The 57,671-nt window shown below is 35.2% G+C and carries 36 protein-coding genes (2 of these 36 cut by a window edge); 18 read left to right on the forward strand and 18 right to left on the reverse strand.

Annotated elements, in window-relative coordinates; genetic code table 11:
* Both L1276_RS16840 and L1276_RS16845 read left to right on the forward strand, forming a co-directional pair.
* Positions 1–108, forward strand: the 3' end of a protein-coding gene (locus L1276_RS16840) for a xanthine dehydrogenase family protein subunit M (RefSeq protein WP_253789784.1). The gene continues 873 nt to the left of window position 1, outside the view; only the last 108 of its 981 coding nucleotides appear in the window; the start codon falls outside the window, past its left edge; its stop codon occupies positions 106–108.
* An 8-nt stretch (positions 109–116) separates the two neighbouring features.
* Positions 117–2,321 carry a xanthine dehydrogenase family protein molybdopterin-binding subunit gene (locus L1276_RS16845; RefSeq protein WP_253789786.1) on the forward strand — a complete coding sequence of 735 codons (2,205 nt, stop codon included), beginning with the start codon at positions 117–119 and terminating at the stop codon, positions 2,319–2,321.
* Positions 2,322–2,799: 478 nt separating this feature from the next.
* On the opposite strand, the gene L1276_RS16850 is transcribed toward L1276_RS16845, so the two are convergent.
* The 12 genes from L1276_RS16850 to L1276_RS16905 all read right to left on the reverse strand — a co-directional run bounded on the left by L1276_RS16850 (position 2,800) and on the right by L1276_RS16905 (position 24,116).
* Complete coding sequence (locus L1276_RS16850) at positions 2,800–3,363, reverse strand: DUF2911 domain-containing protein (protein ID WP_253789788.1); 564 nt, start codon at positions 3,361–3,363, stop codon at positions 2,800–2,802.
* A gap of 111 nt (positions 3,364–3,474) precedes the next feature.
* The gene (locus L1276_RS16855) at positions 3,475–5,271 is read right to left on the reverse strand and encodes a glycoside hydrolase family 2 protein (RefSeq protein WP_253789790.1); all 1,797 of its coding nucleotides are present in this window, start codon (positions 5,269–5,271) and stop codon (positions 3,475–3,477) included.
* A 9-nt stretch (positions 5,272–5,280) separates the two neighbouring features.
* Complete coding sequence (locus L1276_RS16860) at positions 5,281–6,408, reverse strand: T9SS type A sorting domain-containing protein (protein ID WP_253789792.1); 1,128 nt, start codon at positions 6,406–6,408, stop codon at positions 5,281–5,283.
* Between the two features lie 140 nt (positions 6,409–6,548).
* Positions 6,549–8,969: a glycoside hydrolase family 2 TIM barrel-domain containing protein gene (locus L1276_RS16865; protein WP_253789794.1), complete on the reverse strand. Its 2,421-nt coding sequence runs from the start codon at positions 8,967–8,969 to the stop codon at positions 6,549–6,551.
* A gap of 89 nt (positions 8,970–9,058) precedes the next feature.
* Positions 9,059–10,237 carry a glycoside hydrolase family 88 protein gene (locus L1276_RS16870; protein WP_253789796.1) on the reverse strand — a complete coding sequence of 393 codons (1,179 nt, stop codon included), beginning with the start codon at positions 10,235–10,237 and terminating at the stop codon, positions 9,059–9,061.
* A 275-nt stretch (positions 10,238–10,512) separates the two neighbouring features.
* Positions 10,513–12,033, reverse strand: coding sequence for a RagB/SusD family nutrient uptake outer membrane protein (locus tag L1276_RS16875; protein ID WP_253789798.1), 1,521 nt, complete (start codon positions 12,031–12,033; stop codon positions 10,513–10,515).
* Positions 12,034–12,131: 98 nt separating this feature from the next.
* Positions 12,132–15,134: a TonB-dependent receptor gene (locus L1276_RS16880; RefSeq protein ID WP_253789800.1), complete on the reverse strand. Its 3,003-nt coding sequence runs from the start codon at positions 15,132–15,134 to the stop codon at positions 12,132–12,134.
* Positions 15,135–15,348: 214 nt separating this feature from the next.
* Positions 15,349–19,440 (reverse strand): two-component regulator propeller domain-containing protein, encoded by a 4,092-nt coding sequence (locus L1276_RS16885; protein WP_253789802.1) that lies wholly within the window; start codon positions 19,438–19,440, stop codon positions 15,349–15,351.
* Positions 19,441–19,661: 221 nt separating this feature from the next.
* Positions 19,662–21,290, reverse strand: a complete 1,629-nt coding sequence (locus tag L1276_RS16890; RefSeq protein ID WP_253789804.1) for a hypothetical protein — start codon at positions 21,288–21,290, stop codon at positions 19,662–19,664.
* Between the two features lie 213 nt (positions 21,291–21,503).
* Positions 21,504–22,688, reverse strand: a complete 1,185-nt coding sequence (uxuA, locus tag L1276_RS16895; RefSeq protein WP_253789806.1) for a mannonate dehydratase — start codon at positions 22,686–22,688, stop codon at positions 21,504–21,506.
* A 126-nt stretch (positions 22,689–22,814) separates the two neighbouring features.
* On the reverse strand, positions 22,815–23,627 hold the full coding sequence (locus L1276_RS16900; RefSeq protein WP_253789808.1) for an SDR family oxidoreductase: 813 nt from the start codon (positions 23,625–23,627) through the stop codon (positions 22,815–22,817).
* A 39-nt stretch (positions 23,628–23,666) separates the two neighbouring features.
* Positions 23,667–24,116, reverse strand: coding sequence for a YhcH/YjgK/YiaL family protein (locus L1276_RS16905; protein WP_253789809.1), 450 nt, complete (start codon positions 24,114–24,116; stop codon positions 23,667–23,669).
* Positions 24,117–24,333: 217 nt separating this feature from the next.
* On the opposite strand from L1276_RS16905, the gene L1276_RS16910 reads away from it, so the two are divergent.
* A complete protein-coding gene (locus L1276_RS16910; protein ID WP_371924200.1) occupies positions 24,334–25,347 on the forward strand; it encodes a substrate-binding domain-containing protein in 1,014 nt (337 codons plus the stop codon).
* Between the two features lie 97 nt (positions 25,348–25,444).
* On the opposite strand, the gene L1276_RS16915 is transcribed toward L1276_RS16910, so the two are convergent.
* A complete protein-coding gene (locus L1276_RS16915; protein ID WP_253789811.1) occupies positions 25,445–26,614 on the reverse strand; it encodes a DUF4861 family protein in 1,170 nt (389 codons plus the stop codon).
* A gap of 167 nt (positions 26,615–26,781) precedes the next feature.
* On the opposite strand from L1276_RS16915, the gene L1276_RS16920 reads away from it, so the two are divergent.
* The 8 genes from L1276_RS16920 to L1276_RS16955 all read left to right on the forward strand — a co-directional run bounded on the left by L1276_RS16920 (position 26,782) and on the right by L1276_RS16955 (position 45,614).
* A complete protein-coding gene (locus L1276_RS16920; RefSeq protein WP_253789813.1) occupies positions 26,782–27,246 on the forward strand; it encodes an NUDIX domain-containing protein in 465 nt (154 codons plus the stop codon).
* 91 nt (positions 27,247–27,337) lie between these two features.
* On the forward strand, positions 27,338–27,976 hold the full coding sequence (locus L1276_RS16925; protein WP_253789815.1) for an HAD family phosphatase: 639 nt from the start codon (positions 27,338–27,340) through the stop codon (positions 27,974–27,976).
* A 386-nt stretch (positions 27,977–28,362) separates the two neighbouring features.
* On the forward strand, positions 28,363–31,287 hold the full coding sequence (locus L1276_RS16930) for a triple tyrosine motif-containing protein (RefSeq protein ID WP_253789817.1): 2,925 nt from the start codon (positions 28,363–28,365) through the stop codon (positions 31,285–31,287).
* A gap of 430 nt (positions 31,288–31,717) precedes the next feature.
* Positions 31,718–35,674, forward strand: coding sequence for a family 16 glycosylhydrolase (locus L1276_RS16935; RefSeq protein WP_253789819.1), 3,957 nt, complete (start codon positions 31,718–31,720; stop codon positions 35,672–35,674).
* Between the two features lie 176 nt (positions 35,675–35,850).
* Entirely contained in the window at positions 35,851–38,508 is a 2,658-nt protein-coding gene (locus tag L1276_RS16940; RefSeq protein ID WP_253789820.1) for a beta-1,3-glucanase family protein, read from the forward strand.
* Positions 38,509–38,647: 139 nt separating this feature from the next.
* A complete protein-coding gene (locus tag L1276_RS16945; RefSeq protein ID WP_253789822.1) occupies positions 38,648–40,273 on the forward strand; it encodes a glycosyl hydrolase family 18 protein in 1,626 nt (541 codons plus the stop codon).
* A gap of 262 nt (positions 40,274–40,535) precedes the next feature.
* Entirely contained in the window at positions 40,536–43,406 is a 2,871-nt protein-coding gene (locus tag L1276_RS16950) for an RICIN domain-containing protein (RefSeq protein ID WP_253789824.1), read from the forward strand.
* A 282-nt stretch (positions 43,407–43,688) separates the two neighbouring features.
* Positions 43,689–45,614 (forward strand): metallophosphoesterase, encoded by a 1,926-nt coding sequence (locus L1276_RS16955; RefSeq protein ID WP_253790213.1) that lies wholly within the window; start codon positions 43,689–43,691, stop codon positions 45,612–45,614.
* A gap of 223 nt (positions 45,615–45,837) precedes the next feature.
* On the opposite strand, the gene L1276_RS16960 is transcribed toward L1276_RS16955, so the two are convergent.
* Positions 45,838–46,896 (reverse strand): phosphatidylinositol-specific phospholipase C1-like protein, encoded by a 1,059-nt coding sequence (locus L1276_RS16960; protein ID WP_253789826.1) that lies wholly within the window; start codon positions 46,894–46,896, stop codon positions 45,838–45,840.
* 267 nt (positions 46,897–47,163) lie between these two features.
* Here L1276_RS16960 and L1276_RS16965 point away from each other — a divergent pair, with 267 nt between their 5' ends.
* From L1276_RS16965 to L1276_RS16985, 5 genes are all read left to right on the forward strand, one after another.
* Positions 47,164–47,688, forward strand: coding sequence for an RNA polymerase sigma-70 factor (locus L1276_RS16965; protein ID WP_253789828.1), 525 nt, complete (start codon positions 47,164–47,166; stop codon positions 47,686–47,688).
* 83 nt (positions 47,689–47,771) lie between these two features.
* On the forward strand, positions 47,772–48,695 hold the full coding sequence (locus L1276_RS16970; RefSeq protein WP_253789830.1) for a FecR family protein: 924 nt from the start codon (positions 47,772–47,774) through the stop codon (positions 48,693–48,695).
* A gap of 72 nt (positions 48,696–48,767) precedes the next feature.
* Positions 48,768–52,049, forward strand: a complete 3,282-nt coding sequence (locus L1276_RS16975) for a TonB-dependent receptor (protein WP_253789832.1) — start codon at positions 48,768–48,770, stop codon at positions 52,047–52,049.
* Positions 52,050–52,052: 3 nt separating this feature from the next.
* Positions 52,053–53,819, forward strand: coding sequence for a RagB/SusD family nutrient uptake outer membrane protein (locus L1276_RS16980; RefSeq protein WP_253789833.1), 1,767 nt, complete (start codon positions 52,053–52,055; stop codon positions 53,817–53,819).
* Positions 53,820–54,215: 396 nt separating this feature from the next.
* Complete coding sequence (locus L1276_RS16985) at positions 54,216–54,593, forward strand: STAS/SEC14 domain-containing protein (RefSeq protein ID WP_253789835.1); 378 nt, start codon at positions 54,216–54,218, stop codon at positions 54,591–54,593.
* Between the two features lie 99 nt (positions 54,594–54,692).
* Here the strand turns inward: L1276_RS16985 and L1276_RS16990 are convergent, their stop codons facing one another.
* The 3 genes from L1276_RS16990 to L1276_RS17000 are packed head-to-tail and all read right to left on the reverse strand — an operon-like array spanning position 54,693 to position 55,870.
* Entirely contained in the window at positions 54,693–54,917 is a 225-nt protein-coding gene (locus L1276_RS16990) for a PrgI family protein (protein WP_253789837.1), read from the reverse strand.
* A 27-nt stretch (positions 54,918–54,944) separates the two neighbouring features.
* A complete protein-coding gene (locus tag L1276_RS16995; RefSeq protein ID WP_253789839.1) occupies positions 54,945–55,346 on the reverse strand; it encodes a hypothetical protein in 402 nt (133 codons plus the stop codon).
* A 35-nt stretch (positions 55,347–55,381) separates the two neighbouring features.
* Positions 55,382–55,870, reverse strand: a complete 489-nt coding sequence (locus L1276_RS17000) for a hypothetical protein (protein WP_253789841.1) — start codon at positions 55,868–55,870, stop codon at positions 55,382–55,384.
* Between the two features lie 359 nt (positions 55,871–56,229).
* On the opposite strand from L1276_RS17000, the gene L1276_RS17005 reads away from it, so the two are divergent.
* Positions 56,230–56,706: a CinA family protein gene (locus L1276_RS17005; RefSeq protein ID WP_253789843.1), complete on the forward strand. Its 477-nt coding sequence runs from the start codon at positions 56,230–56,232 to the stop codon at positions 56,704–56,706.
* Between the two features lie 63 nt (positions 56,707–56,769).
* The gene (locus L1276_RS17010) at positions 56,770–57,273 is read left to right on the forward strand and encodes a YfbM family protein (protein ID WP_253789846.1); all 504 of its coding nucleotides are present in this window, start codon (positions 56,770–56,772) and stop codon (positions 57,271–57,273) included.
* A 57-nt stretch (positions 57,274–57,330) separates the two neighbouring features.
* Here L1276_RS17010 and L1276_RS17015 read toward each other — a convergent pair whose 3' ends face one another.
* A protein-coding gene (locus tag L1276_RS17015; RefSeq protein WP_253789848.1) for a DsbA family protein crosses the window boundary here: on the reverse strand, positions 57,331–57,671 show its 3' portion. It continues 577 nt past the right edge of the window; the window shows 341 of its 918 coding nt (coding positions 578–918); its start codon lies beyond the right edge, outside the window; it ends in the stop codon at positions 57,331–57,333.

The raw sequence follows: 57,671 nt of genomic DNA on the forward strand, positions 1-57,671 counted from the left end.
GCCAATTTAGCAATGAAAGGCGCTAGAGGATACGGTGATAATGATTTTAAAATTACACTTGGAGCCAATGCCATAACAGAAGCACTTACAATAGCAGCATCAAAATAATTAGAATTATGAGCAAGACAAGTAATATTAATAGAGTTGACGGATTTGCTAAAGTAACAGGTTCAGCAACTTATTCGGCAGAATATAAAACTGCTGGTGTTGTTTACGCCTGTTTGGTTGGAAGCACGATTGCGAAAGGAAGAATCAAAACCATTGATACTAAAAAAGCAGAATGGGCGCCAGGAGTTTTGGCGGTTATTACGCATTTAAACGTAGATAAACCTGTCGGTTACGAAAAAGCAAAAGACAAACATAATTTTGGTCAGCCGCTGCAGATTTTTAAAGATGATTCGGTTTTGTATTACGATCAGCCAATTGCTTTGGTCGTTGCCGATACTTTCGAACGTATGCAATATGCAGCGAGTTTAATTAAAGCGGATTATTTTAAAGAAGAACATTCGACTGAATTAAAAAAAGCAGCAGATAAAGAGAAAAAAGTAGAAACAGATAAAGGAAATGATTACCATCGCGGTGAACATGACGGATATAAAAATGCAGAAGTAGTTTTAGAGGCCGAATATACGATTCCAACAGAAGTTCATAACCCGATGGAATTGGCGAATATTATTGCGAAATGGGACGGAAATAAACCGATTTTATATACTAAAAGTCAAGGTGTTGAAGGAACAAGAAAAAGTGTTGCCGGAGTTTTTGGAGTTCCGGTTGAAGATGTTGAGGTTCATTCTGAATATCTTGGTGGTGCTTTTGGAATGGGATTACACACTTGGCCGTATGAAATTGCAGCTTTAATTGGTTCTAAGAAATTAAACCGTCCTGTAAAATTAGTTTTACACCGTGAACAAATGTTTACCAATGTTGGTTTCAGACCTTATACGATTCAGAAAATGGGTCTTGGTGCAACAAAAGCTGGTAAATTGACGGGATTGACTCATGAAGCAGTTGCCATGACTTCAAGTTATGAGGATTTTATGGAAGGAACCGTAAACATGTCACGATTTATTTATGATTGTGCTAATGTTTCTACTCGTTATAGAATTGTGCCTTTGGATACCTGCACACCAATCTGGATGCGCGGTCCGGGAGAAGCTACGGGGTCTTTTGCCTTAGAATCTGCTATGGATGAATTGGCGCATAAATTAAATATGGATCCAATTGAATTCCGCAAACTCAATTATGCCGAAAAAGATCAGGAACAAAATAAACCGTGGAGCAGTAAATATCTTCTGGAATGTTACGAAGGCGGAATGGAACGCATTGGCTGGAAAAACCGTAAAAATGAACCCGGTTCTGTCAAAGAAGGAAACTGGCTGGTGGGTTACGGAATGGGAACGGGAACTTTCGGCTGTTACAGAAGCCCGACCTCTGTAAAAGCAAAATTTTTACCAGATGGAAATTTAGTGCTTCAATGCAGTGTCAACGATATGGGACCCGGAACAGCAACCATGATGACGGCGATTGGTGCCGAAATTACAGGTCTTCCTGCTGAAAACGTCATTATTGAAATGGGAAAAAGCGGATTGCCAAAAGGTCCAACGCAAGGAGGATCTGCAACGACTTCGTCTGTTGGTTCTGCAGTTCACGATTCGTGTAATTTGTTAGTTAGTAAAGTATTGGAATTGGCAACACAGAATCCGATTTTTAAAGGAATTGGCATTACGGATTTAACTTTTGAAAATGGTTTAATTGCTGCTAAAAAAGATAAAACAAAAACGATTGCTTTAACTTCTTTACTAACCGCTAATAAATTAGAAGGATTAGAAGTTGAAAATCTCTCAAAAGGGGTGGAAGAAGCGAAGAAATATTCGATTTATTCGTTTTCAGTTCACTTTGTAAAAGTATTAGTGAATCCGAATTTAGGGAAAATACGATTGGCGCATGTTGTTTCTTGTGCCGATATTGGAACGGTTATTAACCAAAAAACGTCAGCTGGACAAATGTACGGCGGTGCAGTAGGAGGTATCGGAATGGGATTAATGGAAGCGTTGGAAATTGATCATCGTTTTGGCCGTCCAATAAACAACAATTTCGCTGATTACCATGTTCCCGTAAATGCCGATATTGAAAAACAAGAAGTATTTTTCGTCAATAAAAAAGACCCAATCAGCAATCCAATGGGAACAAAAGGTCTTGGTGAAACGGCTTTGGTCGGAATGGCGCCTGCAATTGCAAATGCCGTTTTTAATGCAACCGGAAAACGTGTACGAGATTTACCAATTACATTGGATAAAATTATAGAAACGGTTAAGGTTTAAAACAAAAAAGAGACATTGAAAAATGTCTTTTTTTTTGCGCCGTTATTTTAAAATATAACCCGTGGTTTCAACCACGGGTATGCGTGATCGTGTTTTGATTTCGTCCCCGTGGTTGAAACCACGGGTTATGTCTGCAAAGGATTGTGTTTGTAAATGCGAAGAAACTTATTTAAACAAAAAAGGGATTTATTTTTTTCGATTCCTATTTTCAAATATAGCCCGTGGTTTCAACCACGGGGATAAGGGATCATGTTTTGATTGCGTCCCCGTGGTTGAAACCACGGGTTATGTCTGCAAAGGATTGTGTTGTTAATACGAGGAGATTTATTTAAACAAAAAAGGGATTTATTTTTTTGATTCCTATTTTCAAATATAGCCCTTGGTTTCAACCACGGGGAGCAATGCATATAGATATAGAGAATAATAAAAGAGAGACATTGAAAAATGTCTCTCTTTTAGATATCGAAAAAACGATCAATTATTTAACCGTAATTGGTAATTCAACCGTTGTTTTATCCCAACCAATAACTAAATTAGCAATGTTACCTTGACTTGTAAAAGCAATAGATAAAGCTTCGATAGTTTCGTTTACCGATTTAACAGGAACAGAAACTCTAACTACGTCTTTGCTTTCGTCATAAGCATAACCTCCCCATAAATCCAATTCTTTATTGATGATAATAGTCCATTTGTCTTTTTCTGGAATAGCAAATAAACTGTAGTATCCAGCTGGTACTTTTTTACCGCCAATTGTTACGTCTTTGTAGAATTTGATTTCTGTATTTTCATTGGCACCAACTCTCCAAACTTCTCCAAACTTAACTATATCTCCAAAAATAGTTCTTCCTTTTACAGAAGGTCTAGCATAAGTAACTTTAACAACTGGATTTGGATTGTCAGTTTTTTTGAATTTAACTGCTTTGTTTGGGAAATAAGAAATATCAACCGGACTAGCATCAAGCGGAGCAAATTTTACCACATCTTGAGCCTGAACTGTAACAGCAGTAAATAAAATAACTGCCAATAAACATAATTTTTTCATAAGATTACAATTTTTAGAATAACTACAAAGTAAGCTAATAATGAAGAAAAATCATATAATTCTAATTTGTTTTTTGTTAATGAATTGATAATACTCTTTCATCTTTCCTCTTCACTCTTTCCTCTTTTTCGCGTACCAATCTTGCATAATATAAAATGCCTTTTTCTTTTCGCCGTCATTTGAGATTAAACCTTTACGATTGTAACCGTCCTGAATTCCTGGAAGCAATCGTTTTGGAGATCTGAAATCAACTAAAATCCAAGGACTTATTCCGCTTAGATGTGGAATCTTTTCAATCATTTTTAAATTCTGAATGTATAAATATTCTTGATATTCTTCTGTCCATCTTTCGTTTTTTTCTCCATGAAAGCCCGCTTTGGCATCACCTCCAAATTCAGAAACAAAAACAGGTTTGTTGTATGGCGTAGTCCAGAATGTTTTTTCAGCATTTTCTAAGTTACCGCCGTACCAGCCTAAATATTGATTAAAAGCAATAATGTCAAGCGATTTACCAATTTCATCATCAATCTTTCCGTTATGCGTTAATAAAGCGGCACTGATTAATCTTGTATCGTCTAATGACTTTGTATGAGTTACCAAATTCGTGATAAAAGTATTTCTCGCATCAGAAACCGGAGTTTCATTTGCCATAGACCAGATTACAATACTGGCTCTGTTTTTATCTCTTGTAATAGCAGCCGTTAATTGATCCTGTGCATTTTGATAGGTATTTTTGTTAGTGAATTCAACTGTCCAGTAAACAGGAATTTCTTCCCAAACCATTAATCCCATTTTATCCGCTTGCCTAACCATGTTTTCATTATGGGGATAATGTGCCAGACGAACATAATTACAGCCCAATTCTTTTGCCCAGTTTAATAAACGCAAAGCATCTTCTTCAGAATTAGCTCGTCCGCCTTTAGCATTTTCTTCGTGAATAGAAATTCCTCTTAGAAAGACTGGTTTTCCGTTTAATAATATTTTGTCACCTTGCGTTTCAATTGTTCTAAAACCAATTTTATCCTTTAAATTTTGTCCGTTAAAATCGATTTTCACCTCATATAATTTCGGATTTTCAGGAGACCAATAAGAGATTTTTTTAGCTGGAATTTCAAAATTTAAAACCCCGTCAGCATTAATTTTTCCTTTGTAATTGATTTTTAATTCAGGAATAGAAATCGAAATCTGATTTTTTGAAGCATCTAAATTGTTAATTTTAATAAATCCAGAAATAACATTTGCATTTCCTTTTTTCAGCTGAATCGTATAATCTTCCACAAAAGAAGATTCTTCTTCAATTAAAGTAACATCTCGAGTAATCCCGCCGTAATTCCACCAATCGGTATTCACAGTAGGAACATCTTCTTTGTGACGTGTATTATCCACTTTAATAACCAGATAATTTCCTGTTGGTTTTACAATTGAAGTAACTTCATAATTAAATGGCGTAAAACCGCCTTGGTGCGTTTCCAGTTTTTTTCCGTTTAAATAAACATCAGCTTTGTAATTAATGGCTCCCAAATACAAAAACAGACGTTTGTTAGCAGCTAAATTGTAATCGAAAGATTTTTTAAACCAAACATTTCCTTCGTAATATTTCAGTTCCGTTACCTGTGAATTCCAGTCGCCCGGGATATTGATTGTCGGCGATTTATCAAAATCGTATTCTACTAATTCTTGTTTGTTTACCGCATGATAGTTATTGAAGAATGCGCCTTTTGCCGGTTTTTCCTGTTTGTCATATTGATCAAGATGAAAGCTGTAAAAGCCTGTTTGATACGGATCAATAATGTAGTTCCAAACACCGTTTAATGAAGTCGTATTCCGGTTTGAAACGTTGGAAATTAAATCCTGAGATTGTCCAATAAAGGATGAAATCAACAGAAAAAGGATAATTAGTTTTTTCATTTGTGAAATTTATTTTTTAACCATTTTTATACCTTTCGAAAAGGTATTTTCTTTTTTGAATTTGATAATGTAAAGTCCCGATTTCAAAGAAGCTACATTTACACTTTCTGATAAGGTGTCGTTAAGGATAACTTGTTTTCCGCTGCTGTCGTAAATTCTCAACCCTGTATATTGATTTAAGATAACGTCTGACAGCTGCAATTTATCTCCAACAGGATTGGGAAATTGTATAAGTGCTTTGTCTGATACATTTTCTTTTGAAGATAAAGAAGTCAATTCTTCAATGCTGAAATCAGAAAAACGCATGGCTTCGTCTCTCATATTGGCAATATCAGCCAGACTTCGATAGATTCCCCATTTTGGACGAATAAAAGAATTTGCCGCATACACGACACCCGAAGCCGATGTATAAGCAGGACGAATCGTTTGAATATTAGCATTGCTGTAATCCATTAAAACAGTTCCGTCGCTTACTTTTTTTATAATTATTGAATAAGCTCCCTGTAATCCTATTTTTAAGGTCTCTACGGCTTCAACCCAAATTCCTTCAAATAAAGACATGTTTAGATTTTGATATTTTATGGTTGAAGCTGCAGCATCTTTATCATAAATTAATTCCAGCCGCGTTCCTCCATTAGATAATTTTCTCAGAGTCAAAGTAAACAGCGGATCGTCATCGTCTCCGTCTACCGCTTTTACCTGATGAATGTGTGTAAAACTTGTAGTAGGTTTGAATCCTGCCGGTACTTTAAAACGCCATTTGTATTGTATCGTTTCGCCAATAATTCCTTTTAAATTATCCGGAGAAGGCGAGTAAGATTTAATTTCAACACGCTGTCTGTCCGTTTTTCCCGCTACAGGTTCATTATCAGGAGGTGTATTGCTCACATGCGAATAAAATTCAAAAACATATTTGTTTAGTTCAGCATCAAAAACCTCGGCAATATGACGTCCAAAACTGGGATGAATAACATCTGGAGCTTCAATCGCTCCGTTTGTTGTTCCAGGAGCTAATACGTTCGTAATTAATTCGTAAGTCCCAATTCCGTCAGGACCATCGGCATTTAATATTACTTGTGCATTGCCAGCAAAACTTGTCAATACTAAAACAATGATATAAAAAGAGGTATTTTTCATAAGTATTTAGTTTAATTGATTGTTTTTAATTCATTTTGTCAATTTCGACTGAAAGGAGACTCGAAATGACATACTTCATGCATATTTTACAAAATCTTTCTAATCCTTTTAATCTGTGGCAAAAAACTTTGCGGTTAAACTTAATTAACCGGAATCTTCAAATATTCCCCTTTAAAACTCTGGTTTAAAGCCGTCATTTCAATAGGGCTGCCTGATCCGTCAGGAATTACTTCAATCGAAGCTTTTCCGTTTGCCATTTTTATAGATTCACTTCCTGTTGGTGTTCCCTGACTTTTTAAAGTCTTTCCGCCTTTTAAACATTGGAAATAAACACTTTCCTCATAATCTAAACAACGTAAATTATTATTATCAATTGCAATTGCCGTTACCATATAATTGCCATTTTTTAGTTTTGCTGATGATAATTGCAACGAAGAAGCCGTATCATTTTTATTGAAACGATAATTGACTTTTATGGTATCAGAAACTGTTTTTTCGTCTTTATTTTTACCAATGGCAATTAGAATATTTTCTCCTTTTTTAAAATTGACATCCCAAGTTAACCCATTTGCAGGATAAAGAGAAAGATTACGTTGTTTTTCACCCAATGATTTTCCGTCATGGAATAAAGTCACTTTTTCGCAGTTACTGAAAACGCTGATTGTTCTCGGGGTATTTTCAGGTCCCTGACGTTCTGTCCAGGTATGCGATTCTATATAGGTAAAAGGTTCTTTTGCCCAATAACTTTTAAAAACATAATACGCATCTTTCGGATTCCCATTTCGGTCTGTCAATCCTTTTTGATTCATGTAAGGAATATCATCTTCCGGACGTAACGGCGTTGCAAAATCCTTAAATGCCCATTGAACATTACCCCCGAACTCTGGATCATTCTCGGATATATGCAAATGCCAGTCAAATAAATCTACGATATAATTTTCGCTCCAATCGCCAATTTGGGCAATGTTGGCCACTTTAGTCTGCACAATGGCTTCTTCCCATCCTTCGGCTTTAATTACATTTTCGCCTGTTACCGGATTCTCGCTGTGACGTCCAACGTGGCTGTCTCCGCCATATTCAGCATGAATGAAATGTTTGTATTCTTTTTTGTAAACATTAATCGCTTTTTGGTAGCTTTTATAACTTCCGGAATACCACCCAGACCAGATAGAAGGTGAGAAGACATCTACGATATGCGAGCCTTCATAATATTTTCTAATCGCTGTTTTTCTTGTTGGATCCAGTTTATGTGCAATATCGTTTAATTCAGATAAAATAACATTTGTTTTTTCGGTATTATCGCCGTCAGGAAAATCAGGAAGCCAGTTCATTTCATTTCCAAGCGACCAGATAATAATACTTGGATGATTGTAATTTTGATTGATGATTTCGGCCAGCATATTTTTGGTATTCTTTTTCCAAACTTCATTACCAATACCACCGCGGCACCAAGGCAGTTCATCCCAAACCAAAAGTCCCAGTTCATCGCAGGCTTTATAAACTTCAGGATCTTGCGGATAGTGTGCCAGGCGAACAAAATTAGCACCCATATCTTTGATCGATTTCATATCTGCCCAATGCTGCTCGTTGCTCATGGCGGCCCCAACTCCTGCTTGTTCTTCATGACGGTGTGTACCGCGAATTAATAAACGTTTTCCGTTTAGGTAAAAAGGACCATGATCTTTAAACTCAAACCATCTAAAGCCTACTTTTTCAGAAATGCTGTCTTTGATTTGATTTTTCTCTGATAAAACAGCTGTCAGTTTATATAAATTTGGTTTTTCGGTATCCCAAAGTTCTGGGTTTTTGATGTTTTCGAAAGTAATTGTCGAAGTTTTATCCGAAACAGGAATCGTTTTGCTAGCGACTTTTTTGCCTTTTGAGGTTTTAAGTGTTACGGTTAACGATAAATCTTTTGAATGATCTGCATTTACAAAAGAAGAAACAATTTGCACCGAAGCTTTTTTAGCCGATACTTCGGGAGTTGTAATCTTTACATTCTCAATATGATTTTTGTATTTTGAAACCAGCCACACATCGCGCGTGATTCCTCCGTAAATAAAGAAATCACTTTTTTGAGACGGAATAATTTCGATGTCGTAACTATTATCAACGCGAACAAAAATATCGTTGTTTCCTTCTTTTATAAAATTGGTAATATCGATAGAAAACCCAATGTAACCGCCAATATGACTTCCGGCTTCTTTTCCGTTTACATACACTTTTGTGGTTACGTTTGAACCTTCAAAGTATAACGAATACACGCTGTTTTTATCAATATTCGAAATGTTTAATTTCTTTTGATACCAGCTGGCGTCGCGTCTGTAACCCGGATTTAAATCCGTTACATCTTCGGCATTCCAGGTATGAGGTAAATTTAACGAAGTCCAGTTTGTTGCTTTTTGTGCTTCGCTGAGGTTTGAGGTATGATTTTCTAAATAAAGCCAATTGTCGTTAATATTCATCTTTGTCTGAGCAAAACTGCTGCTCAGACAAACCTGAAAAAAAACAAAAAGCGCAAAAATTGAAAATGTATTATTTTTATACAGTCGGTTCTTCATAAGTTGTTTTTTTAGACTCAAAGGTTCAGAGGTTCAAAGACTCAGAGGTTCAAAGGCTAAATATCTTTGTCGCTTTGTACCTCTCTTCGCTACTTTCTTCTTAATAACGCTTCCAGAAAATAATAATCGGCGTAGATTATGGGTTCATCAATTTCATCGTGTTTTGGCCAGTTTCCTGTGCTGTGATCAAAAAGAAAAGGCGCCTTGATTTTAGAATTCAGAATGTATTTGTCAGTTTGTACCGATGCCATTACTTTATCGGCGAAAGCCAAATAAGTTTGATTTTTAGTATAGCTGTATAATTCATATAATGCCGATGCCATAACCATTGCAGCAGAAACATCGCGAGCCGAATTTGGAATACTTGGATCTTTAAAATCCCAATACGGAATTCCGTCTTCAGGCAGATTTTTATTGTTTATAAAAAACTTAGCTGTTGCTTCGGCTTGTTTTAAATAAGCTGGATCTTTTGTGTATCGATAGGACATGGTAAATCCGTAAACGGCCCAGCCTTGTCCGCGCGCCCAAACCGAATCATCATTGTATCCCTGAAGTGTCGTTTTCTTTCTAACTTCACCTGTATTCGGATTATAATCAATAACATGATAACAGCTGTTGTCTTCCCTAAACTGATTTTTCAGCGTTGTATTAGCGTGTTTAATGGCTATATCGCGGTATTTTGGATTTCCAGATAATTTAGAAGCTTCAAAAAGTAATTCCAGATTCATCATATTATCAATGATTACGGGATAATCCCAAATTTCTTTGTTGAAATCCCAAGAACGAATCGAACCCACTTTTGAATTAAACCTCGTGCATAAAGTTTCAGCGCCTTTAATAATTACGGCTTCGTAGTCTTTCTTGTTTTCCACTTTTAGGGCTTCTCCAAAACTGCAAAACACTTTAAAACCTACATCATGCGAATTACTGTTGACACTTTCCTTTTTGCTGAAAGGAGTCCATTTTTGAGCTTGTTCTCTATATTTTGAGTCGCCTGTTAATCGGTATAACTGCCAAAGATTTCCGGCAAAAAAACCGCTTGTCCAGTCTCTTGAAGGAACTTTGCGAATTTCATTGTTTTTGATATTCATGCTTCTTGGCATCGACATAGAATCTACCGGATAATCGAGTAACATTTTGTAACGCGTTTCCAGTAATTTTTCTGCCGTAACAGATGCATTTGTTGTTTGAGAATTAATTCCGGATTTGCACGCTGTCATCAGCGATGCAAACCCAAGAATTAGAGAAATGAAACTAACATTCTTCATATTAAATATATTTTGGTAACTAAATTTTGGACGCGAATTAGACTGATTCGCTATCGCGAAGAAGCGGATTATGCTGATTTTTTATTTCACGCAGATTTGTACAGATTAAATCAGATTTAAAATAGATTTTTTTTGAATAATCTATGTTTAAAAGATTTTTGAAATTTTAAAATATGTTTAAAAATCTGCGTTCTCTGCTAAAATCCTTTTTTAATCTGCGTGAAACTAAGACATGATAATTTTTGCAATAACAAATCAGTGGCATCCGAGTTTAATTAATAACCAGGATTATTTGGTTTTAAATTCGGATTAATAGCTAACTCTGTTCCTGGTAACGGCCATAAATAATCCTTGTTTGGATCAAAATTAGCATGAGGTTCAAGACCTGCGGGACCAAAAACTTCAGGTCCATTTTTAAGTCTTTTGATATCGTACCATCTTATATATTCAAAGGCAAGTTCTAATCTTCTTTCGTCAATAACCATTTTTCTGAAATCGGCCTGAGATAAGCCCGGAGTTACGTTTGCAGGGAAAGAAACCAGTTTTCCAGCTTTATTTCTTGCTCTTGCACGAACACGATTTACATAACCGTCTGCTTCTGTAGTTCCCGGTGTAATTTCGTTTAAAGCTTCGGCAGCGGTTAATAAAACTTCTGCAAAACGCATCGTGATATAATTGTGCTGTGAAGTTCTTCCGTTAGCACCAGCTTTTCCCGGAAAACGGAAATATTTTGCAATATGCGGACGCGGCGCTTTTTCGTTATCGCTTGATGGAAAAACCTGCAAAGCACCGCCCGGACCTGTTTTCTTTCTAATAATAGTATCAAAACTTACGGCTCTTCTGTAATCTCTTTGATCCCATGTTGTAAATACTTTTAAGGACGGAACGGCAACAGAAAATCCCTGCCCGTAACTGTAACTGTCATCTTTTAAAGAACCTGTAAAAAATGCGGTATAATCCTGACCGTAATTTCCAGAAGTAAGATTGTTAAAGTCAATTGTAAATAAAGGTTCTTTTAATGAAGCCGTTTTTGTTGCGTTAAATAAATCCTGAAAATCTGCATCAAGACCTAAACCAAATTTAGCTTCGTTTGTAATCACAAATTTAGACTCGTCATACGCTTTTTGATATTGTCCTAAAGTTAAATAAACAGAAGCTAAATAACCTGCCGCAGTACCTTTTCCGGGAACGGCTTTTACTTTTGGTTTATCTTCCAGCCATTGTTTTGCAAATTCTAAATCGGCTATAATTTTTGGATAAACATCAGCTTCTTTGGTTCTGCTTAAAGAATTGATCTGCGAAACATCGTTTACCACAAAATCAATATATGGGATATCTCCAAAAAGACGCACTAAATGGTAATAGGTAAAAGCTCTTGCAAAATAAGCCTGAGCTACAATTGCGTTTACTTTTGCCGGATCTCCCGGCGTTTTTTTAGCACCTTCAATTGCCTGATTTGCAGCTGTGATAATCACATACGATTGCGGCCAAAAATTTGCTACAAGTGCATTGGTATCGTTCATACTCATATCGTTTACATCAATACGCGCTGCCTGTGTGGTTCTATCGCCAATATCAGACATATCATCGCGGAGCATAAGAGCAATTGTAAATTCTCTTCCCCAATAATTATTGTGTGCAATATTGGCAAAAGCTCCGTTTACAGCTGCTTGTAAATCATCTGTATTGTTAAAAAAGTTGTCTGGACGAATGATACCTACCGGTTTTTCTTCCAGATCAGAACATCCAAAAAAAGTGAGTGTTCCGAAGAATAGAAATGCTATATATTTTTTCATATGTGGATAATATTTGTTTTTTAACGGAATATGGAATCGCCATTCTGAATTCTATTATTTGATTTTGAATCATGGCGGTTTCCTGATATTTTATTAGACTAAAATTTTACATTAAGACCCATTGTAAACGTTCTCACGTTTGGATATCCGCCATAATCTAATCCTAAATTGGTGTTGCTTCTTGAATTATTATCATTTAAGTAACTTGTTTCAGGATCTGTACCCGGATAATCTGAAATCGTCCAAAGGTTTTGTGCACTGATGTAAAAGCGAACCTTATTTAATCCCATTTTAGAAACAATATTATCGCTTAAACTATAGCCTAACGAAATGTTTTTTAAACGAATGTAGCTTCCATCATATACAAATCTTGACGTAATTCTTTTGGTTCTTGCCGCATTAACAGGAACGTTTGTATCAGTATTAGTTGGTGTCCATGAATCTAAAACCTCTGTTGTAGCATTATTATTTCCTGATGCCAGTTCCATTAAAGTATAGTTTAAGATCTGGCCTCCTTGTGATCCCTGAAAGAAGATATTCAAATCCAGATTTTTATAAGTGAAATCATTATTTAAACCAAAAATGAAATCAGGATTTGGGTTTCCGATGATTGTTTTATCTTGTGAATCCAGTTTTCCGTCACCATTAACATCTCTGAATTTTTCTCCTCCGGCAATCGTTTCAAAATTCCCTGGTAAAACGGCTTCACCTTGTTGAATTACACCATCATAAACAAACCCAAAGAAAGAACCAACTGGCTGACCCACTCGTAAAATCTGAGATTCTGTTGCCAAGAAGTGCCCCGGCGCAGAGTTAATTAAAAGGTCTTTATTATCAGCTAATTTCAATACTTTGTTTTTGTTTGAAGAAATATTGAAACTTGTAGACCATGTAAAATCAGCACCAATAAAGTTTTTGGTATTAATACCCAATTCCCAACCTTTGTTTTCTAATTCTCCCACGTTTTGAAGCTGAGAAGCAATTCCTGAAACTCCCGGAAGCGGTCTGTTAAACAATAAATCTTTCGTGATCGTTTTGTAGTAATCTGCCGTAATACTGATTCTATTATCAAACAAACCCAAATCAATTCCATAATCCTGCTGATACGAAGTTTCCCATTTTAAATTCGGGTTATCCAAAGAAGTCAGCTGAACTGCGTTTACAATTACGTCACCACTTACATAATAAATTTCAGAAAATCGCGAAAGAGTAGAGTAGGCACCAATAGAAGGGTTACCTGTTGCACCATAACTGGCTCTTAATTTTAAGTTTGAAATGGTTTTGCTGTCTTTTAAGAAAGCTTCTTTACTAATATTCCATCCAATTGCTCCAGATGGAAAAGTTCCGTATTTAAAGTTTTTACTAAAGCTGGAAGAACCATCTCGTCTTGCAGTAAAAGTCAGTAAATAACGATCGTCGTAATCAAAATTTAATCTTCCAAAAGCGGAAATTAATTCTGTTTCAGATAAACCGGAATCTGGTTTTAAGAACACAGTTCCGGCACCTAAATTTCTATAAGAGTTGGTATTGGTTAAAAATCCTCTTGAAGCCGCATACGAATTTTCATTTTTGTTTTTTTGGTACGAGTAACCGCCCAAAACCGTTAAAACTCCACGGTCGATAATTTCACGTTTAAAAGTCAAATAATTCTCTGTCAAGAAAGAAGAAAATCTTGTATTGTTTACTGAAGCTTCACCTTTGATGTTTTTTCCGGCAATTAAAGTAGAAGGAATAAATCTTCCCGTTTGCGAATTATTATCGGTTAAACCTAAAGTAGTTTTAAAATTAAGATCTTTTGTAATTTGGTAAGAAGCAAAGAAATTATTTCGGTTTACAATAGAAACGGTTTCCAGAATATTTTCCATTGCCGTTGCATACGGATTGTCAATATCATCACCAATTGGAGCCGTTGTAGTATACGTACCATCGGCATTATAAATACCTTTGTCCGGCATAAATCTGTATGCCGATGCAATTACACCCGCAGCACCCGTTCCTCCGGCACCTGTCTGACTAATAATTCCTTCTTTGTTTTGTTTGCTGGTAAAAGTGTTTAAACCCACTTTTAATTTAGGAGATAAATCGGCTTCAAGATTGCTTACAATCGTGTATTTATCGATTCCGGAATTAATTACAACTCCATCCTGATTGAAATATGTTCCTGAAACGTAATATCTCACATTCTCAGATCCGCCCGAAAATGACAATTGTGTATTCGAAATCATTCCATCGCGATAAATAGTATCCTGCCAGTCTGTGTTTGCCGGACCTTGTGTATGCGTGGTAAAACTTTTTCTATACGCCGCAAACTGATCAGCATTTAATAAATGCAGTTTATTGTTTACAGATTGTATCGAAGTAGAATTACTAAATTCAATTACCGGTTTTCCTGGTTTTCCTTTTTTAGTCGTAACCATAATAACTCCGTTTGAACCTCTTGATCCGTAAATTGCCGTTGCCGAAGCATCTTTTAAAACTTCGATAGAAGCAATATCCTGAGGCGCCGGCATAGAAACTCCTGCAAAACCATCAACAACAACAAGGGCATCTCCGCTCGCATTAATTGAAGTACCGCCTCGAACTCTGATTTTTACCGGAGCGCCCGGCTCGCCGCCATTATTGGTTTGTACCGAAACTCCCGCAGCACGACCCTGCAAAGCCTGCTCTGCATTTAAAAGTGGATAAGCAGTTAACTCTTTTGCTGTTACAGATGATACAGAACCGGTAATGTCACTTTTTTTACGAGTCCCATAACCCACAACGATAACTTCATCAAGATTTTTAGTATCCGGTTTTAAGCTTACATTTATTACGGTTTTGTTTCCTACCGGAATTTCAACGGTTTGGTAGCCTACAAAATTAAATACTAAAACAGGATTTTTCTCTGAAATGATAACAGTGTAATTTCCGTCCATATCCGCAGAAGCTCCAACCGAGGAGTTTTTGATATAAACATTTGCGCCAGGAAGCCCGAGTAAATCTTCGCTGGAAGTTACTTTTCCGGTAACTTTTCGATCCTGTGCATTCATCACGATATTTACCAGTAAAAAAGCTACCGGTAAAAACCATTTAAACGATTTGATTTTTTGGTTTGTCAACATTCATTTTTTGGTTTTAAGGTTAATGTTAGATAAAGTAGAAAAGCAATAGACTCATTCCGATTATAATGATGACAAATAAAATTTGCAGCAATAAAAAGTGCGGTTTACTGTTTTTCATGAGGCAAATATATAGGCCGAAAACGATATAGAAATACAAAAAAGGGTATCTAAAAATACAGATACCCTTTTTTAAGCCTTTAAAACAGTGGATTTTTTAAATTACTACAGATGATTTGTAAAACTTATCTGCGTATTGAGACGGAGTGTCTCCATATTTTTTTTGAAAGCATTTGCTAAAGTATTTCGGATTATTAAAACCAACTTTATAACTTATTTCAGAAACCGTTAATTTGTTTTGTTCCAATAATTGCGCGGCACGTTTTAATCGTATTTCGTGAATAAATTCATTTGGCGTGCAATTTGTCCAGGCTTTTATTTTTAAAAACAGCATCGTGCGGCTTACGCCTAATTCTGAACAGAAAAAAGGAATATCGAATTGTTCGTTTGAAATATTTTCTTCTACAATTTTAAATGCTTTTTTCAGTAATTCTTCGTCCAGAGATGAAACCGTAATTTCTGACGGAATAAAACCGTCTTCACTGGAAAATTTAAGTTTTAAGCGTTCGGCTGAATTTAAAAGGTTTTTAACGCGGAGTCTAAACTCAATTAAATTAAACGGCTTGCTGATGTAATCATCCGCGCCGCTTTCTAATCCTTCAAATTTATAAACTAATGAAGATCTGGAAGTCAGTAAAATAACCGGGATATGGCTGGTTTTAATGTTTTCCTTTATTTTAGAACAAAGCTCAGTTCCTACCATTTCAGGCATGATAACATCACTGATAATCAAATTCGGAACAAATTTCAAAGCTTTTTCAAAGGCAATTTTTCCATTTTCGGCTTCAATAATGTTGTAGTCTTTTTTGAGCAGGTTTTTCATGAACTTTCTTAAAACCTTGTGATCTTCAACAATTAAAATTGTCTGCTTTTCCTCATTAACAATCAAATCGTCAAGATCTTCATTTTCGATAATTTCCGAAGGTTCCATCTGAGCTGTGTATTGCGCAATATCATCACTGATTTTAAAATCAGGAATAATTTCATTTTCCAAAAGATGTTCGCGTCCAAGCGGAAGAGCCACTTTAAAAATGACACCGCCTGTTGGTTTATTGGTAACATCGATTGTGCCTTTGTGCAGTTTTACGATGTTTTTTACTATTGAAAGTCCAATTCCGGTTCCTTTATTATAATTTTTCTGAACCTGATTGTGCATTGGAATTTCAAAAAACAAATCAAAAATCTTATCAATATGTTCTTCGGAAATGCCGACACCAGAATCTTCAACGGCAATAAAAAGATTTTCCTGATCGTGATTTATTTTGATATGGATAGAACCGCCTTTTGGAGTATATCTAAAGGCATTCGAAATCAAATTATAAAATACACGTTCCAATTTATATCGGTCAAAGTACAACAGAATTTCTTCATTTTCAGCTTCAAAAGTATAATCATAACCGCCGTCTTTGGCATATTCTATAAAGGATAAAAAGATTTCTTTGGTGAATTTTACAATATTTCCGTTAGCTGATTCCAATGTTGCCTGATCATTTTCGAGTTTTCTAAAATCCATTAAACGGTTAATCAAACTCAAAAGATGATTCGCACTTCCTTCAATTACCAAAAGCTTTTTGTACATTTCATTCGTTCCGTTATAATCGGCCAGAATTTGCTGTAAAGGCCCTAAAATCAAAGTTAAAGGCGTTCTGAATTCGTGCGAAATATTAGTAAAGAAATCCAGTTTGGCACGATTGGTTTCTTCAATACGTTTGGTTTCCAGATATTCCATTTCTAGTTTTTGTTTCAGTCTGGCTTTCGATTTCATAATCCAGATTAAACCATATAATCCTAAACCAATGACAATTCCATACAGCAAAAATGCCCAGATACTGCGCCACGGAGCCGGATTTACAACGACTGTAAGAGTAGTGGGAGTTTTATTCCAAACTCCGTCGTTATTGGCACCTCGCACTTCAAAAGTATAAGTTCCGGGATTTTGTATCGCAAAATTAGCTTCGCTGTTTTTGGTTGTGGTCCAGTTGTTTTCCAATCCAGTTAAACGGTAGCTGTACAGGTTATTTTTGGATCGAATGTAATTGGGAATCGCAAAGTTTATAGAGAAATTGGCTTTGTCATAATCCAGTGTTATAGTTTGCGTAAAACCAATGCTTTTATCTAAAATTCCGTCTTTGTCGTTAGCATTTATGGTTTCGTTTTTGATTTTTAAATCCGTAATTAAAACCTGCGGTGCATATTGATTTAATGAAATTTTTGCGGCATCAAAATAAGCAGCACCAGACGGACTTCCAAAATAAAATTGATTGGAATCTAGTTTTAAAGCCGAATTATCATTGAATTCATTACTTGCCAATCCGTCTTTTTGATCATAAATAACAACGTTTTTTTTGGTTGTATTGTATTTGATAATTCCCTGATTCGTGCTGATCCATAAGTTTTTATCATCATCTTCCAAAATAGAATGGATAGAAGTAATAACCGTATTTCCAATTTTTAGATTGATGCGATTGAATTTTTTTCCATCAAAATAATGCAGTCCTTTTGCTTTTGTACCTACCCAGATTTTATTTTGAGAATCCTGAAATAAGGTCAAAATATCATCGCCAGATAAAGAGGAATGATCGTAAAAGAAATGTTGAATGCTATATTTCTCGGTATTGAAATTTTTTAATGGAATGCGGTTTAAACCATTTTGAGTACCAACCCAAAGCCAGTTTTGTTTGTCAACTAAAATTGTACGAAGGATATTATTGGTCAGGAAAACGGGTTTTGTATTGTCATTTCCAATAGAATGAAAGGTTTTATTTGACGTATTGTAACGAATCAAGCCTTTTCCAAAAGTTCCAATCCATAGAATATTTCCTTCGGTCTTAAGCGAATAAACACCAGTTTCTTTCAATAATGAAATTAAATCTGGAGCTATCCTGTTGTCTTCAATTCTTTTTGAAACGGTATTATAAGCCGATAAACCTTTAGAAAAAGTCCCAATCCATAAAATATTATTATCAGAAAGACACATCGATTTAATGTCATTTTTATTCGCCTGGCCAGTTTTACTGTTGATATAATTTACAGCTTCGGTTTTAGTATTGTAAATAGTGATTCCGCCTCCTTCGGTTCCAAAATAAATAGAAGCATTTTTATCGGCAATAATCGAACTGACAACATCAAAACTCATCGGAATCTTTTTTGAATTCTGATTGTAATTGGAGAAATTGACATTTGAAATGTCCCAAAGATTTACGCCTTTATAATAACAGCCAATCCAGATAGAACCTTTTTTATCCATAAAAACTGACTTTACTTTGTCGATTCCGTTGCTGTTATTGCTGTTGTTAATTTTTTGAAGACTTTTATCTTCTCCTAAAATGTAGATTCCGTCATAAGCGCCAATCCACAAAGAACCATGACTGTCAAGTACTAAAGAGCGAATATCAGGATTGATTTCGCTGTATTTCGCAGCATCTAAAAAAGGAACAAAAGTTTTCTGTTTTTGATCGAATTTTAAAAGTCCCTTATTTTTTGTTCCCACCCATAAATTACCATTTTTATCTTCAATAACCGATTGTACATTTAATAAATCAGTTGTATTTAAAGGATAATTTTTAAACGAAAATTTACCGCCTTTTCTGCTTGTTAAAAGGCATAAACCTTTTGTTGTTCCTATCCAGATTTCGCCTTTTTTGGTCTTTAAAATACTTAAAATATTATTGCTGGGGAGAGTAGAGGCGTCAGTATCTGAATGAAAAACAGAAGTGAAATTTCCGGTACTTTTATTTAAAATCGTTAATCCTTTTGAAGTTCCAAACCACATTTCACCGCCAATTTCCCGGATACTCCAAACTGCATTATTACTTATCGTATGATTGGCTTTGGTATGAAGATATCTTGTAAATTTATTTGAAACAGGATCGTAACAATTTAATCCATTGTAAGTTCCCACCCAGATTTTCCCTGAACTATCTTCTTCAATAGCCAAAATATCGTTATTGCTGATGGAATGTTTATCGTTGGCATCATTCCTGAAAATAGTAAATCTGCTGCCATCATATTTATTAAGTCCGTCGCGCGTACCAAACCACATCTGCCCAAATTTATCCTGATGAATAGCAATGACCGAACTCTGTGAAAGTCCGTCGGTTGTTGAGATATTTTTGAGGCGGTATTTATTTTGGGAAAACAAATTTCCTGAAATAAATAAGATTACGAGAAAAGCTATTTTGTACCTCATAATGTTTAGATTTTATTGTGTAGTTTTTTGCGACAGATTTATTGGATTAAAAGGATTATTTTGCCACGAATCGCACTAATTTCCACTAATTAAATTCGTGATAATTTGTAAAATTCGTGGCAAAATAATCTTACCCAAACCTTTGTCAAAGTTTTAAACTTTGACAAAGGTAGTTTGTGTTGAAATCTTTTTAATCTGTGAAATCTGTGGCAAAAAAACATTTATTTCAAACGACTTTTTAATTGATAATCGTACAGTGACGGAATCTTCTCAATTAGCTTATTCAAAAATTCAATATAAGGATCAACGTCGTATTTGATTTCAAATTTCGTGTTTCCATGTACGCCAATAATTCTGGCGAAAGCGCCGTCTTTCATTCCGTATAATAAAACCGGTTTTGTTTGATCCGGATTTGAAACCTGAACATTTAAATTCCAAAACGTACTGAAAGGTCCGTGTGAAGGTTTCCAATAATCAGCACCGCCACCGCCAAATAAAAGATAACTATTGTTTTTGTCAGGTGTAATATGAACGGTAATTTTATCAAATAAATTTTGATGATTCGCCCCCGAATGCTGATCTAAAAGCGCATCGTCAAAAATCTCACAATCTTGATATACATTCTTAGTAGAAAATGTATTGAAACTCAACGGATGAACCGCCTTATTATAGATTTTTAAATTCTTAACTAAAACATTATGAACGCCTCCCAAAGTTACGGTATAATGTGACAAATGTGGTCCATCAGTTATAATATCCTGAACCGTTACATTTGAGATTTCTTCGCCCAGGATTCCGCTGTCGGCATTTGTGATTTTTACATCTTTTACCCAGCTGTTAAAAAGACGCGTTAAGAAAATGGCATTATTTCCCGGTTCCACATGATGCGCTACTCTCGGAATATCGGGAAATGTAAAACGAAGATGTTCAATTCCCACTTCATTTAAATGTTTCCATTCTACCAATTGTGCCTGATAATTTGACTTGATAGAAATAGTCAAAGGCGTTTTTAGAGTAATTTTTGAACCCGAAATCTTAGCAATTTCAACCTGTTGTCTTACAATTGGAAGTTTAGGAAACTGCCAATGATGCGAACCCGGTTTTACTTTTGCGCCTTGATACAAGTCTTTAATGATTTCACCATTTTCTCCTTCTTTATTAAACAATTGTAACTCAACAATATCTCCAACTTTCAAATTCTTTATTTCAGAAACGGTGATCGTAAATTCACCCATTTTTCCGGAACTGACTTTCGCCAGAACATTAGATTCGGGTTCGTATTTATCGAGATACGATTTTACACGTTCACCCGGAATCTGCGTCCAGATAAAACCGCCGGACCACGCATATTGAGAAAAAGGCAAGTCGACATTATTTTCAGATTCGCGTTGTCTTTTATCAAATGTGGTTAGGTATTCACGAAGTTCCGCCAGAGATTCAGGATTTTTAAGATACATCATCGGTCTAGGGCAGTAAATTTCAGTTCCATTATCGTCAGAACCTGCACCGCGAAGTACAAAATTGTTCCTTTCGATGTAGAGAATATCACTTAGAATAATTCGGCCAGCAGGCAATTGCAGAATGACATTTCCATCAACAGCATTAGCTGCTTTTAAGGCTTTTAACAAAGCTTTTGAATCGTCTAAATTATCATTTGCTTTTACGCCAAAATCTATGGCATTAATAATTTTTCCATTTGATTCTGGAAGCTGGCTTTCGCCGAAGTGATAGCCTGCATAACTAAAATCAGGAAGATAGTTTGTTTTTGAAGTAATAATTTTAGGTAAATCCTGCGCCAATATGGTATTCATAAAAAAGCCACAGGAGACAATAATGGCTTGGCGAATCATGGTTTTGTGGTTGTTTGTGGTTAGTTAGTTTTTGTTTTGCCGCTAAGGTGCTGAGGCGCAAAGATTTTTTTCTTTCACGCAGATTTAAAAAGATTTAAGCAGATAAACGCAGATAATTTATTCAAAATTAAAATCTGCCAAATCTGCGTGAAAAAATCTTTTTAATCTTGGCTTAAAAAATCTTCGAGTCTTAGTGCCTTAGCGGCAAATAAATTATATAGATCGCTTAATCCCTAATTCAAGTCCGCGTAATTCTGCCAGACCTCTTAAACGGCCAATTGCAGAATAACCCGGATTTGTTTTTTTCTTTAAATCATCCAGCATTTGATGTCCGTGATCCGGACGCATTGGTAATTTACTGTTGTTTCTTTCTTCAACTTCTAGTATCGCTTTTACAACTTCATACATATCAACATCACCTTCAAGATGATTCGCTTCATAGAAACTTCCTTCTTCATCTCTTTGCGTACTTCTTAAGTGAATAAAATTCATTTTATCTCCGTGACGTCTTACAATTCCAGGTAAATCATTATCAGCTCTAACGCCGTAAGAGCCTGTACACATAGTAAATCCGTTTGATTGAGACGGCGCAGCATTCATTAATTCAATCAAATCTTCTTCGGTACTAACAACTCTTGGTAAACCTAAAATAGGGTAGGGCGGATCGTCAGGATGAATTGCCATCAAAACACCTTTACTTTCGGCAACCGGAATAATCTGTTGTAGAAAGTAGAATAAATTGTTTTTTAAAGCCTGTCTGTCTATATGATTGTAGGCACTTAATGTTACTAAGAAATCTTCAACAGTATACGCTTCTTCAGCACCCGGAAGTCCAGCCAGAATGTTTCGTTGCAGTTTTATTTTATCTTCATCTGTCATCGCTTCAAAATAGCTTTTGGCTTTTTGAGTCTGCTCTGCCGAATATTCTTTTTCTGCTCCTGGTCTTTTCAAAATAAACAATTCAAAAGCAGCAAAAGCATTAATGTCAAAACGCAAAGCTTTTGAACCATCTTCAACCGTATATGCCAAATCAGTTCTTGACCAGTCTAAAACAGGCATAAAATTGTAACAAACGCATTTAATACCGCATAAAGCCAGATTGCGAATGCTTTCTTTATAATTTTCAATGTATTGAAGATAATTTCCCGTTTGTTTTTTAATGTCTTCATGAACCGGAATACTTTCTACAACCGACCAGGTTAAGCCCGAAGCGCCTTTTTTTGGATCGCTGTTTTCGTGTTCAATCTCTACTTTCCGTTTAATAATTTCGTCAATGCTCCAAACTTCACCGTTTGGAATATGGTGTAAAGCCGTTACAATTCCGGTTGCTCCGGTTTGTGCAATATCTTGTAAAGAAACAGGATCATTTGGTCCGAACCATCTTAATGTTTGTTCCATTTGTTATGTGTTTTTTGGTTTGTTCTCCTGCAAGGTTTTCAAAACCTTGTAGGTATTTTTTAGTTTATAATAGTCTATAATTTAAACCTACAAGGTTTTGAAAACCTTTGCAGGACGTGAGAAATTTTAAATACTTGTTGCAGCAAATCCGCCGTCCACTTTTAAGATTGTTCCCGTAACGAATTTTGACATATCGCTGCATAAAAATAAAAGCGCGCCGTCAATGTCTTCCGGAGTTCCAAATCTTCCCATTGGCGTATGATCGATAATTTTTTCACCTCTTGGAGTCAGTTTTCCTTCTGGAGTCAGCAATAAGGCACGGTTTTGTTCTCCAATAAAAAATCCGGGAGAAATGGCATTTACACGAATTCCTTCTCCATATTTTTGTGCTAACTCAACCGCCATCCATTGTGTAAAATTGTCAATTGCCGCTTTTGAAGCAGAATATCCCACAACTCTCGTTAAAGGTCTTTGTGCCGATGCCGATGAAATATTGATAATGTTTCCTGATTTCTGTTTTGAAAAAAGCTCCGCAAAAACCTGAGTCGGCAGCATGGTTCCAATAATATTCAAATCGACCACTTTTTGTAAATCATCCGTTTTCATATCATAAACAGACTGATCCGGCTGAATAGTTGCGCCCGGCATATTTCCTCCGGCAGCATTAATTAAAATGTCAAGTCGGCCGTATTTTTCAACGATGAAGTTTTTTGCTTTTTCTAATTCTTCTTGGTTTAAAACATTCGCCTGAACGGCAAAACCCTGTCCGCCATTAGCTTCTATGTTTTTTACGGTTTTCTCAGCTTTTTCAATCGATTGAGAAACGATTCCCACAATTACGCCCTGCTGGGCTAAAACATTTGCAAACCTGCTTCCTAATACTCCGGCTCCGCCCGTTATAAGTGCAATTTTTCCTTTTAGATTAAATATTGAATCCATTTCTATTTATATTATTTATAATTTTTCAACTTGAAACTTTTATATTTTTACTTTAAATACCAGTTTTTTCAAAAAGCCTTCGCCAATCATTGCGGCATGAACATCTTCTGGAAATAAAATAGCAAATTGTTTTTCCTGAAGTTCAAAAAACATATCCGGTTTGTCATGAAAAAAACGAACATCTTTTTCGCCGCTGTAATCACCGTTTGGATGCACACATTTTTCTCTGGGTTTCCAGGCAAATGTTTCCGGTCCTTGAATCGAGATCTGAATGTCGATATTTTTATCGTGGCATTCAAAACCCTTAATGCTTTCTTCTCTGGTGTTTCCATCACCATGAATAACAATTAGTTTCAATCCTTCTGTAATTTCAAAAGCGCCTGCTTCAAGACTGGCAATGTCAGTTTGGTTTACATATTCAAAAGCTTTTTGAAAATTAGGATGCAAACCGTAATATTTTGCTGCATTTTGTAATGAATCTATAATCATTTTATATGAGTTTTATTTTGATTTTTTAAAACAAATTGTACAAAAAATGTTGTCACTTTTATATTATGTGTATTTTTACGTGTGCGTACACGGTATTTTACAAATGTATGTAAATTGTAATGCAAAACAACTTATTTTTGCTAAAAAAAATAATTTTTACGAGCAGACCTTTTATTATTTTAACTAAAAAAGAATTAATATCATAACTATAAAAAAAATTGCGGAACTAGCGAATGTTTCTCCCGGAACAGTTGACAGGATTATTCATAATAGAGGGCAGGCCGCACAGGAAACGGTAGATAAAGTCAATGCTATAATTGAAGAGTTTGGCTACAAGCGTAATATTCTGGCGAGTAATCTGGCTTTGAATAAAAAGTTTCATTTTGCCGTTTTTCTTCCAAAATATGAAAAGCTCGAATATTGGAAAAGTCAGGTTGAGGGAATCGAAAAAGCAGCTCAGGAGTTTAGTAAATTCGGAATTGTATTGGATTATTTCTTTTATGATTATAATTTGGCTTCTTTTAAAGAATCAGTTAAAAAAGTAATGGCTTTTAACTGCGACGGATTGTTGTTTGCGCCTATTTTTTATGAAGATTCGGTACAATTTTTAAATGATTACAAAAAGAAAGATATTCCGGTTGTCATGATCGATTCAAATATTTCGAATGATGACAATCACGCTTATGTGGGGCAGGATGCTTTTCAAAGCGGCTATCTGGCAGGACGGCTTATTAGTTTTGCAGTAAAAAATGAAAGACATGTTCTGATTTTTAAAATCACGCGTGAAATAGAAAGTACATCGGTTTATTTACAGAGAATTAAAGGATTTTATTCTTTTTTTGAAGACAATGAAGAACTTACCAATTTTAAATTTTCAGAAGTTACTTTAAAAGATTCCAGAATTGATCAGCTCAATCTGGATATGTTTTCTGGAATCAGCAGTGTTTTTGTACCCAATTCCAGAGCTTATCTTGTTGCCCGATTCTTGGAACAAAACGATATAAAAGGGGTGAGAATTATTGGCTTTGATTTATTAAAAGAAAATATAGAATACTTAAATAAAGGTGTAATCGATTTTTTAATCAATCAAAGACCGGAAGATCAAGGTTATATGGGAATTAACTACTTATACAAAAAACTGGTTCTTAAGGAAGAGGCAGAACGAACGCATTATATTCCGTTAGAAATTATTCTAAAAGAGAATTATTTTCCTGCGAGTAAATCAGTTTGATAGCAGGTTTACGAATAAACCCGACAGGTTTTTTAAAACCTGTCGGGTTTCCAAAATAGGAATAAAAATCTTGTCTCTTAGCGGCTTCACAGCAAAATCATTTCTTAACCTTTACAATCAAAGGATTATTAATTTTTTCTGCGAAAGAACTTAAATATTTTTCCCATTCTTGTTTGGTTTGAAACGGACTTCCTTTTTTCCATCCAAAACCGGCATAATAAACCGCTTTATTATTTTTAACGGAGATATTGCCGTAAAGGTTGCTTAAATCTTTTTCCTCAGTAATATGATTGTCAAAACTTAACAGCGTATTTTTTGGGGCAACTAAACCAGTTCCAATTTCAGAATCGTCGATTGGTTCCCAATAACTCAACCAGCCTTCTTTTAAATCAGCTCCTGTTATTCCTTTTTTATCATGAAGCGTCAATCCGGCTGCAATAGATTTTGTTCCCGTAATATTGATTTCGAAACGCGAAAGCTGACTTCCATAATCTAAACTGATTAATTTTGATTCGGTTATTTTATTGCCTTTTGCATCCCAGTCGGCGTAAGTTAAAATAAAACTCGTCCTGAGTGGTCCTTTTGTAATGGTTTTCCAGCTGACGAAATTTTTAGAGAAATAATATTTGCCGTCAATATTTACGGCAATTCCGCCCACACCACGGCTGTCTCCCACGTGAAAATTATCCAAACCTTCACCTGTATCTTTATGATAGGTTCCCGTTCCGTTAGTCGCTTTTTCGTACCATTTATTGATGATAGGATAATCCACTCTTTTCAGCCAGGCATCAATTCCGCTGGTTAAAGTACCGCCGGGAATTTTATCTTCCACCATTTTCTGCGCAACAGGACCGTAAGTTCTAAAAGCGACTTTGTTGTTTTCCCAAGCGTAATCGTCTGTTCGTTCGGGAACAAAGCGGGAATAACAAGTAACAATTTTAGATGCTGAAGGATTTGTTTCAATTAAAATTTCAAAATCCTGTTTAGAAGAAGCTTTTATTTTCGGCTGAAACAAAAGTACATCCATAATTCCGTCGCCATCGTTGTCTACGGTCTGAGTTTCTAAAAATGAATTGGAGCTAAGATCTTTTGCAGCATAATTTTCAAGTTTTGCATCTGGGGCTAATCCAAGGGATTTTTTTGTTAGTTCTATCGTTTCAAATTCTCGGTCAATTTTTAAATTATTGCTGATGGTTATAATTTTATTTTGAGACTGGATTGTAAAAACTCCCGCCAGAATTGCGGTGAATAGGAAATATTTTTTCAAAATAGGATGTTTTAAATTTTTGTTTCTTTTATTTCATAAAAATACAAATCTAATAGTACGCATAAATACAAAAAAGGTGTAATTATGTACAGAATATTGATAATGAGGTGAATTTGAAAAATAGTTATGAATTTAATCCTATCTTTAAATATTAAAATCAGATCAAAATGAAACAAAGCGCCGGAATATTACTATATAAGTTTGTAGACAAAACTGTATTTTTCTTTTTGGTTCACCCAGGCGGACCGTTTTGGAAAAATAAAGATCTGGAAAGCTGGTCCATTCCTAAAGGTGAATTTACAGATGATGAAAATCCGCTTGATGCCGCCATACGTGAGTTTAAAGAAGAAACCAGTTTTGAGGTGGATGGGGATTTTATTAAACTGGAATATGTAAAGCTTAAATCGGGTAAGATTGTTCATGCCTGGGCAGTTGATTTTGATCTTGATGAAACTCTAATAAAAAGTAATGATTTTGAAATAGAATGGCCTCCAAAATCAGGAAAATTAGAAAGTTTTCCTGAAATTGACAAAGGAGAATGGTTTCAAACAGATGAAGCTTTAAAGAAAATAAATCCTGCACAAGCCGATTTTATTGTACAGATGATTTCTAAAATTGCAGCTACTCTTTAAAACGATTATTCCTTTTTGATATATTTTTTGTAATTTACATTCTTGTCCTCTGATAAGGTTTATCAGATTAATTAAAATGTAAATAAAGATTATGGAAGTAAAATGCATTATTTTCGACTGCGATGGGGTGTTAGTGGATACTGAAAAAATTGGTAACGGAATATTACTTGAAATGGCAGCCGAACATGGATTCGAAATGGAAATTGAAGATGCTTATCGAAATTTTAACGGACGGAATTTAAAAGATTGTTTTCGCCATATTGAAGAAGCAATCGATCAAAAACTTCCAGAAACTTTTGAAGCCGAATATCGTCAGAGGAGTTTTAATGCATTTAAAACTCAGGTAAAACCAATGGAAGGTGTAGTTTCATTTATCGAAAACTTAAAAATTCCGTATTGTGTGGCTTCGAGCGGGCCGGTTGAAAAAATCAGATTGAATCTTGAAGTGGCGGGTTTACTGGACAAATTCGAAAATAAAATATTCAGTTCTTATCAAATTAACAGCTGGAAACCAGAACCGGGAATTTTTCTGCATGCTGCCAAAGAAATGGGCTTTGATGTAAAAGACTGCATCGTTCTTGAAGACAGCAAGGCAGGTGTGAAATCGGGAATCAGCGGCGGATTTAAAGTATTTGGTTTGGCAAACGGTTTTAATAATACTGATTTAGAAGATGAAGGAGCAGTTCTTTTTCATACTTATAAAGAGTTGAGCGAGATAATTGCGGTTTAAAGGTTTTGTTTCAGGTTAAACCTGTAGGGTTTAGTTGCACGAAAGAGCTTGGGAAGAAGTCACAAACTATATCTGTATTTTATGTCATTCCTCCTTCCTCGGAATGAAAAGATTTTACCTGCAAAAATTTTGGAATTTGGAATTTCAAGATTTAATCTTATAATTACTAAAAAGTTTGATTAAAATGTAATTTGTTGCATTAAAATAAATTTTTATATATTTGAATTTCGACATTCTCTTTTTTGATTTGATAATAATGAATAATTGTTATTCGAACATTTAAAAAAAAGAATGTTTTTTTGCCTAGAAAATGGCTTTCCCAAAGAGTCATTTTTTAAAGTTGTGATTTCCCAAAAATCACTTCATAACCTACAGACATAAACAAAATGACGAAATTTATAATTAGAATTTTAGTTCTATCACTATTACTCGTTTTTACAGTCAAAGCCCAAATTAAAAAAATTGGGGTTCCTTTTATCACCAATTACAATTCGAAAACGTATAAAGCCGCTTCAGAAAACTGGGATGTTTTGCAGAATTCCAAAGGCATGATGTTTTTTGCCAATCATTTTGGAATCATGCAGTTCGACGGTGTACGCTGGACTATCGTTACACAGCCGGAAAACCGCAGTATGGTTCGCTCTCTGGCAATTGATAGAAGCGATAAAATATATGTTGGGGCTCAGGGCGATTTTGGCAGTGTAATTCAATTATGTAACGGACAATATCAATATACATCTTTGTTAAAACTGGTACCGGATTCAGCGCGGAATTTTGGAGATGTTGTGCATACGGTTATTCATAATAATGAGGTTGTTTTTTTCTCTTACGAAGCAATTTTTATTTACAAAAACAATAAAATCAAGGTTTTTAAGGCTAAAAATAATTTTGAGGATTTCTATGAAGTCAATAAAAAAATCTATGTTTTAGATAAAGAAAAAGGATTACTGCAATTAAAAGACGATGTATTAAAACCTATTTCAAGTGGAGAGAAATTTGCTGGAATGAAGATTAGGAAAATCTTTGAAACCCAAAATGGCCTATTGCTTTTTACGCAAAAAAACGGCCTTTTTATTTTTAAAGATAATCAGATTCAGCCTTTTGTAACAGAAGCAGATTATTTGTTGAAACAAAATCAAATTACTGCTGCAGTTGAGCTTTCTGATGGATATTTTGGAGTTGGAACCCGCCAGTCAGGGTTGATAGTTTTAGATCGTTCGGGACATTTGATTCAGCATATCAACAAACAAATGGGTTTGCAAAATGAATATGTAACCAATCTTAAAGTTGACAAAGAGGGGAATTTATGGGTTACGCTCAAGGAAGGTATTTCGCTTATTCAGATTTCTTCGCCTTTATCCAGAGTTTTAGATACTTCAAATTCAGAGACCAAGATATACTGCAGCCAGATTTATCAGAATAAATTGTATATCGCCACAGATAATGGTTTATTTTGGCTGGATTGGCAGGCTTATAAAAATGGAAAACGCGAAAATGCAAACTTTCAGCACATTTCAGGAATGTCTGAAAATGTCTGGAATATTGGTGTTTTCGGAAATTCACTTTTGGCATTTGAAAAAAACGGAATATTTGAAGTTTCGGGCAATTCGGCAAAATTATTAGCAAAAACTGATGGCGCGTGGAAAGGAATATTAGTGCCTAATCGTCCTGATTTATTACTTGCAGGCGGTTATAATGGACTTTATCTTCTCAAGAAAATAAACAATTCCTGGGTTTATCAGCATAAAATAAAAGGTTTTGAAGAAAGCAGCCGTATTATAGAAACCGATAAAAATGGTGATATCTGGATTGCCCACGGTTATAAAGGAATTTTCAAACTTCGGTTTAACACAACATTTGATGCGGTTTTAAAAGTTGAGTTTTATAATGAGAAAAACGGTTTCCCGTCGAGTTTGTTTTTGAATACGTTTAAAATTGATGATCAAATTCTTTTTGGAACTACAAAAGGAGTTTACAAACAAAATTCGGATTCAGGTAAAATGATTCCAGATTCGGATTTTAAAAAATATCTTGGATTGAAAAGTCATATTCGGTTATTAAAACCAGATAATCAACATACTATCTGGTACATTTCTGGAGAGAATACCGGAAAAATGACAAAAACCAATAGTGGTTTTGAGGTTGAAGAACTTCCATTTAGAAAACTTAGGTATCTGTATGTTCCGGGTTTTGAGAATATCCAAACCACTCCAAATGGTGATGTTTTTTTTGGTACACAAGACGGTTTAATTCATTATAATGCCGTTAAAAACAAGAAATATCAAACAAAATACAAAGCGCTGATTTCAGAAGTTAAATGTATTTTTCCTAAAGATAGTCTGATTTTTTCAAGCCGGTATGATGTACTTTCAAGTAAAGAAATATCCAATGATGAAACACTTTCGCCTGTTTTGTCTTATGCTAATAATGCACTTCATTTTTCTTTTTCATCGCTTTTTTATGATGAAGCCGATGCTACACAATATGAATACTGGCTGGAAGGTTTTGAGCCAAAATGGTCGGAATACAGCCTTCAGACTGAAAAAGAATATACCAACCTGCCGGAAAACGAATATGTTTTTCACGTAAGGGCAAAAAATATTTATGATGTAGTAAGCGAAGAAGCAGTTTTTCGCTTTGAAATTTCACCGCCTTGGTACAGAACAATCTGGGCTTACATTTTGTATTTTATACTCTACAGCGTTGTAATTTATCTGATTATTAAATATCAGAAATCATTAGCTGAGCGCGACCGCCAGCGGTTGATACTCAATCAGGAAAAAGAACTGCTTCGAAGCCGTGCAGAACTTAATGAACAGAAACTGACACTGGAACAGGAAAATATGAACATTATTCGGGAGAATCTTCAAACAACCATTAATCTTAAAAATGCCAAAGTAGCTTCGAGTACTGTAAATCTTATTCATTTAAATGAAATCCTGCTTTCGATAAAAGAACTTATTGCGCAGATGGATAAAAAGAATGATGCAAATGTGAATTTTAGTTTACTATCCAAAATAAACAAAGTAATTGATCATGAATTGCAGGGAGATAAACAATGGAATGAGTTTGAGGAAATTTTCAATCAATTGCATGATAATTTTATGCAGCGATTAAAAACAAGTTATCCAGAACTCACGCCGCGCGATATGAGGTTGTGTGCGTATCTGAGAATGAACTTTAATACGAAAGAAATTGCCCCGCTTTTAGGAATTTCTGTTCGTGGAGTTGAAGATACCCGATACAGAATTCGAAAAAAATTACAGCTTCCGTCTGATGCAAATATCACAGAATTCATTCTAAATTTCTAGACGATTATTTAAACACATAGGAACATAGTTTTACTTTATCTAAAAAAGGCGTTTCACTAGTTTAAACAAACATAGTTATGTTTGAAAGCGAGTTTTTTTTTATAATCTCAAATAAGAAGCAAGAAGAAAATCTATGTTTCTATGTGTTTAAAATTTTCACGCCTTTAAAATCTCTTGCAGCTTTTTACAACCTTTACGATTAAGAATAACTTCTAAAAAAACTGGATTTCATCTCGTAAGTAATATCCTAAGTAGTTTTACGCCTTTTTTCTTCATTTTTTTTAAATCACCGTAGTCAAACCGTACTTAAAAATGTAAGTGTAGCCTGGTTTATTTGTTAATATTGTGGGATTATTATTAAAATAAGACCCATTTCTGCAAAATAGGTTTTTGTTGCGATAATAAACTTTACTAACAAAAAACTAAAAAAATGAATCAAAATGACTCTTTTTTCGGCCGACCACCGGAAGACAATTTCTATTATTTTAAACGATGTTTGGTTGTGGCAATTTTTGTGCTGTTGCCATTTCTAAAAGTCCAGGCACAATGTAAAACATTAGTTTGGTCAGATGAATTTAACGGTACTACTGTCGACCTAACCAAGTGGCAGAGTATTTCAGGAAACGGTTGTCCGGCTCTTTGTGGATTTGGAAATGCTGAGGCTCAGCGTTACGACCCAAATCAGGCGACAATTGTAAAAGAAGGCGCAAACAGTTATTTGAACATTCAGGCAAAATATGAGCCGAATGGCGCATTTCCTGATCAGCCTTATGCTTCTTCAAAATTAACTACAGAAGGAAAGTATTCCCTTAAATACGGTAGAGTTGAAGCCCGAATGAAGCTATCAAACGGACAAGGTGCATGGCCTGCGTTTTGGATGCTTCCGGTAGGAGGAAACTGGCCATATACAGGTGAAATTGATATTATGGAAGCCAAACACAGAAACCCACAATCTGTAGACGGAACAATTCATTATGATGGAAACGGATATCATTATACAGGAAGAAGTTATAGTTCTCCAACGGATTTATCTACAGACTTTCATGTGTATGCGGTAGAATGGGGACCAAATTTTATTAAATGGTATATTGATGATATTTTATTTCACACCGCAACTCCAAATACTACGGTAAACGGCGGATGGCCTTTTAACGATAATCAGTTTTATATCATTTTAAATCTGGCTGTTGGTAGTGCAGGGACGCCTTATACAAGTGTAAATGGGGCAGGAGTGGCACCAGTTCCGGCTGATTTCCCTGCAAAACTACAGGTAGATTACGTTCGTGTTTATGACGGAAGTTATAAATATGGCGTTGCCGGAGATGCAAAAGTATACCAAAACGAAACAGGTAAAACGTATTCTATAAACGCTATTACTGGCGCAACGTATAATTGGACAGTTCCTGCGGGAGCAACTATTACTGCGGGGCAGGGAACAAATGCCGTAACTGTAAATTGGGGAACTGCAGGCGGAGATGTTTCGGTAACAGCAACAACTTCTGGCTGTACGGCAAATACGTATAAACTGGCTGTAAAAACTGAACCTGCTATTCCGGTAGAGAAAATTCAGGAAGATTTTCAAACGAACAGAAATGTTGTTTACGGAAACAAAACGGGAGTTTTGACAGAAGCTGTAGCAAATCCTTCTGCGACCGGAATTAATACTTCGGCTTTGGTAGGAAGATATGTTCGTAATTCTTCTGAATTGTACGATGTTTTCAATATCAAAAATGTAGTAATCAGCAATGCGAATGATTATGTATACGGAAGAAAAAGAATTTCTTTTGATTTGTATACTTCGGCTCCGGTTGGAACTAAAGTTTCACTGCAGTTAGAAAATAGCAATGTAACAACGGCAATCAATTATCCGTTAGGAAGACACAGTGGTTACAAAGCAACAACAACAGTTCAGAATAAATGGGAAACAATCGAGTTTGAATTTGAAAAAATTATCGATCCAAATACAAGCGCTTTGACGATTAATAATGTGGCTTTACTTTTTGAATCCAATTCAAATTCTGGAGCAACGTATTATTTTGATAACCTGTTGACAAGAGCTACACCAGAAAAACCAATTGTTGCCACAGACGTATTGCAGAATTACGACGGCATTAATAAAATTATAAAAGGAACTACAACAGGAACGTATTCTGTGGTGGCAAATCCGGGTTCAAACGCTGTTAACTCGTCAGCAAATGTGGCGAGATATGTTAGAAACGTAACCGAACAATACGATGTACTTTTCTTTAATACACAAAGCACGATTGAAGATGCTGGTTTACTAAAAAATCAGACAAATAAAATCATGATTGATGTGTATACAACTGCTCCAGTTGGTACAGTTGTAAGTTTGAATTTAGAAAACAGCGCAACTTCACTTCCTGCCAATTACCCAACAGGAAGAAACAGTAATTATGTTGCGATTACAACGAAACAAAACCAATGGGAAACCTTGACTTTCTATTTCAATTCAAGCCCGGATGCAGGAACTTCAAATTTGGCTGTAAACCAAATGGTTTTATTGTTTAACTCAGGTTCTTTTACAAGCGATACCTATTATTTTGATAATATCAGAATTGGAGCAACAAAACTTCCGGACACATTTACGCTTGGAGTTGTTTACGAAGATTATCAAACGGTTCACAATATTACGTTTAGAGATGCTATCGGAACTTATACAGCAAACGTAGCAAACCCGAGTGCGACAGGAATTAATACTTCATCAAATGTTGGAAGATATATTCGTAAGTCAACAGAATTATATGATAATTTCTCCTTCAATACGACTTTAACCAATATTGGAGATTTCAAAGCGGGAACTAAAAAATTCGCTATGGATGTTTATACCTCTGCTCCGGTTGGATCTGTTATTTCATGGCAGGCAGAAAGCAGTGCTTCGGTTCCGTCAAATTATCCGGTAGGAAGACACAGTATTTATCAGGGAGTTGTAAAACAAACTAATACTTGGCATACGGTAACTTTTACATATGCAAGTACGCCGGACGCTTCGACTTTAGACAGCGAAGTAAACCGTTTTGTTTTCTTATATGAGCCGGGAACAAATTCTGGAAACACCTATTATTTTGACAATTTAAGAGCTTTAAATTTAGTTTCGACAGAAACTCCAGTTGGATTACCTGCACCGTGGGTTAGTACAGATTTAGGTGCGGTAACACCAGCGGGAGAAGCAGCACATTCTAGCGGCACTTTTACTATTAAAGGTTCGGGAACTGATATTTGGGAAACCAGCGATCAATTTCAGTTTGTAAATCAGTCTATTACAGGTGATGCAGAAATTATTGCAAAAGTAAATTCGTTAACGAATACCAATACGTATGCAAAAGCGGGAGTAATGTTTAGAGAAACGTTAACGCCAAATTCTAAACACGCCATGACTGATGCAAGCGCTGCGGCAGGAATTGAGTTTTTATCTCGTATTGCAACTTCGGGAGTAACCACTGCTGATGTAGTAACTGGAACAGCTCCAAAATGGGTTCGTTTGGTAAGGTCAGGAAATACTTTTACTTCATATTCATCGGATAACGGAACAACCTGGACACAGGTTGGAACACCAAAAACTATTACAATGGCCAATACCATTTATGTGGGAATGGCAGTTACTTCTCACGCAAACGGAACTCTGGCAACAGGTGTTTTCAGTGATGTTATGGTTCGAAATAATACTGCAAATCCAAGTGTAAATTTAGCTTTAGGCAAAACAGCAACGGCTTCTACAGAAGAAAATCCAACATTATCTGCAAGTAAAGCAACAGACGGAGATGGAACAGTTTCAAGATGGGCGAGTTCTTTCGCTAATACTTCAGAATGGATTTATGTGGATTTAGGAAGCAATTATAATCTTAATCGTGTAGTACTTAAATGGGAAGCAGCTTATGCAACGCAGTATAAAGTACAGCTTTCTACAGATAATGTTTTCACAGAAAATGAAACTATCAATACACAAACGGCAAGTGACGGAGGAACAGATGATTTAACGGTAAGCGGAACAGGAAGATACCTGCGTATTTTATGTACGGCAAAAGCTTTGGCTCCTTACGGTTATTCATTGTTTGAAATAGAAGCTTACGGATCGGTTTCATCAGCTAAAAAAGTAAATAGTAGTGTTGAAGAAACTCAGGCTGAAAATACCGCTTTTACAGTGTATCCAAATCCGGCGGGTAATTATATTCAGGTTTCACTTCCTGAGAAATTAGAGAATGCAGTCATTACGATTTACGACAATTCAGGTACGCTGATGCTTCAAAATAAACCTGAAGCCAATGCCAGTGAAAGTGTAATTGATTTAAGCAGACTGACTAAAGGAATTTATATTTTGAATTTCAAATCAGATCAAAAAAGCTGGACCAAAAAACTGATCAAGCAATAATTAAAAAATCCGCTGGGTGTAATTCATTTTAAAAATAACCCCCAATATTCAAAAAAGCTGGAATTAAATTTAAAAGGATAGCACCAAGAATTGCACCCCCGGCGGATCAATAAAGTCATAATAAAAAAAGGACTTTGGTTTAGAATCTATTTATGTAACCCCAAAATTATTTAGATATGAAAAACAATAAACTTAAAAAATTATCCATTCTGACAACACTGTTTCTGGTGTTCTCAAGTCTAATGCACGGACAGGGAGCGATTCCTTTTACCATTAGTAATACTTCTCCGTTTAATGATAACGAATTGTATGTAGCCATTGTTGGTATCGATTATACAACCGGAAACCACGTTTGGGTAAATGCCAAAACGAGTCAGGTTTTACCAATGAATGCTTCTTACAATACCGTTACGGGACCAACATATGGAGGAAATACGGGACCCGGGCAAAACTCAAAATATGCGGCTTGTTTCACTAAGCTGAGTGAAATTCCAAATAAAACGTTCACTCTGCCTTTAATTGCAGGATGCAGGGTTTTTATTTCTAAAGGTTCACAATTGTATTTTTACTTTTTTGGAGCCAATGGAGCGCCTTCTGGATATGCATCACCAAATCCGCAGAATGCCACCGATCCAAATCAGGGAATTTTATATGAAATGATTGAATTAACAAACAATCAGCATGGTTTCTTTGGAAATCCAACACGAGTAGATTCGTATAAATATCCAATGGGATTAGAATTGTTTGGTGCCAATGGTTACCAGAAAAAAGTAGGAGATCTGAAAAAGCATGCTGATATTGTTGCGGCTTTTAAAGCAAATGTTCCGGCTGAATTTCAAGGCTGTGTAAACAATACAACGGGCGAAATTACGGCACCGTCTAAAACTCCGGCTTATGCTGAAGGTTCAGGACAATATGCAAACTACTTAAAAAGCTATATTGACGCTATCTGGAATAAATACAAAAATGAAGATTTGATTTTTTATGCCGGAGATGCCGGAGTATTTAAAGGAAGAGTTATTGGCGAACAGCTGGAAATGGTTGGGCAGTCAGGCGCTTTTGTTGGAAGAACAGGAAGAGTTCAAAATCGTCCTACAACTCAGGAAGCACTTGAGGGAAAAGGAGTTCTGGACAGAAGACTGGTTGACGGCGATTTAGATCTTGTAATTCAGTCACAGCTTACAGCGGCAATTAACCGTCATGTTGTAAACACGACAACAGCAAATCCGGGACAGCAGAATTGGTATGATGCTTCAAAATATTATCAGGTAAACCCAACCAATCATTATTCTAAATTCTGGCATTTACCGGGAATTAATATTGATAATCTGGCGTATGGATTTGCTTATGATGATGTTGCCGATCAGTCGCCGTCGCTTCATTCACCGCAGCCAACAAAAGTTATTGCTGTTTTTGGCGGTTATGCAGGAACGGTTCCATCTGTTCCGGCTTCTACAGATGTTATTACAGTTTATAAAGATTGTAACTACACAGGCTTTTCCGGCGGATTAACAATTGGAGATTATAATCTGGCTCGTTTAAATTCTTTAGGGGTTTTAAATGATGATATTTCTTCGCTTAAAATCACTCAGGGTTATCAGGCGATTTTATATCAGGATGATAATTTTACTGGAGCTTCAACCGTAATTAATTCTGATAATTCTTGTTTAAACACAACATGGAATGACAAAGTTACGTCTATTAGAATTTTGGCAAACGGAACCACAACTTTAGGAAATCAGACTTTCTATTTGCAAAACAGAAACAGCGGTTTATACTTAGATGTCTGGAATTCAAGTTTGTCTAATGGAGCAGGTATTAATCAAGGAGCGTTGAATTCTGGAAATAATCAGAAATTCACTTTTACACATTTAGGCGACGGATTGTATAAAATTATTGCCAACCACAGCAGCCAGTCTTTAGATATCAATAATTTCAATAAGGCAAACGGCGCGCGTTTAGAGCAATATCCATACAATGCAACTACAAATCAACAGTTTGTATTGGTTTCTACAGGGGATGGTTTCTATAAAATTGTAGCAAGACACAGCGGCAGAATCGTTGAGGTTGCTGGCGCAAGTACAGCTTCTGGCGCAATTGTACAGCAATGGGATAATAACAACCAAACTTGCGGACAATGGAAATTAGTTCCGGCAACAAGTTCTCAGACTTCAGTTTTAATTCAGGCAGAAGATTATTCAGCCATGAACGGTATTCAGGTTGAAGCCACTACAGATACAGGCGGAGGATCAAATGTTGGTTATACCGAAACGGGTGACTGGTTAGCGTATAACAGCATTAATTTTCCAACAACAGGTTCGTATTTAATTGAATACAGGGTTGCAAGCGGTGTTAACGGCGGCAGATTATCTTCTGATTTAAACGGCGGAACCATTGTTTTAGGAAATGTTGACATTCCAAATACAGGAGGATGGCAAAACTGGCAGACGGTTTCACAAACTGTAAATGTAAATGCAGGAACGTACAATTTTGGGATCTACATTCAGAACACGGGAATGAACATCAACTGGATTAAAATTACAAAAGTAGGTGCAGGATTGGCTGCTAAAACGGCTTCGGTTCAAACAGAAGAAGATGTACCTGCGGAAACAGCCTTAAATGTTTATCCAAGTCCTGTTGAAAATACATTGTTTACCACAACAGACCTTTCCGGTGGAGATGTAAAAATCGTTAATGCACAATCAGGAAATACTGTTTTATCGAAAAAAAGCAATGGTAACAGCATCGATGTTTCGCATTTAGCAAAAGGAATCTATTTGATTGTTTTTGAAAAAGAAGGTAAACAGACGATCAAGCGTTTCATTAAGAAATAATTTCATATTTCAGATTGATTTTCAAAGTATTATAAAATATTTAGATTGGAATTTGGCTTCGCCAAATTCCAATCTAAAATCTAAAACTCAATAACCGTCCCCACATTTACGAGTTTATTAATCTATTAAAACAATTATTATGAAAAACAATTACAGAAGAATGCTGCAGAAATGCATGATTATTTTAGTGTTGGGTGTTTTTAATTTGATGACAGCCCAGAAAAAAGTAATAGCTTATGTTCCAAACTGGATTGATTTGAATGCTTTTTCAAGTACAATTCAGTACAGTAAATTAACGCATATTAATATTGCGTTCGAAAATCCAGATGCAAGTGGTTATTTGAGTTTTAATTCAGGAAATAATGCCATTATAAATGCAGCTCATGCTCAAAATGTAAAAGTTTTTGTTTCTCTGGGAGGAGGTGCAATCTCTGAAGGCGGTGCGATTCGCGACAATTATTTTAATTTAATTACACCTGCCAACAGAACAGCTTTTGTCCAAAAAATCTACGATTATGTTGCAGCACATAATTTTGACGGAGTCGATGTAGATTTAGAAGGTCCTGCGATTAATGGTGATTACGGAGGATTTGTAATTGCTCTGGCCAATAAACTGCATGCTAACGGAAAGTTGATTACAGCAGCACTTTCAGAAGGATATGGCGGTGCCAATGTACCTTCATCTACTTTTGCAGCTTACGATTGGATCAATATTATGGCATATGATGCAACAGGCCCATGGCAGCCAGGAAATCCCGGTCAGCATTCTCCATATAGTATGGCTGTAAACCAATTTAATTACTGGACAGGAAGAGGGTTACCGGCAAGTAAAGCTATTATTGGACTGCCTTTTTACGGATACGGCTTTGGTGCTTCGGCCAATCAGGGAATTTCTTATGCTAATATTGTGGCTCAATATCCGGGAGCTGAAAATTTGGATCAGGTTGCCAATACAATCTATTATAACGGAATTCCAACCATCAAAGCAAAAACAACTTTTGCCATCCAAAATGCAGGCGGTGTTATGATTTGGGAATTATCACAAGATGCAACGGGTTCTAAATCATTATTAACAGCCGTAAATCAAGTAATTACCGGAAGCAATCCTCCAACAGGAACGGGAACTTTAATTCAGGCTGAAAATTACAATACCATGAGTGGTGTTCAGACAGAAGCTACTACAGATACTGGCGGCGGATTAAATGTTGGTTACTGTGATACAGGCGACTGGATGGCCTATTACAATATCAATTTTCCAACTTCAGGAAATTATGTAATTGAATACCGAGTTGCAAGTGCAGTTACCGGCGGCAGATTATCATCTGACTTAAGTGCAGGAACTATTCAGCTTGGTGCGGTAAATGTACCAAATACAGGAGGCTGGCAAAACTGGCAGACCATTACTCAAACCGTAAATGTAAATGCGGGAACCTATAACTTCGGAATATATGTTCAAAATACAGGTTTTAATTTAAACTGGTTTAGAATCACAAAATCAGCTTCAGGCTTAGCTGCTAAATCGGTTGCCGCAGATAAAATTGAAAGTCTCACTGTTTATCCAAATCCATCAGAAGATACACTTTTCTTTTCGGCAGAAGTTTCGGGAGCAAATGTAAGCATCATTAATTCTGAAGGCGGTGCAACAGTTTCTACACAAAAAGCAAACGAGAACAGTATTAATGTTTCAGGTTTAAAAAGCGGTATCTATTTGATTTTAGTAGAAAAAGACGGAATCAAAACGGTAAGACGTTTTATTAAAAAATAACTTTTTCTATGTAAAGCCACAGATTAAAGAATTGGCAGGGTTAATTTTTTTAACTGTGACAAAAAATAAACTGCTGTGAATTACACAAATTTTCACAAATTATTATTAGAGCAGAAATTCGCGAAAATTAGTGTAATTCGTGGCTAAACAATGAATTTAAGCTGCAGATTATGAATCATTTTAATCTCTTAATCTGTGGCAAAATTCTATGTGTTTAAAAAATACCCAAATATTATTGTAATCCTTTTTACCCCAAATAAATATGAAAAACAATTACAGACTCAGCTTGACATTACTTGTCTTTCTGGCTTTCAGCGGTTTTGCTGCCGCGCAGACTTCTTTAGGTTCGAGTAAAACATTTTTGAACAATTTAAAGAAAGAATTAGTTACTTCTTCAGTTTCAAAAAGTACAGAAAAAACGGTACTTCTTCAGGCGGCGAATTCTAAAAACTTTACCGGAAAGATAAACTATAAAGAATCAAATGAATCAAGCGAATTTTTAATAGGAGAAATTAAAAACATAGCAGAATCTTCTTTTTATATTAAAGTAAAAGACCAGTCTCTGGAAGGCCATATTATTTTAAAGAAAACCAGAGAAGCTTACAAATATTATTCAGATGCAAAAGGAAATGCTTTTGTTTCTAAAGTTGATATTAATACTTTGGTTTGTATCGATTATAAAAATGTTCCATCTAATACAAGTACAACAAATAAAACAGCGGTTGCGGCAGAAATTGCTCCGGCATTACTGAATTTACAAAGTTTACCTGGCGCTGCAGGCTGTGTTTTATTAGATTTTGACGGCTATTATATGCCGGCAGGAAATCTTTGGAACAACGGTAACGCCATAAATGCCGCTGCTTCGGGAATGAGTGATGCCGCTGTTCAGCAGCATTGGGAAGTAGTTTCAGAAGATTACCGTCCTTTTAACCTGAATGTTACAACAAGTGAAGCCGTTTTTAATTCGTATCCAAGAAACCGAAGAATGCGCGTTGTAGTAACACCAACTAATACTGCAGCTCCGGGCGCAGGCGGTGTGGCATATATTGGATCTTTCAATTGGGATAATGATGTGCCTTGCTGGGTATTTATTACTTCTGGAAAATCGGGTGGAGATGCTTCTTCACACGAAGTGGGACATACTTTTGATTTGGGACATGACGGACGTACAAGTCCTGCCGAAGATTATTTCGTAGGTTTAGACGGCACTTCGTGGGCGCCAATTATGGGCGCAGGTTATTACAGACCTATTGTACAATGGAGTAAAGGCGAATACAATAATGCCAATAATAAACAAGATGATGTCGCTGTAATTTCTAGTTCTAAATTTGGAGTCGGATACCGCGGAGACGATTACGGAAATACAACGGCTTCTGCAGCAACTTTAGATTATAATGCCAGCGGACAAATAAATCAGAAAAATGGAATTATTTCAAGTGAAGCCGATTATGATTTTTTCACTTTTACAACCGGAGGAGGAAATGTTTCAATAAACGCCAATACCGTTTCTAGAGATGGTAATCTGCATCTTTTAATCAGATTATATAATGCTACCGGAGCAGAAATGGGAACGTATTGGAATTCAGATCCATTTGCTTTGAATGCTTCAATGAATGTAAATCTTCCGGCGGGTAAATATTTTATAGGTGTTGATGGAAACGGAGCAGGAAATACCGGAAGCGGCGGTTATTCGGCTTATGGTTCTATTGGAAGTTATTCGATTACCGGAACAATTCCGCCGGGAGGAAATATCAATCCGTCAACTGGTGTAATTACCGTTTATAAAGACTGTAATTATACAGGTTTTTCAGGCGGATTAACTATTGGAGATTACAATTTGGCACGCTTAAATTCTTTAGGAGTTTTAAATGATGATATTTCTTCGCTTAGGATTACACAGGGATTTCAGGCAATTTTATACCAAGATGATAATTTTACCGGAGCTTCAACTGTAATTAATTCTGATAATTCATGTTTAAATGCAACATGGAATGATAAAGTAAGTTCGATTCGAATTCTTGCAAATGGAGTTACGACTTTAGGAAATCAAACTTTTTTCCTTCAAAATAGAAACAGCAGCCTAAATATGGATGTTTGGAATGCTAGTTTATCAAATGGCGCTGGTGTTAAACAAGGAGCCGTAAATACAGGAAACAATCAAAAATTTACATTTACACATTTAGGTGATGGTTTGTATAAAATTATTGCCAATCATAGCGGACAATCTTTGGACGTAAATGGTTTCAATACAGCAAATGGTGTAAGCGTAGAACAATATCCGTATAACGGAACTACAAATCAGCAGTTTGTATTAGTTTCTACAGGCGACGGTTTTTATAAAATTGTGGCCCGTCACAGCGGCAGAATCGTTGAGGTTGCGGGAGCGAGTACTGCAAATGGTGCCAATGTACAGCAATGGGACAATAACAACCAGACTTGCGGACAATGGAAATTAATCGCTGCAACTTCTGTACAGACTTCTACTTTAATTCAGGCAGAAGATTATTCAGCCATGAGCGGTATTCAGGTTGAAGCAGCAACAGATACTGGCGGAGGTTCAAACGTAGGTTATACAGAAACGGGCGACTGGCTGGCGTATAACAGTATTAATTTTCCAACAACGGGTTTCTATTTAATTGAATACAGAGTTGCAAGCGGTGTAACTGGCGGCAGATTGTCATCGGATTTAAATGGAGGAACTATTATTTTAGGAAACGTTGATATTCCAAATACGGGAGGCTGGCAAAACTGGCAGACGGTAACACAAACCGTAAACGTAAATGCCGGAACGTATAACTTCGGAATTTACATTCAGAATACCGGAATGAATATCAACTGGATTAGAATTACCAAAGTTGGAGCAGGAGCACCAGTTTCTTCTGCAATTATAGAACAGGAAGTTGTAGAAACGGTATTTAACGTTTATCCAAATCCGGTTTCAGAAACGCTTTTCTTTACAAAAGATGTTTCGGATGGAAATCTAAGAATATTTGATTCTCAAACAGGTTCTATAATTTCATCACAAAAAAGCAACGACAATAGTTTGAATGTTTCGCATTTGAGACAAGGAATTTATTTTGTTGTTTTTGAGAAAGATGGAGAAAAAACGATAAAACGTTTTATTAAAAAATAATCATAACCCATTTGCCATAATGGTTTTAGATACATTAAATTTTAGGTTTTAATGTAGTGAAAGGCTGTCAGAAATGACGGCCTTTTTTAATATATGTTCGTTATCCATATTTGATTTTATGAATTATTGTGTTGAGTGTTGTTCCTACGGGACTAGACATTTTTTTAATCAATCAAAAATCCCGTAAAAATTATCATTCGATAACAATAGCGTAAACTGCTTTCATCTTTTAATCTATAAAATTGCCTAATGAATTCCCTATTTTACAAAAGCTTAAAACCAATGATTTTAAAGTTCACTTTCAGATTAATTATATTCTTTTTAATACTCGCCAATCATACAATTTCAGCACAGAATCAGAAGAATTTAGAAGGAGTTCAGGTTGCTTTTTTATCAGATGTACATCTTCAGGATTTGTTTGGAAGCTTTTCTGATAATGAATTTAAAGGTGTTTTGAATACCAAAACCGGAAAATATGCGTTAATAAGAACGATGGCCTCGCAGTTACATTCGACGAGAATTTTCAATGAAAATTATTTTGCCTTCATCGCCGCTCTTGAAGATATTGCAAAACGAAAAATAAAATATGTTGCACTTCCCGGCGATTACACGGATGACGGACAGCCGATACACGTGCGCGGATTGAAGAAAATTTTAGATCAGTACCAAAAAAAATACGGTATTGAATTTTTTATAACCACCGGAAATCATGATCCGGTTGGACCATTTGCTCAGGAATCGGGAAAAGAAGATTTTTTAGGAAAAGAAGGAAAAAGCCAACCCATTTTTAGCAAAGACGGCATGTATAAGCCAAACATGAATATCGAACAGCCAGTTGTCATAACAGCCGATATTGCTAAAATGGGTTATTTAGGCATAACCAATGACCTGCAAAACTTCGGTTTTTATCCGAATAAAAAATACAAATTCTGGTCGACTCCTTTTGCCAGTTATAATTCTCAAAACTACAATTACAAAAAAGCTGTTGAAGCTTCACAATTAAACAAAAGAGTTTACAATGTTGCACTTGGATTTGAAGTTCCGGATGTGAGTTATGTCGTTGAACCAATCGACGGACTTTGGTTAATGGCAATTGACGGAAACGTTTATATTCCGAAGAAAACCGATGGCGATCCAAAAGATTCTAAAAGTTATTCTGAAGCCAGTACGGGGTACAATAATGTACTTTCAAATAAAAAACATCTTATAAAATGGGTTCAGGATATTTCGGCGGAAGCCAAACTTCGCGGTAAAACTCTGGTTGCTTTCAGCCATTTCCCAATGATTGATTTTAATGATGACGCTTCCGCGGAAATAAAAGAATTATTAGGTCCGAATAAATGGCAGTTAAATCGCGTTCCGGTTGAAGAAGTGGCTCAGGTTTTTGCAGATGCAGGTTTGAAGATTCATTTTGGCGGACACATGCACATCAACGATACGGGATCGCGTACAACTCCAAAAGGCAATACTTTGGTTAATATTCAAACGCCGTCGCTTGCTGCATATATTCCGGCTTATAAATTATTGACAATCAAAAAAGACAATCTTGTAGATATTCAAACTATAACAATTGATGAGGTTAAGGGATTTGATGAACTTTTTGATTTGTATAAAATGGAATATCAGTTTTTACAAAGTCAGAATGCAAAAGATATTTGGAATATCGATATTCTGAAAACTAAAAATTACCACGATTTTACCGATTTTCATTTGAAAGAATTGGTTCGTTTAAGATTTTTATCAGATGACTGGCCTTCTGCTTTTAAGGATTTTATTCTGCATGTTTCTGCCAATGATTTATTGATTTTAGCTAATATTCAATCCGATAAAGATTTTGATTTTATTCTGAAAAACAAATCACAATTCCAAAAAGAATGGAACGAAGCTGAAATAAAATCGGAACAAATTTTAGCTAAAAACAATCTCAAAAAAGAAGATTTTAACTGGACAGGAAATGATCTTTTAATTGACTTTTATCGTTTTAGAAGTGCCGATGAATTGGCTCTTGTAGATGTTGGAGAAAAACGTGTTGCAGCTTATAAAGTTTTATCGAAACTGTATTTAGAGAATTCTAAAGAAGAAGCTGCTAAACCTTTGCAAAAACAGATGAAGTTATTTCTTGTAATCTTCAATAAATTCATGCATGAAGTTCCCGCAGATCATTTTACTGTTGATTTGAAGAGTGGAGAGATTAAAAGTTTGAAGTAATTTTAACCGCAAAGTTCGCTAAGATTTAGGCAAAGCACGCAAAGTTTTTTTTTAATCACGCAAAGACACAGAGTCGCAAAGTTTTTATAATCTTTGTGACTCTGCGTCTTTTGCGAGCAAATTTAAGCATCAAAATCCGCAAAGCTTTATACATTTAGCTTTGCGAACTTTGCGTTTATTAGCACAACTAAGATAAAAAACCTTTGCGTGCTTTGCGGTTAAATTATTTACTACCATTAACCGGATCAACTCTCACATAAGTCCCGTCATCATATTTAATTTGATAAGGAGAATTGAAGAAATTACTCGGCAGGTAATAATCAGTAGTGATGATTTGTGCGCCTGAAGTTTTCGCAGCGTTAAAATGCGTGTAATCATTAGCTCTTGCTTCTTTGGTATCAGCATCGGCTCTGGTTCTTATGATGTAGCCTTTTTTAACTAAATCGGCAATTGTAGCATCTTCAGGATTATTTCTGAAAATTGTTGCCGCTTCTGGTTTTCCGGGCTCGACATTGATGAAAACCGCACGCCCTTTTAATGACGGATGATTTAAAGCATATAAATCTCTTTTTGCTCCGTTATTATCCAAAATAAACAAAAATTTACCTTTTGCTTTTTTCAGCGTTGGCCAGTTGTTGTTTAAAACTGCTTCTTCCAGCGTTTTGTATTTTCCACGAACCATGTCCGGCGTAATCAGTTTATTTCCTAAACCTTTGCGTAGTTCTTTGTCTAAAGCATCAAAAAGTTCAGTTGTAAATTTCTCGGCTTTTGTTCCTAAATAGCTGTCATCGTCTTTTGGTTCTAAAGTAATAAAAACCGGAACGTGATCAGGATTTGCATCCGACCATTTTTTTAGTTCTGCAAGGCAGTTTTGAAGCGTGTAGCAGGAAGTTCTAAAATCGATATCAATCATATGAAAAACTTTAAAACCCGGTTTTTTCATTTCTCCGTTTGGGTCGTAAGCTTCTACTGGTTTTACGATGTCAAGACCTTTTGGATGTGTAAATTTTCCGCCTTGAGAATCGGGTTGAACATCAATTTCTAATTGGCGTAAACCTTTGTTTAACTGATCTGTAATAGAAATATGTGTGTATTGTAAACCTTTTAAAGATCGGGTAGTATCTTTTGCCTGAATAAAATTATATAAATCAGGTTCGATGTTGTGACGGTAACTGTTGTGTGAACCAATAACTTGTATCTGGTTGATTTTTAGAGTATCATTTTGCGCCTGAATCAATTGTACTGTCCCGGCAAAAAGCAATGCAAACAAAATTTGTTTCATGATTTTTAGATGAAATTAGGATTAAAAAGTATGGAGACGCAGCAAAAAGAGAATTGCATTTTTAGAGATTACTAAAATAGCGACGCAATTCAATTTTTGTGTTAGCTAAACGAAAAGAAATCGCAAACCGATTGTTGTTTTTGGCAGAAAATAGTAGTATTAATAAAACAAAAGCATTTCAAATTTAATTTAAAGATAACTTTCAAACAAAAAGTATTGGTATAACATTTCCTTATTTTACATCGCTTAATGCTACCAAAATTACCAATGAAGAATCCTGAAATTTTCGAAAAAACGTATACTGATTACTGGCAGAAACTCAATGCCTTTTCCTATACGATGACTCAGGATAAAGACTTGGCACAGAATATTGTTCAGGATGTTTTTATTGATTTATGGGAACGAAAAGACGATTTAAATATCAATGCAATCGAACCTTATTTATTCAGGGCGGTAAAAAATCAGATTTTTAAATATTACCAAAATAATCGTTTCGATAAGACGATTATGGAAGACAAATTTGAAGATTACATTATCGACAACTTTCAGTCGATTGATTCTGAAGTAATGGATTTGCTTTATTCGTTGTTAGATAAACTTCCGGAGAAAAGAAAAGAAGTTTTATTGATGTATAAATTTCAGGATATGTCAATTGATCAGATTGCAGACGAACTTGGAATTTCGAAACAAACGGTGAAAAACCAAATTTCATCGGCATTAAAACAATTGCGTGAAGGCTTGAAAGATCTGGCCTGGCTGGCTCCAATTCTCTTTTTTAAACAAAATTTTTAAGATAACTTTCTGTTGATGTTTTCGTAATATTTGACGATAGTACGATTTGAAGATTCTGGTACTTATAGGTAACAATAAGTATTATGATAAAAAGAATCAAACATAGTTTAGAATATCTTATAGATAAAAGTTCCCGAAATAAAACTTCAAAGGCAGAAGAAAATCTGCTTACCAATTTTGCTTTAAGTGAATATCAAAATGTAAAATGGGATGAAGCTTTAATGGGAAATTCAGACGAAGTTTCTAAAAATATATACGACGGAATTCAGCTTCGAACGATGAAGAAGAAAAAAGTCAATCCGTATTTAAAATATATGGCAGCTGCCAGTATTCTTTTTCTTGCTGGTTTAGGATTTTTCTATAAACCTATAATTGCAAACGAGAAGCAATTATCATTTAAAACGTCAGGCATCCCCAAATCTATCCAATTAAGTGACGGCTCGAAAATTTATCTGGCAGCAAACTCATCATTTCAGTATCCTGAAAAATTTGAAGGCAGTGAAAGAAAGGTTTCTTTATTAAAAGGAAATGCTTTTTTTGAAATTGCAAAAGACAAGACACATCCTTTTATTATTACTTCGGGCGAATTAAAAACTAGAGTTGTGGGAACTTCATTCCACATTCAAATGTCAAAATCAAAATGTGAGGTAATTGTCGTTACCGGAAAAGTAAATGTTACTACAAAAGGGCAGAGCGTTGATTTGGTGCCGAATGAACAAGCACTTTTCGAATCTCAAAAACTGAGAAAACAGCTGGCAGAGAAATCATTTTTGGTGAATTGGTACAATACCGATGTAACACTGAACCAGACTACACTTAAACAGGTTATCACCATTTTACAATATAAATACGGAGTTTCATTTCAATATGATAATGAGCAGGTATTAGCAACGCCGTTAACGGTTTTCATTACAAAAGACGCAGCATTAGAGAATGTTTTAGAACAAATAAATTATATCACAAACCTAAAATTTAAAGTTTATGGCGAAATAGTAAAAGTGGATTAAAAACAAAAAAGCAGCTGCTGAGAACAACTGCCATTAATAATTAAGTATCGTAAAAAACCAATAACTTAAATCATGTATTTTAAACCTTCTTATTTAAATCTAAAGAGTTTTATCTTTTTAGTACTAGCGTTACTGACCATTGAGAGTGGTTTTAGTAAAACTATTTTAAAAAAATCAAAAGTAGAAAATAAAATAGAAAAAGCAACTCTTGTTTCTATTTTTTCCAAATTAAGCCAGCAGACAGATTATAAATTCAGCTACGGACAAGCTGTAATTGCTGATAATACAACGTATACTGTAAATTTTACAGGAGAATCGGTTACCTCAATTTTGAGTGATCTTTCTAAAAAGGCTAATTTCAATTATAATATTAACGGCAAATTGGTTTTAATTCAAAAAGCTGCTGTGATAAAAACAGCCGCGACTAAAGCAGCAGATAAAATTAGAGTAAAAGGAAAAATTATAGACGAGAACAATGTGCCAATTCCCGGAGCAACAGTAATTGAAACGGGTTCTTCAAACTCAACAGTTACTGATTTTGACGGGGTTTTTGAACTTTCTGTTGGAGAAGGAAAAATGATTGAAGTTTCGTATGTAGGATATAAAACCAAATCACTTCCTGCACAGGCGGCTTTTATGACTATTCAGTTAGAGCCAAGCACAGCAGAATTAAATGAAGTTTTAGTTGTAGGTTACGGAAAACAATCTAAAAAAGATGTTACCGGAGCAGTTACACAATTAGAAGCGGCTAATTTTAAGCAGGGAGTAAACGTTTCTGTAGATAATTTAATTCAGGGAAAAGTGGCAGGTGTACGTGTTGTGAGTACAAGCGGTGAGCCGGGAGCGGGAGTAAATGTTACCATTCGCGGGGTTGGATCTATCAGAAGCGGGAGTACGCCTTTATTTGTTGTAGACGGAATGCCGTTGACTAATGACGATGTGAGTCCATCTGGAACGAATGTTGGATTTGGAAGTTCAACGGCTAAAAATCCATTAAACTTTTTAAATACAAGCGATATCGAATCGATTACAGTTCTTAAAGATGCTTCTGCAACCGCTATTTATGGTGCAAGAGGATCTAATGGAGTTGTTTTGGTTACCACTAAAAAAGGATCTAAAGGAGAAGGAACACTTACTGTTGATTCTTATATGGGAGTTTCTACTGTAGCCCACAAATTAGATGTTTTAAACGCTGGTGAATATAGAAATGCAATTAAAGATCCAGCTTTTGACCACGGAGGCAACACAGACTGGCAGGATGTAATTTTCAGATCTGCAATTACAACAAATAATTCATTGTCATTTGCTAAACAAACTGAAAGCGGAAACTATTATGCTTCTATGGCACAAATGGATCAGGAAGGAATTATTCGTAACAGTAATTTCAAACGTATTTCAGGGAGAATTAACGCAGCTGAATCATTTTTGGATAACAAACGTTTGAAACTAAAAATGAATCTTACTGCAAGCCAGACTACAGATGACGGAGTTCCTACAAGTGATGACGGAGGTTCTAACGGTCAATTAATCGTTCATACTTTAATGGCAAATCCAACTCGTTCTGTATTTGATGCCAATGGAAAATACACGAACTTCAACATGAACGCGCATTACAACCCAGCTTATTTATTAAGCATTTTTGAAGATCAAACGCGTACTTTAAGAGTTCTTGGAAATTTAGAGGCTTCTTTTAGAATTATCGACGGATTAGAATATAAATTAAATCTTGGTATTGACCGCTCTACATCAGAAAGAAATACTACAATTTATCCAAACCTCACCGATTTAAATCCAAAAGGTAAATATGTTCAGAACAATCTTGATTCAAAGAATTCATTGATTGAACATTATCTAACTTATTCTAAGGCAGTAGATAAACATAAATTTGAAGTTCTTGGCGGATTCTCTTATCAAAAATTTGAAAGATCAGGAACAAGTTTCAGTATTGATGGAATTTCAGCGCAGGGAGCAGGTGTAAAACCATCTATTAATCCAGGTTTTGCAGGTACACAGTCTGGTACAACAGGTTATGCTCAGGAAAACGAACTGCAATCTTATTTTGGAAGATTAAATTACAGTTTTGATAATAAATACTTATTGACAGCTTCTATGAGAGCTGATGGATCTACACGTTTTGGAGATAATAACAAATACGGTTATTTCCCTTCATTTGCTTTGGGATGGAATATTTCTAATGAAAATTTCCTGAAAGATTCTCAAACAATCAATAACCTAAAGCTTAGAGCAAGCTGGGGACAAACAGGAAATCAAGAAGTACCAAATAAGCAAACTAAGGCAAGTTACTCTTTAGCTGGACCGGACGGATATTATTTATATGATGATTTAAATCTTGTAAACGGTGTTTCTGTTTCCAGAACAGCTAATCCAGATTTAAAATGGGAAGTTGTTACACAATATAATGTTGGTCTTGATTTTAATTTATGGAATGATAAATTTTATGGAACTGTAGACTATTTTAATAAAACAACTACAGATGCTATTTTGTATATCCCTTCAACTCCTTTGAGCCAGACAAAATTTATCTGGACCAATATTGATGGTAAAATTGTTAATAAAGGTATTGAGATTATGCTGGGTTCTAAAATCATCGATAGAAAAGATTTCACCTGGAATGTTGATGTGAATGGATCAACGTTAAACAACAAAATTGAAAACTTACCACTTTCAGAAATTTTAACAGGTGCTATTTCTGGTCCTGGACAATCAGGAGTAAATGCTAATATTTACAAAAGCGGTTATGCAGCAGGTTCATTCTATTTGTTAGAGCACACTGGTTTTGATCAAAATGGAGCAAACGTATTTAAAGACCAAAATGGGGATGGTAAAATTGATAACAGCGACAGGATTATTATTGAAGGTGCTTTACCAACTTTTTATTACGGTTTTAACAGTGATATGAGATACAAAAACTTTAGTTTTTCATTCTCGATTATTGGACAAACAGGTGGTTATTTGTTAAACAACACTGGATTGAATGCTTTAAATATTAACAACTTAGCATCAGATCGTAACGTGGCAGCAGGATATTATGAGTCAGGTGCAAACCCGGCAAACTCACCAATTTTGTCTACGCTTTTCTTAGAAAAGTCTGATTTTATAAGATTAAATGCGGCACGTATAGGTTACAATTTTGATTTGAAAGGATTGAACTGGATCAATGGCTTAACACTTTATGTTACAGGAAATAACCTAATTACAATTACAAATTATACAGGATTTGATCCGTTAGTAAATACTCCTAAAGCAACCGATGGTAACCAATCTATTGGAATTGATTACGCAGCTTATCCAACATCGAGAACGTTCAGTTTTGGAGCAACTTTAAAATTATAAATTATGAAGACAAAGACATTTTTAAGCATAAAAGTTTTAACATTATTTTCATTTATTTTTCTTCTAAACAGCTGTACTGATCTGGATGAAGTCTTTTTAGATGAAATACCTGGAAATACTGTTTCAGATCCTGCGGGTTCGCTTGCTGCCGCTTATGACAGATTAGGGGACGGAACTTTCGTTGATCACGGAGCTATTTTTGCCATGCAGGAATACACTACAGACGAAGCTATTTTACCAACCCGCGGAAGTGACTGGGGAGATGGCGGAAAATGGAGAGACATGCACGAATTTACATGGAGCTCTAGTAATGCAATTATTGTAGGGAACTGGGATTTATTGACAAATGGTATTACACGTTGTATAACAGCTATACAATCAGCTGAACAAAGTTCAATTCCTGAAAAGAAATTATTTGCTGCAGAAGCAAAAGCACTTTTGGCTTTTTACACGTATACTACTTTGGATTTATACGGACAGGCTCCATATAAAGATCCAATGGATCCTAAAGCGACTTTACAAATTTTAAAAGCAGATAGTCAAATCGATAAATTAATTACAGATGTTGAGGCTTTAATTCCGGATTTAGCTGATATTGGAACACAGAGAACTTACCACGGAAGATTTACAAAACAAGCAGCTTATGGTTTTTTAGCTACAATGTATTTAAATCGTGCGGTATTTAAAGATCGTTATAATGCTTCATCAAATTTCAATTTTAATGAACCGGCAGTATCAGGCGGAGGAACTGATATGGATCGTGTTATTTACTACACATCATTGCTGATCGATTCAGGAAAATTTAGTTTAGAAAGTGATTTTTTCAAAAACTTTGCAAGAGATAACGATAATGGTAAGGAGCTTATTTTTGCGATTTCACAAAAGATAGATTACATCCGTAACGGTTCTAACAGTTTTGCTTATGTATGTATGGAACGTAACCAAAGAACATCTGCAGCAAACAGAGGAACGAATGCAGCTTGTACAACTCCGGAGTTTTATGCAACATGGGATGGCAATCATGACGATCCAAGATTTGAACAGCATTATCAATATGCTGATGGTACATGGTTTATGAATGACGGTACAGATGTAAGTGTTCCGGCAACAGATATTGTACCAAAAAGCGCTAATTTACCTTGGTTTCACTTTAATAGAGGAATTCAGGCCGGACTTCAATACGGACCGATATTATTAGCTTCTGGTTCTCTTGAAATGGCAGGAAGCCGTATTAAAGTTTCTCCATTGTATATGGAAAAAAGTACAGGTACAAGAATGAATTTTACACCGTCATTAACATTTGCAGATCCAACTAAATCTGTCTTTGCTCAAAATGAAATTAATCAGGGAGCTCGTGTCTTTAAATATGAATTTGACCCTGAAGGAGGAAACGGAAACAGTAATGTTGATATTCCATTATTCCGTTTAGGAGGAATTTATACAATGAGAGCCGAAGCTTATTTTAGAAAAGGAAGCGCAGGTCTGGCAATGGATGATTTAAATAAGTTACGTACCAGCAGAAAAAGAGAATCGCTTTACGGTAATGCTGCAGGAAAAGCACTTACTTCTTTAGACTCACAACAATTATATAAAGAATTAGGTTTTGAATTGTATTGGGAATTACAAAGAAGACCACAAAGCATTCGTTTTGGAAAGTTTGATTTAGCCGGAACTGCAAAAGCTGCTTCCCAACCTTTTAGAAGAGTATTTCCAATTCCGCAGACCGTTATAGATCAGAAAGTATTCCAACAAAATCAAGGATACAATTAAGAGTTTGTGTTAGTTTATTTTTTATTTTTGTAAAAAGCTCGTTTTCGGAAGAAACGGGCTTTTTTTTTAAAGGGGCAAAGGGATAAAGAATGTGTGTTCATAAACCTTAATCGTAGAGTCGCACAGCAGTGCGTCTGCACACGCATATCGATATTTTAAAATCTGGTTAGGCGTAAAGTGGCGTCTCTGCAGAAAACCTTTGTCCCTTTGCCCCTTAGTACCTCAGAACCTTAAAAAAAAACCTTAAAAAACTATAATAAACAAATGAAAAAGTATAAGAATTAACTATCATGAAATCAGTACATTTGAGTTGTGAATTGAAATTTTGTAACTTTTTTTCTGCAAAATTTTCAAATATAAAACTCAATTAATAACTCAAAAAAAAGTATAAAAATCATGATACATCAAATAGACACTACTGATAATATTGTTGCCTTTAGAGCATTGGCAGAAGTTACAAAAGAAGACTTTTTAACTGCAGTAGTTCCTGCAGTAGAACATTTAGTAAAACAAACCAACGAAATCAATTTTTTATTGGTTCTTGATACTGATATTAAAAACTTTACGGCCGGAGCCTGGCTTCAGGATGCTCTTTTAGGATTAAAGCATTTAGGAAAATGGAACAGAGCTGCAATCGTAACCGATTCTGAAGATATTATTTCCTTTACAAACGGATTTAGTTATGTAGTTCCCGGAGAATTCCACGGATTTAAAAGAGAAGCATTCAATAAAGCACTGAACTGGGTAGAAGGCAATATAAATCTTCCTAACTAATTACTTTTGATTATTCAGCAAATAATTAAACATAATATAAAAATGCCCGTTAAGAATTAACTCAACGGGCATTTTCGCAATTAGCAAACTTTTTCCCTTTTATTGTTTTGCTACTTTTTTGTAAACTGCCGCAGATAATAAAGGCAATGCAAGACTGCCAACAATAGCAGCTGCTTTATTATGTCCTGTTTTCTTTAAAACAGCTCCAAGCAAAATAGAACCAAGTCCGGCGCAAGTAAGTTGTTTTACTGTAAGGTTAGCTGTATTATCTTCGAGAGGTTTGATTCCGTGTAATAGAGGATCAATGAATTTTAAATTTTCCATGATTTTTATTTATTTAATTTAACGTGTTTATTTGTTGATAAGCTTTTCATTATCCGTTTCGTTTTCAATTTTTTCAATTTCTACTTTTTCTTTTTTTATAGCTTGTCGAAGAAGGGCAAAAAGACTCATATAAATGTTTGCCATAAACACCAGCGAAAACCCGGCCAAAATATAGCCTCGCCAGTCGTTTAACAAAAGTTTATAATCAGTTAAGATTAAAAAAGCAATTGTAATATAATGACTAAAGCAATATTCGCAGGTAAATAAATAAAAGAACTTTCGGGTGAGTAAAAACTTCTCATTTTTGGAACGTTTTACACACCATTCATGAGGTTCTCTAAAAATTTCTTCGTGCGTTACCGTCCAGCTGATGCAGGCTACAGGAACAGCCAAAACAAAAAGCCATACAATTTGAGTTAGTAACTCCATAAATTGATAGTTTTAAACGAAACTCCATTTGATTTTTATTCTCTTGGATGATTTTCAGGAAAATGCTCAGCATCAAAGTCGTCCAATTCTTCATCATTATCCAAATCACCGTCTTTTTCCAAATCATTTTCATAATCTACATCATCCGGATCATTATCATCATTTAAATCGCTTTCGCCATCATTCGTGATTAAATCATCTTCATTAACGATTCTTTCCTCATTAGGAATATTCTCAGATCTAACATTTGTGTTTTTTTCGAAATCTTGTTCCGGATGATTTAAATCTCCAATAAATTCTTCCTGATATTGATACGGATCTTCATCTCTTGCATAATTATCATTATCAACAAGAGTATTTTGATCAATAACATCAGGATCGCTTTCACCAAATTCCTGAGTATTTTCTTTTTTTAATTCTTGTTTGTACTGATCTTCATTAGAATAAGTACCATCAACAAGAGTATTTTGATCTATAAAATCAGGATCTGTTTGACCGTAATCAAAATTATTTTGCTTTTCCATAACGCTGTTCTTTAGATTATTTATTTCATCGTTGGGAATAAATCCCTTAGTTCCGTCTGCCGAAGGTTTTACAGTGATTACTGTCTTTTCTTTCGGCAGTTTCAGCTTCTTTTATATATTGAATTTATAACACTTTTTGCGGCTTTTATATCTTGATTACTTTTCATGGCTTATAAATTAAAAGTTGTGTTTTACAAATTTAGTATGCCGTTGGTCCAAACTTCTTACACGAAAATAATTTATAGCTGCATAATTAACAGTTACTTATAATGTAATGATTGTAAGGAATTATGTAAGTCTGAAATTTTGAAAGATTTTATTTTTGATTATAAAATCTGTTTAACCAAAAGCGAAATAATATGGCATCTGATAAAGTAACAGCCTGCTGTGAATCGCTGATCGAAAAAAATCTGACTATAACATTTGTAGAAAGTGCTTCGGCAGGAAAAATGAGTTATGAGTTTTCGACAGTTTTTAATTCCGGCCGAATATTAATAGGAGGAATGGTTTGTTATCATTCATCAATGAAAGAAGATCTGCTTCATATTCCGTGGGGAACCATCGAAAAATACAGTGCCGAATCTGAGGAAGTAACCAAGCTCATGGCGCAGAATTTTTATCGGTATATGAATTCAGATATCTGTGTGGCTTTAACCGGACTTACCACTCCGGGCGGAAGTGAAAATGAAGAAAAACCGGTTGGAACTATCTTTATTCATATTATTTTTTCTGATAAAGAAATTACCAGACGTTTTGAATTTAAAGGAAATCCAGAAAGCATAATTAATCAGGCAATTGATGCTGTATCTGAATTGATTTTGATAGAAATTAACTAAAAAAATAAAAGGGAGATTAGGTCAAAATTTATAGTTTTGTGTAACAACTTTAAATTTAAAAACATGGGAATGATTGCTGAATATTTAATGGTTAACGATGAAATATTAGATTCTTTAATGGAATTGAATAATGAGGATTTGGTAAATGAGATTTTTGAAATTGAAGAAAGCGAAAAATTTCCTTTTATAGATATTGATAAAATTTGGGATGCAGTGCATTGCTTTTTAACCGGAGTTTCGGCAACAGAACCTATAGAAGGCAACAAATTGAGTGAAGCGATTGTTGGGGTTCATAATTTTAATATTGAAGATGAAGAAGCAGATTTTGTAGCCTGTACAGAAAATGAAGAACTTCCGGAAATTATTGCCGAATTAGAAAAGATTGATTTCAATAGACTTGCCTCTAATTTTGATCCAATTGCTTTAAAGAAATTATATCCTAGTGGAATCTGGAAACAGAATAAAGAGGAATTAATTACAGAATTCAAAACGAGTGTAGATGAACTTTTAAAATTTTACAAGAAAGCCTTAGAAACAAAACATCATATTATTGTAAGTATACTTTAAAATACCAATAAAAAAAACCGTAAAGAGGCATTTCTTTACGGTTTTGTTTTTTTAGAATTATTTTATGCTGTAAAGAGTACCATTCTTAATTTCCTTTTTATCTAATTTTCCTTTTTGGAATAATTCTTCTAAAATAATCGAAGCATCATTAACAGAAATCTCCTGAATAATAGCATATTCTTTTGGAGCAAGCGTTGGATAAACTTCAAAAAGCGATAATGCATTCTTATTTTCAAACTTTTTCTTTTTGGCCTCAGGATATAAAGCCAGCAAAGCATCTTCATAAGAATGATACGATTTCGACCCATAAATGGTTAATCGATTGTTGTTTTCATCTGCAAAAAACAAAGTTGGAAAACCTCTTACACCAAGACTTTTGGCCAGATTTAAATCGTCGC

Origin of the sequence: Flavobacterium sp. HSC-32F16, from assembly GCF_024171645.1 — a bacterium.
Classification (GTDB): Bacteria; Bacteroidota; Bacteroidia; order Flavobacteriales; family Flavobacteriaceae; genus Flavobacterium.

What these genes read in the sequence shown, in the direction of transcription:
- L1276_RS16845 (WP_253789786.1), top strand. Translation starts at nt 117, where the DNA reads ATGAGCAAGACAAGTAATATTAATAGAGTTGACGGATTTGCTAAAGTA.
- L1276_RS16850 (WP_253789788.1), bottom strand. Translation starts at nt 3,363, where the DNA reads ATGAAAAAATTATGTTTATTGGCAGTTATTTTATTTACTGCTGTTACA.
- L1276_RS16855 (WP_253789790.1), bottom strand. Translation starts at nt 5,271, where the DNA reads ATGAAAAAACTAATTATCCTTTTTCTGTTGATTTCATCCTTTATTGGA.
- L1276_RS16860 (WP_253789792.1), bottom strand. Translation starts at nt 6,408, where the DNA reads ATGAAAAATACCTCTTTTTATATCATTGTTTTAGTATTGACAAGTTTT.
- L1276_RS16865 (WP_253789794.1), bottom strand. Translation starts at nt 8,969, where the DNA reads ATGAAGAACCGACTGTATAAAAATAATACATTTTCAATTTTTGCGCTT.
- L1276_RS16870 (WP_253789796.1), bottom strand. Translation starts at nt 10,237, where the DNA reads ATGAAGAATGTTAGTTTCATTTCTCTAATTCTTGGGTTTGCATCGCTG.
- L1276_RS16875 (WP_253789798.1), bottom strand. Translation starts at nt 12,033, where the DNA reads ATGAAAAAATATATAGCATTTCTATTCTTCGGAACACTCACTTTTTTT.
- L1276_RS16880 (WP_253789800.1), bottom strand. Translation starts at nt 15,134, where the DNA reads ATGTTGACAAACCAAAAAATCAAATCGTTTAAATGGTTTTTACCGGTA.
- L1276_RS16885 (WP_253789802.1), bottom strand. Translation starts at nt 19,440, where the DNA reads ATGAGGTACAAAATAGCTTTTCTCGTAATCTTATTTATTTCAGGAAAT.
- L1276_RS16890 (WP_253789804.1), bottom strand. Translation starts at nt 21,290, where the DNA reads ATGATTCGCCAAGCCATTATTGTCTCCTGTGGCTTTTTTATGAATACC.
- uxuA (WP_253789806.1), bottom strand. Translation starts at nt 22,688, where the DNA reads ATGGAACAAACATTAAGATGGTTCGGACCAAATGATCCTGTTTCTTTA.
- L1276_RS16900 (WP_253789808.1), bottom strand. Translation starts at nt 23,627, where the DNA reads ATGGATTCAATATTTAATCTAAAAGGAAAAATTGCACTTATAACGGGC.
- L1276_RS16905 (WP_253789809.1), bottom strand. Translation starts at nt 24,116, where the DNA reads ATGATTATAGATTCATTACAAAATGCAGCAAAATATTACGGTTTGCAT.
- L1276_RS16920 (WP_253789813.1), top strand. Translation starts at nt 26,782, where the DNA reads ATGAAACAAAGCGCCGGAATATTACTATATAAGTTTGTAGACAAAACT.
- L1276_RS16925 (WP_253789815.1), top strand. Translation starts at nt 27,338, where the DNA reads ATGGAAGTAAAATGCATTATTTTCGACTGCGATGGGGTGTTAGTGGAT.
- L1276_RS16930 (WP_253789817.1), top strand. Translation starts at nt 28,363, where the DNA reads ATGACGAAATTTATAATTAGAATTTTAGTTCTATCACTATTACTCGTT.
- L1276_RS16935 (WP_253789819.1), top strand. Translation starts at nt 31,718, where the DNA reads ATGAATCAAAATGACTCTTTTTTCGGCCGACCACCGGAAGACAATTTC.
- L1276_RS16940 (WP_253789820.1), top strand. Translation starts at nt 35,851, where the DNA reads ATGAAAAACAATAAACTTAAAAAATTATCCATTCTGACAACACTGTTT.
- L1276_RS16945 (WP_253789822.1), top strand. Translation starts at nt 38,648, where the DNA reads ATGAAAAACAATTACAGAAGAATGCTGCAGAAATGCATGATTATTTTA.
- L1276_RS16950 (WP_253789824.1), top strand. Translation starts at nt 40,536, where the DNA reads ATGAAAAACAATTACAGACTCAGCTTGACATTACTTGTCTTTCTGGCT.
- L1276_RS16955 (WP_253790213.1), top strand. Translation starts at nt 43,689, where the DNA reads ATGATTTTAAAGTTCACTTTCAGATTAATTATATTCTTTTTAATACTC.
- L1276_RS16960 (WP_253789826.1), bottom strand. Translation starts at nt 46,896, where the DNA reads ATGAAACAAATTTTGTTTGCATTGCTTTTTGCCGGGACAGTACAATTG.
- L1276_RS16965 (WP_253789828.1), top strand. Translation starts at nt 47,164, where the DNA reads ATGAAGAATCCTGAAATTTTCGAAAAAACGTATACTGATTACTGGCAG.
- L1276_RS16970 (WP_253789830.1), top strand. Translation starts at nt 47,772, where the DNA reads ATGATAAAAAGAATCAAACATAGTTTAGAATATCTTATAGATAAAAGT.
- L1276_RS16975 (WP_253789832.1), top strand. Translation starts at nt 48,768, where the DNA reads ATGTATTTTAAACCTTCTTATTTAAATCTAAAGAGTTTTATCTTTTTA.
- L1276_RS16980 (WP_253789833.1), top strand. Translation starts at nt 52,053, where the DNA reads ATGAAGACAAAGACATTTTTAAGCATAAAAGTTTTAACATTATTTTCA.
- L1276_RS16985 (WP_253789835.1), top strand. Translation starts at nt 54,216, where the DNA reads ATGATACATCAAATAGACACTACTGATAATATTGTTGCCTTTAGAGCA.
- L1276_RS16990 (WP_253789837.1), bottom strand. Translation starts at nt 54,917, where the DNA reads ATGGAAAATTTAAAATTCATTGATCCTCTATTACACGGAATCAAACCT.
- L1276_RS16995 (WP_253789839.1), bottom strand. Translation starts at nt 55,346, where the DNA reads ATGGAGTTACTAACTCAAATTGTATGGCTTTTTGTTTTGGCTGTTCCT.
- L1276_RS17000 (WP_253789841.1), bottom strand. Translation starts at nt 55,870, where the DNA reads ATGGAAAAGCAAAATAATTTTGATTACGGTCAAACAGATCCTGATTTT.
- L1276_RS17005 (WP_253789843.1), top strand. Translation starts at nt 56,230, where the DNA reads ATGGCATCTGATAAAGTAACAGCCTGCTGTGAATCGCTGATCGAAAAA.
- L1276_RS17010 (WP_253789846.1), top strand. Translation starts at nt 56,770, where the DNA reads ATGGGAATGATTGCTGAATATTTAATGGTTAACGATGAAATATTAGAT.